A 57671-nucleotide genomic window follows, 5' to 3' on the forward strand; every position below is an offset into this window, starting at 1 on the left:
CTACTGGATGTGAGTAACCAACGTTCAATACAAGTTTTGTTCCTTGCATTTGCGCACGGTACCCAACCCCGATTAATTCTAATCCTTTTTGGAAACCTTCACTAACACCTACAACCATGTTGTTGAAGTTAGCACGAGTTGTTCCATGGATAGTTTTCATTTCTTTACTGTCATTTGGACGAGTGAATGTCACTTCATTTCCTTCGATATTCATTTTGATATCAGCAGAAAATTCACGAGTCAATTCCCCTTTTGGTCCTTTAACTGTAACGTTGTTTCCATCTTGAGTGATAGTTACTCCTTCAGGGATCACAACGATCTTATTTCCAATACGGCTCACTTAAAGACACCTCCTTGTAGATTCTACTTGATTACCATACGTAAGCGATAACTTCGCCGCCGATGTTTTTCTCACGAGCTTCTTTATCAGTGACAACACCTTCAGAAGTCGAAATAATAGCGATACCTAAGCCATTTAAAACTTTTGGCACTTCGCCAGCTTTAACATAAACACGTAAACCTGGTTTAGAAATACGTTTTAAGTTTGTAATAACACGTTCGCCGCTTTTACCGAATTTTAGGAAAACACGGATCACGCCTTGCTTGTCATCTTCGATATATTCAACATCACGGACGAAACCTTCACGTTTCAAGATTTCAGCGATGTCACGTTTAATTTTTGATGCAGGAACTTCTAAAGCCTCATGTTTAACCATGTTTGCATTACGGATACGAGTTAGAAAATCTGCAATTGGATCTGTCATGACCATTGAACTTTTACCTCCTTCTTATGCGAATTTACTTTTTTACCAGCTAGCTTTCTTCACGCCGGGAATTTGACCTTTATAGGCAAGTTCGCGGAAGCAAATACGGCAAAGATGGAACTTACGATAAACTGAATGTGGACGTCCGCAACGTTCGCAACGAGTATAAGCTTGTGTTGAATGTTTTGCAGGACGTTTGTTTTTAGCAATCATTGATTTTTTAGCCACGTAGTTCGCCTCCTTTAATTATTTTTGGAATGGCATGCCTAATTGTGTCAACAACTCACGAGATTCTTCATCTGTGTTCGCTGTCGTTACAATGACGATGTCCATACCACGTACTTTATCTACTAAATCATAATCTACTTCTGGGAAGATCAATTGTTCTTTAATACCTAAAGTGTAGTTTCCACGACCATCAAAGGCTTTTTTACTTACACCATGGAAGTCACGTACACGTGGTAGAGAAACTGATACTAATTTATCTAAAAATTCGTACATTCTTTCTCCGCGTAAGGTAACTTTTGCTCCAATTGGCATTCCTTCACGTAAACGGAATCCAGCGATTGATTTTTTAGCTTTTGTAATCATTGGTTTTTGTCCAGTGATCAAAGTTAGTTCTTCAACTGCTTTGTCTAAGTTTTTAGCGTTTGATACCGCATCACCAACACCCATGTTGATGACGATTTTTTCAACTTTAGGTGTTTGCATAACAGAGCTATAGTTAAATTTTTCCATCAATGATGGAGTTACTTCTTTAAGATATTTTTCTTTTAGGCGGTTCATTCAGTAAGACCCTCCTTCCTTAAACTTTTTATTTATCTAAAACTTCACCGGTTTTTTTAGAAACACGGACTTTTTTTCCGTCTACTTCTTTGTAGCCAACACGGCCAGCTACACCAGTAGAGTCGATGACCATCACGTTAGAAACGTGAAGTGGCGCTTCCATCTCAACAATCCCACCTTGAGGAGCAGCTTGAGAAGGTTTTTGGTGTTTTTTGATCATGTTCACACCTTCGACAACCACTTTATCTTGTTTAGGAAACGCTGCTAACACAACGCCTTCTTTGTTTTTGTCTTTACCGGTGATCACTTTAACTTTATCGCCTTTTTTAACAAACATAACTGTTTCGCACCTCCTTTGTTAAGTGTCTCAAGATTATAAAACTTCTGGTGCTAAAGAAACGATCTTCATGAAGTTGTTTTCACGTAGTTCACGTGCAACTGGCCCAAAGATACGTGTTCCACGAGGGCTTTTATCATCACGAATAATCACTGCAGCATTTTCATCAAACTTGATGTATGAACCGTCTGCACGACGAGCTCCTGATTTTGTACGAACGATAACGGCTTTAACGACGTCACCTTTTTTGACAACCCCACCTGGCGTTGCTTGTTTAACCGTAGCAACGATCACATCACCGATATTCGCAGTTTTGCGACCAGATCCACCAAGGACTTTGATCGTCAAAATTTCACGTGCGCCTGAATTATCAGCGATTCTTAAACGACTTTCTGCTTGGATCACGTTGTGTATCCTCCTTTCAGATTTTGCATTCAATCTACATAGGAAAATCTCGTGTTATTAGATAATAACTGCTTCTTCGACTATTTCCAACAAACGGAAACGTTTTGTAGCTGATAATGGACGAGTTTCCATAATTCTCACGATGTCGCCAACTTTTGCTGTGTTGTTTTCATCATGTACTTTGTACTTCTTAGAGTAGTTCATGCGTTTACCGTAAATAGGGTGGTTTTTCTTTGTTTCGACAGCAACGGTAATTGTTTTATCCATTTTGTCTGATACCACGCGACCTTGATAAACTTTGCGTTGATTTCTTTCTTCAGTCATACGCTTAATGGCCTCCTTCCATAATTACTTAGCTTGTTCACGCAAAACTGTTTTGATGCGTGCAATCGATTTACGTACTTCTTTAATACGTGCAGTGTTTTCTAATTGACCTGTTGCTAATTGGAATCTAAGATTAAACAATTCTTCTTTTAATTGTTTTTCTTGATCAAGCATTTCGGCAGTGGTTAATTCTCTGATTTCTTTAACCTTCATTCGATTCACCACCCATTTCCTCACGTTTTACGATCTTAGTTTTCATTGGTAATTTGTGAGAAGCTAAACGTAATGCTTCACGAGCTACTTCTTCAGATACGCCTGCGATTTCAAACATGATTTTACCACGTTTTACTGGTGCAACCCATCCTTCAGGAGCCCCTTTACCTTTACCCATACGAACGCCGATCGCTTTAGATGTATATGATTTATGAGGGAAAATTTTGATCCATACTTTCCCGCCACGTTTCATGTAACGAGTCATAGCAATACGAGAAGCTTCGATCTGACGGTTTGTGATCCAGTGTGATTCAACAGCTTGTAAGCCGTATTCACCGAATGCTACTTCTTTTCCGCCTTTTGCTTCACCACGCATTTTTCCGCGGAATTCACGACGGTGTTTTACACGTTTAGGTACTAACATGTTTATTTCCCTCCTTTCTCAGTGTTTTTTTTAGTTGGAAGAATTTCTCCACGATAGATCCACACTTTAACTCCTAGTTTTCCGTATGTTGTATCTGCTTCTTCCCATGCGTAATCAATATCCGCACGCAAAGTGTGAAGAGGAACTGTTCCTTCTGAGTATCCTTCTGAACGAGCGATATCCGCTCCGTTTAGACGTCCAGATACTTGAGTTTTGATCCCTTTAGCGCCAGAACGCATTGAACGTTGGATGGCTTGTTTTTGAGCGCGACGGAATGCAACACGGTTTTCTAATTGACGTGCAATTCCTTCACCTACTAATTTAGCATCTAAATCTGGTTTTTTGATTTCCACGATGTTGATATGGATTCTTTTACCAGTTAATTTGTTTAATTCTTTTCTTAGGTTTTCGACTTCAGATCCGCCTTTACCAATAACCATACCTGGTTTAGCTGTGTGGATTGAAATGTTTACGCGGCCAGTTGCGCGTTCGATTTCAATTGTTGATACAGCAGCATCAGCAAGTCTAGTTGAAATAAATTTACGGATTCTTAAATCTTCGTGTAAGAACTCTGCATACTCTTTTTCAGCAAACCATTTTGCATCCCAGTCGCGGATGATGCCTACACGCATTCCAATTGGATGTACTTTTTGACCCACAGATTATCCCTCCTTATTTTTCTGATACGACTACCGTGATATGACTTGTACGTTTGTTGATTGGTGAAGCTGAACCTTTTGCACGAGGACGGAAACGTTTCATTGTTGGTCCTTCGTTAACAAATGCTTCAGATACTACCAAGTTCTCAACATCTAAGTCAAAGTTATTTTCTGCATTTGCAATTGCTGACATCAATACTTTCTCGATGATCCCAGCAGATTTGTTTGGTGTGAATTTCAAGATTGAAATTGCATCCGCAACACTCTTACCTCTGATAAGGTCAATTACTAGACGCGCTTTACGAGGTGAAGTGCGAACTGTTTTTGCAGTTGCTTTAGCTGATGTGATTTGTTCTGCCATTTGCTTTTATCCTCCCCTCGAATTAGCGTTTCGTTTTCTTATCGTCAGCGACATGCCCACGATAAGTTCTAGTTGGTGCGAATTCGCCTAATTTGTGTCCTACCATATCTTCTTGGATGTAAACTGGTACGTGTTTACGTCCATCATATACTGCGATGGTATATCCAACAAAACTTGGGAAAATTGTCGAACGACGAGACCAAGTTTTGATTACTTTTTTCTTACCGACCTTAGCTTGAGCTGTAACTTTTTTCATTAAATGCTCATCAACGAAAGGTCCTTTCTTTAAACTACGACCCATGGTGAACCTCCTCTCAAAATGTGCGACACATGGTCAAAGTAATTATTTATTTTTACGACGAACGATAAGTTTGTCTGATTTAGCTTTCTTGTTACGAGTTTTGTAACCAAGCGCTGGTTGACCCCAAGGAGAAACTGGAGCTTTACGTCCGATTGGAGCTTTACCTTCACCACCACCGTGTGGGTGATCGTTAGGGTTCATTACGCTACCACGTACAGTTGGGCGTTTACGCATCCAACGAGAGCGGCCAGCTTTACCAATATTGATAAGTTCGTGTTGTTCGTTACCTACAGAACCGATTGTTGCACGGCATGCAGCTAAGATCATGCGAACTTCACCAGAGTTCAAGCGGATCAATACGTATTTGCCTTCTTTACCAAGTACTTGAGCACTTGTACCAGCAGAACGGATCAATTGTCCACCTTTCCCAGGTTTCATTTCAATATTGTGGATCACAGTACCAACTGGAATGTTTTCTAAAGGAAGAGCATTTCCGACTTTGATATCTGCTTCTGGACCTGAAACAAGTTTCATTCCAACTTGTAGTCCTTTTGGTGCTAAGATGTAAGCTTTCACTCCATCTTCATAATGTACTAACGCGATGTTAGCTGAACGGTTCGGATCATATTCGATCGTTTGAACAGTAGCAACAACGTTGTCTTTGTTACGTTTGAAATCGATCACGCGGTATTGGCGTTTGTGTCCGCCACCTTGATGACGTACAGTGATGCGGCCGTTGTTATTACGTCCAGCATGGTTTTTCAATGGCTGTAACAATGTTTTTTCAGGTGTTGATGTTGTGATTTCAGCAAAATCAGAACCTGTCATGTTACGACGGCCATTTGTGGTAGGTTTGTACTTTTTAATCGCCACGTTTTCCCCTCCTAATTTAATCAGTTAACGAACAGTGCTTATTCAGCAGCGTCGAATAATTGGATTTCTTTTGAATCTTCAGTTAATGTAACGATCGCTTTGCGACGTTTTTTCGTATATCCTGCATATTTGCCCATACGTTTGAATTTCGCACGTACGTTCACGATGTTCACGTTTTTGACTTTTACGTCAAAAGCAGCTTCAACCGCTTGTTTTACTAAAGTTTTGTTTGCGCGAGTGTCTACTTCGAAAGTATATTTCTTGTCATCCATGGCAAGCATTGATTTCTCAGTGATCACTGGGCGTTTGATTACGTCTAGTAAGTTCATTATGCAAGCACCTCCTCAATTTGAGTAAGAGCAGTTTGTGTTGCTAAAACTTTTGTATTTGATACAACATCTAGAACGCTAACGTTATCAGAAGTTACTACAGAAACGTTTGATAAGTTACGTGCAGATAAAGCTGCAAAGTCGTTACCAGGTTCTAGTACAACCAATACTTTAGAGTCAATAGATAATTTAGCAAGAACTTCTTTGAATTCTTTTGTTTTTGGTGCATCAAAGTTTAATCCTTCGATTGCTACCAAGTTGTTTTCAGCAACTTTTTCTGACAATACAGATTTCATTGCTAGACGACGAACTTTTTTAGGAAGTTTGTAGCTGTAAGAACGTGGTGTTGGTCCGAAAACTACGCCACCTCCACGCCATTGTGGTGAACGGATTGATCCTTGACGAGCACGACCAGTTCCTTTTTGGCGCCATGGTTTACGGCCACCGCCTCGAACAGCGCTACGGTTTTTAACCGCATGAGTTCCTTGTCTTAATGATGCGCGTTGCATAACGATTGCGTCGTAAACAACACTTTCATTTGGTTCAATTCCGAAGATTTCTTCGTTAAGAGTGATTTCACCGTTTTGGCTTCCATCTTGTTTGAATAATGCTACATTCGGCATTCCTTAGTTCCTCCTTTCTTCCTACTATTATTTAGCTTTCACAGCTGATTTGATAGTGATTAATGATTTTTTCGCTCCAGGAACGTTACCTTTGATCAAGATTACGTTTCTTTCAGCATCTACACGTACAACTTCCAAGTTTTGGATAGTTACGCGGTTGCCACCCATACGGCCAGCAAGACGTTTGTTTTTGAATACACGGTTAGGTGCAACTGGACCCATTGACCCAGGACGACGATGGTAGCGAGAACCGTGAGCCATTGGTCCGCGGCTTTGGCCGTGACGTTTGATAACCCCTTGGAATCCTTTACCTTTCGTAGTACCTGTTACATCAATAATGTCTCCTGCTTGGAAAACATCAACTGTAATTTCTTTTCCTACTTCATATTCTCCCAGCTCAACATTTTTGAATTCACGAATGAAGCGCTTAGGAGCCGTGTTTGCTTTTGCAACATGACCTTTCGCAGGTTTGTTTGATAAAACTTCACGTTTGTCTTGGTAACCAACTTGAATAGCTTCGTAGCCATCAGTTTCCATTGTTTTTACTTGTAGTACTACGTTTGGCGTAGCTTCTACAACAGTAACTGGAATTAATTCGCCAGATTCAGTGAAGATTTGTGTCATTCCCACTTTTTTCCCTAAGATTCCTTTGGTCATGAGTACACCTCCATTATTATTAGTTTAGTTTTTATAGTTTGATTTCGATGTTAACACCTGATGGTAAGTCAAGCTTCATTAAAGCATCAACTGTTTTTGGTGTTGGGTTCACAATGTCGATAAGACGTTTGTGTGTACGCATTTCGAATTGTTCGCGTGAATCTTTGTATTTGTGAGTTGCACGAATAACTGTGTAAAGACTGCGTTCAGTTGGTAATGGAATTGGACCAGAAACGCCAGCTCCAGTTCTTTTTGCAGTTTCCACGATTTTATCCGCTGATTGATCTAAAATACGATGTTCATACGCTTTTAAACGGATACGAATTTTTTGTTTTGCCATCTTGTTCCCTCCTTCGCCTATTTTGAAAAGTAGACATAGCTCCACGAAAATTTCCGTCACGCTCGTTCGTGGCAAAGCGTCCGGGCGTGTCGCAACCTCTCGTTTCTTAGCCGACAAAATCATTTTGATTTCGTCTGTGCCATTCACCTAAGGTAAACGCACCTTTGTCATTATAATATATCTAAATGTACAACGCAAGGTTTTTTTGCTGTAAAAACCAATTAATTTTCATAAATTTTCATTCAATTAAAAAAAGAGAAATCATTCTCTTTTTTATAGAAGGATTTATTGTTTCCCCTTGCGATCTCCATTCGCTTATTTAGAGAAAAAACAATTCACTACCTATTAAGAATATTTTGGATATTCCTCTCTTTCATAGCCTCTTCCTTAATCAATTGTTTCCTGAAATGAAAAAAGTTCGAGGCAAAGGATCAAGATCCTCACCTCGAACTTCAACGTCCGAATAAATGTTACTTTGTTAGGCTTAAAATGAATTAAGCTTTGATTTCTGTAACGACACCGGCACCAACTGTACGTCCGCCTTCACGGATTGAGAATTTAGTACCGTTTTCGATAGCGATTGGGTGGATTAATTCAACTTCCATTGTTACGTTGTCGCCAGGCATAACCATTTCAGTTCCTTCTGGTAATTCAACAACACCAGTTACGTCAGTCGTACGGAAGTAGAATTGTGGACGGTAGTTAGTGAAGAATGGAGTATGACGTCCACCTTCTTCTTTAGTCAACACGTATACTTCTGCAGAGAATTTTGTATGAGGTGTGATTGTACCTGGTTTAGCTAAAACTTGTCCACGTTGGATTTCTTCACGTGAAACACCACGTAGTAACGCACCAATGTTATCGCCTGCTTCAGCGTAGTCTAATAATTTACGGAACATTTCAACACCAGTTACAGTTGTTTGAGCTGTTTCTTCTGCGATACCAACGATATCGACAACGTCACCAACACGAACTTGTCCACGTTCAACACGTCCTGTAGCAACAGTACCACGACCAGTGATTGAGAATACGTCCTCAACTGGCATCATGAATGGTTTGTCGTTATCACGTTCTGGAGTTGGGATATATTCGTCAACTGCAGCCATCAATTCAAGAATTTTTTCTTCGTATGAAGCGTCGCCTTCTAAAGCTCTTAAAGCTGAACCAGCGATTACAGGAACATCGTCACCAGGGAATTCGTATTCTGTTAATAGGTCACGAACTTCCATTTCAACTAATTCAAGTAATTCTTCGTCATCAACCATATCTACTTTGTTCAAGAATACAACGATGTATGGTACACCAACTTGACGAGATAATAGGATGTGTTCACGAGTTTGAGGCATAGGGCCGTCAGCAGCAGAAACAACTAAGATTGCTCCGTCCATTTGAGCAGCACCAGTGATCATGTTTTTAACGTAGTCCGCGTGTCCTGGGCAGTCAACGTGAGCATAGTGACGTGCGTCAGTTTCGTACTCAACGTGAGCTGTTGAGATAGTGATTCCGCGTTCGCGTTCTTCAGGAGCACCATCGATTTGATCGTAAGCCATTGCTTGGCCGCCGTTTTTCTTAGATAGTACAGTTGTGATTGCAGCTGTTAAAGTTGTTTTACCATGGTCAACGTGTCCGATAGTACCAATGTTAACGTGTGGTTTCGAACGGTCAAATTTTTCTTTTGCCATTTTAAAATATCCTCCCTAAAATTACAGTTTAATTTTTATTTGTCTGATAGGTATGTGATAGACAAAATTGCCGATCACATGCCCGTATCATCAAAAGTTATTTTACACGAAACTGCATAAAAAATACAGTCTCTAGATAAATCTCTTCACGAGACTACCTTGCCTTAAGAAATTATTCAGCTTTTCCGCCGTTTTTCTTAATGATTTCTTCTTGAACAGATTTCGGTACGTCTTCGTAGTGGTCAAATACCATCATGAATGTACCACGACCTTGAGTTGCTGAACGCAATGTAGTCGCGTATCCGAACATTTCTGCCAATGGAACGATTGCATTAACGATTTGTGAGTTACCGTGTGCTTCCATTCCTTCAACACGTCCGCGTCGGCTTGTTACGTGTCCCATGATATCACCTAAGTAATCCTCTGGTACAGTAATCGTAACTTTCATCATTGGTTCAAGGATCACAGGACGTGCGTGTTTTGCAGCAGCTCTTAGAGCCATTGATGCAGCAACACGGAACGCTGTTTCATTTGAATCGACGTCATGGTATGAACCATCGTAAAGTTTTGCTTTGATATCCACTAATGGGTATCCAGCAAGAACACCGTTATTCATTGATTCTTCTAATCCTTTTTCAACTGCTGGGATGTATTCACGTGGAACCACACCACCAACGATTGCGTTTTCGAATTCGAAGCCTTTTCCTTCTTCGTTTGGTGTAAATTCAACCCATACGTGACCGTATTGACCTTTACCACCAGACTGACGTACGAATTTACCTTCCGCTTTTGTTGCTTCACGGAATGTTTCGCGGTAAGAAACTTGAGGCGCACCAACGTTTGCTTCAACTTTAAATTCGCGTTTCATACGGTCTACTAATACGTCCAAGTGCAACTCACCCATACCTGAGATAACTGTTTCACCTGTTTCAACGTTTGTTTCAACTCGGAATGAAGGATCTTCTTCTGCAAGTTTTTGCAACGCAACACCCATTTTATCTTGGTCAGCTTTTGATTTAGGCTCAACAGCGACTTGGATAACTGGTTCTGGGAATTCGATTGATTCAAGGATAACTGGTGCATCTAATGCACACAATGTGTCCCCTGTTGTTGTATCTTTCAATCCAACAGCAGCGGCGATATCACCTGAATATACTTTGTCGATTTCTTGACGTGTGTTTGCGTGCATTTGTAGGATACGACCGATACGCTCTTTTTTGCCTTTTGATGCGTTCAATACATATGAACCACTTTCAAGGACACCAGAGTAGACACGGAAGAAAGTTAGACGACCTACGAATGGGTCAGTCATTACTTTAAATGCTAATGAAGCAAAAGGAGCTTCGTCATCTGCAGGACGAGTTGTTTCTTCGTCTGTTTTTGAGTCAATACCTTTGATTGCTTCAATATCTAGTGGTGATGGTAAGTAATCAAGAACAGCATCCAACATCAATTGGACCCCTTTATTCTTGAATGCTGAACCAGCTAACACAGGGAAGAACTCAACATTGATTGTTGCACGGCGGATACCGGCAATCAATTCTTCTTGAGTGATTTCTTCACCTTCAAGATATTTCATCATTAGTTCTTCGTCTGTTTCAGCAACAGCTTCGACTAATTTTTCACGCCATTCTTGCGCTTGTTCTGCATATTCTTCAGGGATTTCAGTTTCTTGGATGTCTGTGCCTAGATCGTTTGTATAGATCTCTGCTTTCATCGTTACCAAGTCAATGATACCTGTGAAGTTATCTTCAGAACCGATTGGCAATTGGATTGGATGTGCGTTCGCTTGTAGGCGATCGTGCAATGATTTTACTGAGTATAAGAAGTCTGCACCGATTTTATCCATTTTGTTACAAAATACGATACGAGGTACTCGGTACTCAGTTGCTTGACGCCAAACAGTTTCAGTTTGAGGTTCAACACCTGATTGTGCATCAAGTACAGTTACAGCACCATCCAATACACGTAGAGAACGTTGAACTTCGATTGTGAAGTCTACGTGTCCTGGTGTATCGATGATATTTACGCGGTAACCTTTCCACTGCGCAGTAGTGGCAGCAGATGTAATCGTGATACCACGTTCTTGTTCTTGTTCCATCCAGTCCATCTGTGAAGCTCCTTCGTGAGTTTCACCAATTTTATGGATTTTACCAGTATAGTACAAGATACGCTCTGTTGTTGTAGTTTTACCTGCATCAACGTGGGCCATGATACCAATATTACGAGTTTTTTCTAGCGAAAATTCTCTTGCCATTTTCTTACTCCTCTCTTTGTTTAAATCGATTGTAAATTGACTTTCTGCTGTGGGTTTAGCCGACAGACAGAGAGGATCTTACCAACGATAATGAGCAAATGCGCGGTTCGCGTCTGCCATTTTGTGTGTGTCTTCGCGTTTTTTAACAGAAGCTCCAGTGTTGTTTGCAGCGTCCATGATTTCTTTTGCTAAGCGTTCTTCCATTGTGTGTTCTCCGCGCAAGCGAGCGTAGTTAACTACCCAACGTAGCGCTAAAGTCGTACGACGTTCAGGGCGAACTTCAACTGGTACTTGATAGTTTGAACCCCCAACACGACGTGCTTTAACTTCAAGAACAGGCATAACATTGTTCATTGCTTGTTCAAACACTTCTAATGGATCGTTACCTGTAGATTCTTTGATCAAATCAAAGGCATTATAGATAATATTAGCAGCAACACCGCGTTTTCCGTCAACCATTACACGGTTGATCAAGCGAGTTACTAATTTTGAGTTATAAATAGGATCTGGTAAAACATCACGTTTTGCAACAGGACCTTTACGTGGCATCCGTAACTCCTCCTTCCGAAATATTCTTCATAGTTGATCGAACGACTATTATATTGTAGGTTCGATTTTCATTTGTAGTAAATAATTAAAATTAAGCTTTAGGTCTTTTCGTACCGTATTTAGAACGGCTTTGTTTACGGTCGTTCACACCAGCAGTATCTAGTGCACCACGAACGATATGATAACGTACCCCTGGTAAGTCTTTTACACGTCCACCGCGTAATAGTACCACGCTATGCTCTTGTAAATTGTGACCAATCCCTGGGATATAAGCAGTAACTTCAATTAAGTTTGACAAACGAACACGAGCATATTTACGTAAAGCTGAGTTCGGTTTTTTAGGTGTCATTGTTCCCACACGTGTAGCTACCCCACGTTTTTGAGGAGAGTTCACGTTTGTTTGAGTTTTCTTAAAGCTGTTATATCCTTTGTTCAAAGCAGGTGAATTAGATTTTTCCACCTTTGATTTACGAGGTTTACGTACTAATTGGTTAATTGTAGGCATTCCTAGTTCCTCCTTCCCACGATTCACATCTAGTTCCACACATCCAGGTGGTTCTTTTTTTGCGATAAAAAATAAATGCAGTATGCATCTTTATCAAATATGCTTTGATAAACAGTCAGCACGCCTCTTAACAGAGACCTGTAGATAAAGCACCTTGGTTAGAATATCACGGATAAAAAAGAATGTCAACTAAACATATACATTTTTTTCTATCCTATAAAAATTGTGTTATGTTCTCTATCTTTTTCGATTAAATCAAGCTAAAATAGCAGTTAAAGAGCTATAAAAATGCTGGAGGGATAGAAATGAACTTAAAGCAATTAGTAGGCATTAAAGCTGCAGAATTTGTTGAAGATGGTATGATCGTTGGACTTGGAACTGGTTCTACTGCCTATTATATGGTAGAAGAAATTGGCCGACGCATGCGCGAAGAAGGATTGAAAATCACTGGTGTCACTACTTCTAGCGGTACAAAAGCACAAGCAGAAAGCTTAGGTATCCCTTTGAAAAGTATTGATGAAGTCCCAGTCGTCGATTTGACGATCGATGGTGCCGATGAAATCAGTGCCGATTTTCAGGGAATCAAAGGTGGCGGTGCTGCTCTTTTATTTGAAAAGATCGTTGCATCTTATTCAAAACAAACGATCTGGATCGTCGATGGATCAAAAATGGTGGATCAACTTGGGCGCTTTCCACTCCCTGTCGAAGTCATCCCTTATGGTTCTCAACAACTGATGCGTCTTTTTAAAGAAAAAAACTATCAGCCTGTCTTACGTCAAACAGAAACTGGAGAGACCGTCGTAACAGATAGTGGGCATTATATTATTGACCTTCATTTAGAACGAATTGAAGATCCCGAAAAATTAGCGACTTATTTAGACCAATTAGTCGGTGTCGTCGAACACGGTTTGTTTTTAAATATGGTCTCAAAGGTTGTCATTGCCTCTGAAAATGGCGTGTCTGTACTCGATACTCCCTTTCAAAAATAATGCGAAAGAGATTCGTTGAAAATGCCTAAAAAAACTATCTTTTTCAGTTACTTTATGCTACATTTTTACTTGTCTCAAACACTTAGAAAACTTTGCTAGAAAGGAATCACCATGAAGATTATCGGTTATGCACGTACAACTATCAATGATGTCGATTTGACGGCTCAAATGCAAAAACTCTCTGATTTTGGCTGTCACGAAATTTTTCACGAAACGTATGGTCAAAAAGACAGTTTATCTGACGCCATTTGTTTAGAAAAAGTCATCGAAAAAATGGAGCAAGGCGATACATTAGTGATTTGCCAGCTTCATCATCTAGGAAAATCGACAAGACAACTAACAGAATTCACGAAATTATTTAAAGACCGTGGATTACATCTAGTCAGCATCACAGAAAAAATCGATACTCGCGAACCTATGGGGACGGTCTACTTCCAATTAATGGAAGGATTAGCTGAGATGGAGTGTGCATTGATCAAAGAACGCACGCTGATTGGATTAGATGAAGCACGCAAAAAAGGAAAAATCGGCGGACGACCAAAAATCGATGCCAAAACAATCAAAAAAATTCGTCGTCTCTACTATGAAAAGAAAGAAACGATCCAATTTATTTCTTCAAAATGTGGCGTTTCAGTTGGCACTTGCTACAAATATATCAATTTACCTGAAAAAGAGCTTCAGCAATTATTCAATTAATTAGCAAGTACAACCTCGTTGATTTCAATAATTGATCGAAAGAACCTACACTAACCCAACAGAAATTATTTTACTTAATAGATAAAAAAGGTTGTCAAACAAGTTTTTTGAGTGAAAGCTCTGTAATAACGCTTGTTTCCAGCCTTTTTTTAGTTCGTCTGTGGTCTTTTAAACAAACAGCTTTCATTTTACAATGGAAATCTTATGAAAAACATTGTACAATAAGGCAGAACTGAAATTTTCAGAAATAACACTTATTTTAAAGGAGAGTTAAACATGCCAAAATTAGTTTTTTCTCGTCACGGTCTTAGCGAATGGAATGCATTGAACCAATTTACTGGTTGGGCAGATGTAAACCTAGCACCAGAAGGAATCGAAGAAGCAAAAGAAGGCGGACGTAAAATCAAAGAAGCTGGAATCGAATTTGATGTTGCTTATACTTCTGTATTAACTCGTGCCATCAAAACTTGTAACTTGATTTTGGAATACTCAGATCAACTTTGGGTACCACAAATCAAATCATGGCGCTTGAACGAACGTCATTATGGTAAATTACAAGGATTAAATAAAAAAGAAACAGCGGAAAAATATGGTGACGAACAAGTTCACATCTGGCGTCGTTCATACGACACTCTTCCTCCATTAATGGAAGCAACTGATGAAGGTTCAGCAGCAAACGATCGTCGTTATGCAATGTTAGACAAACGCGACGTACCTGGTGGAGAAAACTTGAAAGTTACTTTAGAACGCGCATTGCCATTCTGGCAAGACGAAATTGCACCAGCTTTGTTAGACAACAAAACTGTCTTAGTGGCTGCACATGGTAACTCTTTACGTGCGTTGGCAAAACACATCGAAGGAATCTCTGATGAAGACATCATGGATCTTGAAATCCCAACAGGTCAACCACTTGTTTATGAACTAAACGACGACTTGACTGTAATCAAAAAATACTACTTATAATAGATCCTCTATTGTAAGTATGACAGCCCCCTCACCTCCTATTATTGTAAGAGATGAAGGGGCTGTTTTTTTAGATATTGGATCGACGGCAGTCTTAGCTATCAAATGCGAATGACACCAATTTACATAACAACTAACGATCATAATAGTAAGTACTGTTTGAATAAACAAAAAGTTAAGAGAGAAGGTGTAGCATTGAGAGAAAAAAGAACGTTTAGTTTATTCCCTATCACACCTAATGGCACATGAACCAATCAGTAATCATTTCTAAATAACTCGAAAGATTCGTTATGTAAGAGATTTTTAATACCTTCGCAGCCTAGGCATTCTTTCTAGGACGGGCTGTTTATTGGACAATAGCTAGCGAGAGGACAAATAGATTATATAAGCTATGTAACATCATGGCAGGTAATATATTGTTGGTTCTCACGTATAGATAGGCTGTAGCTAAAGTCAAAAATAGAACCTGAACCATTGCGCATAGATTTCCACCATATGTAAAGCCACGCCTATAGAAAAAGAATCCTGTTGAAAACAAATCAAATACTATTTTTAACCAATTGGACTCAGTTATACTCAAAAATAGGTAGCGGTAAACTATTCTCTTATTAGGGCAGTCACTATGACAGAAAATAGAACAATACTATCGTAATTTTGTGAGACACTGCAAAACTGTCAAATACAAGTACTATATATATGAAATTCGTCACTAACAAACGTAGTAAAGTGAATCCAGCTTGTTTTATCATTGACAGATTCATACCTTGTAATGCTCGATTTAATTCGATCATGCAAAGTAAGTAAATAAAATCATTATCAGATTTAGACCCAATTGGTTATTTTATAATAATATGAGAATGGTCTTACTTCTTGATGTTCTGAAATTTGTTATACAAAAAATGGTTATCCAGACAGTTACAATGATACTTTTATTTAGAGTTAACCGAATGTGATCTACCTTCATCTTGACCACCAATTAATCGAAGAGGAGTCATCTTGCCTCCCTTCTCACCGTCTCCTGAAAAAGCAAGTAGTAATCCCTTAGATAATTAAAACACTTAAAATCTCTATCTGATCGCATTCCCAACATACAATGCTTATGTTTATTAAATAAACAATATCTTTTGGTATCTCCCTTTCAATTTATCAACTTGCTATGTAAAAATACTCTTTGTTATTTTCATCACCACTTTCTCAATTATCTCAAAACAACAACTATTACTTTTTCATTATATCTCCTCCTTTTTTTGTATAGCAAGGTGCAGAGAAAGAAACCTATTAGTAAAATCTTGCACAGATAACATTTGTATTTGTTATCTACTAGTAACCTACAGTAACAATTACGCAAAAAGCGTAAAAGCCAAAATAGTTCCCTATTATGACTTTTACGTTTAATCAAATTCTTTCATTCCAATTACTACCCTTGAATCGCCGTTTCCAATCCTACTTCAATCATATCATTGAATGTTGTCTGACGTTCGCTGGCAGTTGTTTCTTCACCGGTGATCAGATGGTCACTGACAGTCATGATCGCTAGTGTTTGCACATGGTATTTTGCACCTAGATAATACAACGCAGCAGCTTCCATTTCAACGCCCATTACCCCAAGTTCAGCTAACTTGAATGTCTCTGTCAAATCGTCTTTGTAGAAAGAATCTTCTGATAGCACATTGCCGACGTGAGTCGTAAAGCCTTTTTCTTTCGCCACTTCATATGCTTTTAACAACAGGTCAAAATCACAGATTGGTGGAAAATGGAACGCATTGAAATCCTTCTCAATCATGGAAGAACTAGTCGCAGCTCCTTGTGCTAATACCAAGTCACGTACGTGCACGTCTTTTGACAATGCACCACATGTCCCAACTCGAATCAATTTTTTCACGTCATAGGAATTCACCAACTCATGCGCATAGATCATCGCTGATGGCATCCCCATCCCTGTTCCTTGAACAGAGACTCTTTCCCCTTTATACGTGCCTGTATACCCAAGCATGCCGCGTACTTGGTTGTAACATACTGGATTTTCTAAAAAAGTTTCTGCAATATACTTCGCTCTTAGTGGATCGCCAGGAAGTAAAATCTTGTCTGCAATCTCTCCTGGTTTTGCTTCAATATGAACACTCATTTTCGGACCTCTCAATCAATTTTTTATAGTAAAGAAAGTGTTTCTTTGATCAATAATTTAAATGTTTGTTTGACTCTCTCAGTTGTTTCAACGACTTCTTCATGATTTAAGTTTGCCTGCATACCAGCAGCCAAGTTGGTGATACAAGAAATCCCTAAGACCTTCAACCCGCTATGCGCTGCCACAATGACTTCTGGTACAGTCGACATGCCCACTGCATCTGCCCCCATCACGCGAGACATGCGAATCTCAGCTGGTGTTTCGTACGTTGGACCAGAATAGCCCATATACACGCCTTCTTTTAATTCTACGTCTAATGATGTCGCTGCTGCTTTTGCCATTTCGCGATACGCTTTTGTATAAGCTTCACTCATATCAGGGAAACGAGGCCCCATTTCTTCATCATTTGGTCCAATCAATGGATTTTGACCTGTAAAATTGATATGATCCGTGATCAACATCAAATCTCCTGGTGCAAATGATTCATTTACTCCACCACACGCATTTGTCACGACAACTGAATGTGCGCCTAATGCAGCCATTACACGTACTGGATAAGTGACGGTTTGCATCGAATGACCTTCATAAAAATGGAAACGTCCTTGCATCGCCAATACTTTTTTGCCTGAAAGTGTCCCATAGACAAGCTGCCCCGCATGTCCAACAACTGTCGAAGTTGGGAAGAAAGGAATCTTGTCATAAGGAATCACGATTGCTTCTTCGATCTCCTCTGCTAATTCTCCTAGTCCTGAACCGAGGATCATCCCGAAATCAATGGTGCCTACACCTTTACTTTTGATAAACGCTGTCGTTTCTTGTAACATCTCATTTAATTTCATTGTCTTTCTCCTATATATAAAATTTTGATTGTTCGATCTTACATAATAAAGTCAATGATGATTTTCAAGTGGAGGCTGCTCTTGATTATTTCAATAGCTTCAAGAAGCTTTCGCCATTTTCAGTAGCTGCAACGTCAAAGTTTTCAGCAATCGTTGCAGAGATATCCGCATAATAGCCTTGTGGTAAACTGCCTTGCTCGTTCATCTTTTTACTATAAGCAAGTAGCGGCACATATTCTCGCGTATGATCGGTACCAGTGAAGGTCGGATCATTCCCATGGTCAGCGGTGATCAATAATAAATCATCCTCAGCCATTGCATCTAATAATTCCGGAATACGCAAATCAAAATCTTCGATGGCACGCGCATAACCAACCACATCACGGCGGTGTCCGTATAACGCATCAAAGTCTACCAAGTTAGTGAAACTTAAACCATGGAAGTCTTGTTTCATTACATTCAATAATTGATCGACACCATCCATGTTACTCTTCGTACGGACAAAATCGGTGATGCCTTGACCATTAAAAATATCATTGATCTTACCTACCGCAATGACATCTTTGCCGGCTTCTTTCAATGAGTCTAATACTGTATGACCAAATGGATCTAATGCATAATCGTGTCGGTTACTTGTTCGTGTAAAGTTGCCTGGTTCTCCAATATATGGGCGTGCAATGATTCGACCGATCATATACGGATCGTCTTTCGTAATTTCACGAACGTATTCACAAATGCGGTAAAGTTCTTCTAAAGGAATAATTTCTTCATGTGCAGCAATTTGTAATACCGGATCAGCTGACGTATAAACGATCAAGTCACCTGTTTTCATTTGATGCTCACCAAAGTCATCAATGACGGCTGTTCCGCTATAAGGTTCGTTACAAACAATTTTACGTCCAGAGAAGTCTTCGATTTTCTTCAATAATTCATCAGGGAAGCCATTTGGAAAAACACGAAATGGTGTTTTGATATTCAAGCCCATGATTTCCCAATGTCCTGTCATTGTATCTTTGCCGACAGAAACTTCTTCCAATTTTGTCGCATACCCTTGATGATCTTGCACTGCTTCGACCCCTTCTAAAGGACGAATCGTTCCTAATCCAAGTTGCTCCAAATTCGGTATCGTCAACCCAGCTTCTTTAGCAATATGACCTAATGTATCCGAACCTTTATCTCCGAATTTTTCAGCATCAGGTGCTTCTCCGATTCCGACTGAATCCATGACGATCAAATGTACGCGTTTAAACATGAGTATTCCTTCTTTCTATTTATTTTCTTTATAAAGTAAAAAGAGCGAGCCGAAAAAAACTTCCCGTAACCCGCCCTTTTTAATCACTAAACGATTATTTGGATTTTATATAATTCTTACCGTTGGCTTTTGGTCCAGATGCTTTCCCTAAGAATGCGACTAAAACGATAATCGTTAATAGATAAGGCGCAATCTGTAGTAAAACTGGTGGGATTGAAGAAATCACTGGTAATTGCGCGCCAATGATACTCAAACTTTGTGCAAAACCAAAGAATAAGGATGCACCCATCGCACCTAGTGGATTCCACTTACCAAAAATCATTGCAGCCATTGAGATGAATCCTTGACCGACAATCGTTCCTGCTGAAAAGTTTCCAGAAATCGATTGAGCGAAAACAGCTCCACCCATTCCTCCAAGAAGACCAGAAATCAAGACACCTGAATAGCGCATCGCATATACATTGATCCCTAGTGTATCTGCAGCTTGAGGATTTTCCCCAACAGAACGTAAACGTAAACCAAATTTAGTTTTGAATATGACGAACCATGCAATAACAGCAATTAAAATCGCACAATACGCTGGTAAAAATGTATTTCTAAAGAAAATTTGACCAATCACTGGAATCTCAGATAATCCAGGAAATGAAAAGTAACCTAAGTTTTGTGAGATATTGTCAGTTTGTCCTTTACCATACCATGCTTTGATCAAAAATACACCTAAAGCAGGTGCCATCAAATTGATGACCGTGCCACTGATGATATGGTCTGCGCGCAAGCTGATCGTTGCGACTGCATGGATCAAAGAAAAGAGAACACCAACCACGCCACCGACTAAAATAGCAATCCAAGGAGTCATTGAGCCTAATGTGTCACTCATCGTCAAGTTGAAGACGACCGCACTAAACGCCCCCGTCACCATGATGCCTTCTAACCCAACGTTGACGATCCCGCTTCGTTCAGAAAACGTTCCGCCTAAGGAGGTTAAAATCAACGGTGTTGAATAAACAAGGGTTGATGTAAGGATCAAGGAAATCAGTTCTACTGTTGACATTACAGCTCTCCTCCTTCTTGATTTTGATGATTTGGTTTCGTTTCAATCGTTGCGACGATTTCCTCTTGTTTTTTCCCTTGGAAGAATTTCGCCATAAGGAAACGAATCAAGAAGTTGATCCCCACGAAGAAGATGATCAAGGCAATCGATACATTGACGATTTCAAACGGTACCCCAGCACCGGTCTGCATCCCTAATCCACCGATTTTTAGGACACTGAATAATAGCGCAGATAACAAAATCCCAATAGCAGAACCAGAACCCAATAATGACACGGCCATACCATCAAACCCGATGGATAATGAGGTTGTCTGTACGAAGAAGTTTTGGTATGTTCCTAGTCCTTCGACCACACCACCTAGTCCAGCTAATCCACCAGAGATAACCATGGATAAGACAATTGTTCGTTTACTACTCATTCCCGCATATTCAGAGGCGTATGGATTCAATCCAACAGAACGGATCTCAAAGCCTAGGGTTGTTTTCTTCATGACGATCCATACAACAACTAACGCAATCAGTGCCAAGAAGAGTCCGCCATTCACGCGAGAGCCTCCAAACATCTGCGTTAGCCAAGGAATACGTAAGGAAGCATTCTCACTGATCATATTGGAAGAGTCTAAACTTGAACGATAAGATTCAGGCATTATTTCATGAAGTGTATACGTACTTAAATAAAGCAAAATATAATTCATCATGATTGTTACGATCACTTCACTTGTTCCAAAGAACGCACGTAACAATCCTGGAATAGCTGCGGCCATTGCCCCAGCAAGAGCTCCTAAGATCACGCACATTGGTAATAGAACGATTTTTGGCAAATCAGGAAATGCTAATGCGGTCCAAACACTTACGATCCAACCACAGAGTGCTTGTCCTGAAAGCCCGATATTAAAGAATCCGGCTGAATTCGCAACAGAAAAGCCTAATGCCGTAAAAATCAAAGGCGTGGCTTGTCTTAATGTTTCACCGATACTTCGTTGTGAACCTAATGAAGCATTCAACATGGAAGAATAGCCTTGGATTGGATGGTACCCAAACGCGACCATCAAAATAGCACCTAAAATCAATCCTAAAATTACCGAAAATATAGGCACTAGCAGATTACGAAATTTTTCGCTACGATCATTCATGTGCCTCACCCACCTTTTCTAACTCTCTTCGTGCTTCTTCTAACGTATAGCCCGCCATCAATAGACCTAGCTCGTTTTCAGATGTTTCTTTTGGATCAACAATCCCAACGATTTCCCCTTGATGGATCACCGCAATACGATCTGATACATTTAAAATTTCTTCTAATTCAAAACTAATCAACAAGACTGCTTTGAATTTATCACGTTGTTCGATCAAACGTTTATGGATAAACTCGATCGCGCCAACATCTAAACCACGCGTCGGATTTGCAACAATCAGAAGATCAGGATCACGATCAATCTCACGTGCAATGATGGCTTTTTGTTGGTTCCCACCAGATAAAGCTTTCGCTGGTACTAATTCGTTCGTTGTCCGCACATCATACTCATCGATTAAATCTCTAGCATGTTCATTTATCACACCATAGTTCAACAGACCATTTTTGCTATACGGTTTTTGATAGTAGGTTTGCATGGCAATATTTTCAGATAACGTCATATCAAGAACCAAGCCATATTTATGTCGATCTTCTGGCACATGTCCTAGCCCAGATTCAGTGATTTTACGTGGTTTTTTATTCGTGATCTCTTCGTCTTTCAAACGAATCGTTCCACTTTCTACTTTACGTAAACCGGTTAACGCTTGAATCAACTCCGATTGTCCATTTCCATCGATTCCAGCAATACCCAAGACTTCACCTGCTCGGACTTCCAGACTTAGATTTTTCACCGCTTCTAAGCCACGGTTTTCCTTGACCACAAGATTTTCGACAGAAAGTACGACTTCTTGCGGACGTGCTTCTTTTTTCATTGTTTTGAATGAGACGGTTCTTCCAACCATCATATCGGCTAACTGTTGCGAAGAAACATCCTTCACATTGACCGTTCCAATCCCTTGACCCCGACGAATAACCGTACAACGATCGGCAACTGCTTTGATCTCATCTAATTTATGTGTGATCAAAATGATCGACTTTCCTTCTTTGACCAGCTCTTTCATGATCACGATCAACTCATCGATTTCTTGCGGCGTCAGTACGGCTGTTGGCTCATCAAAAATCAAGACATCTGCACCACGATAGAGTGTTTTTAAAATCTCCACACGTTGTTCCATACCGACAGAAATATCACGAACGTACGCATCCGGATTCACTGCTAAGCCATATTGTTCAGATAATCGTTTGATTTCTTCACGGGCTTTCTTACGGTTCAAGATACCACCTGTACTTGGCTCACTACCTAGTACGATATTTTCTGTTACTGTGAATGCATCAACTAACATAAAGTGTTGATGTACCATTCCGATCCCTAATTGATTGGCTTTCGTCGGGCTCGTGATGTTTACTTCTTTGCCGTGCATCAAAATCTCACCTGATGTTGGCTCTAAAAGACCCGATAAAACATTCATTAACGTTGATTTACCTGCACCATTTTCACCAAGCAAGGCATGGATTTCTCCTGCTTTCACTTGAAGGTTGATGTTGTCATTTGCTTTGAAAGTACCGAATTGTTTCGTGATATTTCGCATTTCGATGACAATATTTTCTTGATCCACATTTTTCACATCCTAACAATTTATATCCAGACGACATTGTTTAAAAAATAAAAGGGACGATGACGATCGCTCACAAAACGTCGCTCATCGAGCAACTAAAATCCAAGGAACTAAGCTACTTGTTACAAGTTGTTCCCTTATCCAAATCGGGATACCTAGCAACTTGCATAAAAAAACAACATATAAGTAGATAACTAAACGATAGCCCTGTTAAACAATTGTCCAACAAGGCTATAGAAATGGTATTTATTAGCTTTCAGGAGTTTCAGGAACTTCGATGTCACCTGAAATGATTTTTTCTTTTGCTTCATCTACTGCTTTTTTCGCTTCCTCAGAAAGTTGGCCTTCAGTGATCCCTACACCGTCTTCTTTCAAACCATAAACAGTGTGTTCGCCACCAGGGAAGTCACCATCTGCTGATTGTTGTGCTAAATCTTTTACAACTGTTCCTACACCTTTAAGTGTTGATGTCAATGTGAAGTTTTTGTCTTCACCATTCAATGTGTAGTTCCCTTCGTCAGATTGGTCACGGTCAACACCGATTACCCAAACTTTTTTGTCGCCTGATTCATTTAATGATTTTGCTTCTTGGAAGACACCGTTACCTGTACCACCTGAAGCATGGAAAATGATGTCAGCGTTTTGTGCGTACATACCTTGTGCAATTGAACGTCCTTTATCTGGAGCTGAGAAATCACCTGCGTATTGGTTCAATACTTCGATGTCTTTGTTCAACGCTTCAGCGCCCGCTTTAACTCCAGCATTGAAACCAGCTTCAAAACGGTCGATTACTTCACCTTTAACGCCACCGATAAATCCAACCACATTTGTTTCAGTTGTGTAAGCTGCTGCAACTCCAGCAAGATAAGAAGCTTCGTTATCTTTGAATGTTGCTGAAACTACGTTGTCTTTTCCTTCGATCACATCATCAATGATTGCAAAGTTTGTTTCAGGGTTACTTGTTGCTTGTTCTTCGATTGCAGGTTTCAATTTAAAACCAATCCCAAAAATTGTTTTAAAGCCAGCGTTTAACGCTTGATCGATATTTGGAATATAATCTGATTCATTGGCAGATTGGAAATATTGGAAGCCATCGTTTCCACGTGACAAGCCTTGCTCTTTACCCCACTCTTCTAACCCTTCCCAAGCTGACTGGTTGAATGAACGGTCGTCGACGCCACCTGTATCTGTAATCAATGCTGCAGTTGCTGTTCCTGATGCACTGTTTCCACCGGTTGAATCAGTAGAATCTGAACCGCCGTTACCGCATGCGCTTAAAAGTAAGCCTGCTGATAGTGCGATAGCACCTAAACCAAATAATTTTGCTTTTTTCATTTCTGTAAAGCCCCCTAAAAGTAGTTGTTTTTTCAACAGTCAGCTGACTGAATTGAACTTAATTTATAAATCTTTTTCTGAAAATGCGTAAGGTAATAGCTCTCTTACGGTCATCGTTTTCGTCACACCGTTGTCGCCTACCAAAGTGACTGGCATCTCTGGCTCACAAAATTCTGCCATTACTTGGCGACAAGCACCACATGGAGAAATCGGCTCAGGTGTATGACCTGCAACGACTAGATGTGTAAAGTCCATTTCTTTTTCAGATACTGCTTTAAAAAACGCAGTACGTTCTGCGCAATTCGTTAAGCCAAATGACGCATTTTCGATATTCAATCCTTGATAGGTTTTCCCAGATGCTGTCACTAAACAAGCACCTACTGGAAATTTGGAATAAGGCACATACGCTTTATCCAAAGCGTCGATAGCGATATCGATCCATTCTTGTTTGATTTCTGACATCTTTTTCTCCTTAGAAATTAATAGCCTTCGCCAGTTGAACCAGACATGATTGCGACACCTGCACTTGTACCGATTCGTGTGGCACCAGCTTCGATCATCGCAACGGCTTCTGCTTCATTGTGGATACCACCTGAAGCTTTGACGCCCATTTCTGGACCAACCGTTTCACGCATCAAACGGATATCTTCCACTCTTGCTCCACCAGTTGAAAAACCAGTAGATGTCTTAACAAAATCAGCTCCTGCAGCTTTCGCTAATTCGCAAGCTTTGATGATTTCCGCTTGTTCTAACAAGGCTGTTTCAATGATTACTTTAACTAACGCGCGATCTTTTGCAGCTTCGACTACGGCTTCGATATCTTTTTTCACGACATCATCTTGTTCAGTTTTCAAGGCACCGATATTGATGACCATATCCACTTCATCTGCGCCATTTTCGATCGCATTCTTTGTTTCAAATGCCTTTGTTTCAGCCGTATTTGCTCCTAATGGGAAACCAATAACGGTACAAACAGCGACTGGCTCACCTTGTAATTCCTCTTTCGCCAAGGCAACCCATGTTGGATTGATACATACTGAATAGAAATGATGTTTTTTTGCTTCCTCAATAATGCGCATCACATCTGCTTTTGTTGCATCTGCTTTTAGAATTGTGTGGTCGATCATTCGATTTAATTCCATGTCTCTTCTCCTTCTACTCTGTAATGATGTCATGAATCAAGATAGGCTTCTCCGCCGTATCACCGATTTCAATATTTTTATATAATAAGTCGATCACTGGCGAAATGTCTTCTTCATTACTATAGATCGTCAATAGCGATTCGCCAGCTTCTACTTTATCACCGATTTTCTTATTCAATCGCAAACCAACAGCGTGATCGATCGAATCTTCTTTCGTTTTACGTCCTGCACCAAGCATCATTGCTGCGATCCCGAATTCGTTTGCAACGATTTTGGTCACGACACCCGTTGTCTTAGCTGGCAGTTCATAAATATAACGAGCAGTTAACAACCGCGCAGGTTCATCGACGATTGTCGGATCCCCCCCTTGGTTTTGGATCATCTCTTTGAATTTCGCTAAAGCTTTTCCAGATTCGAGTGCTTCTTTAAGCAATGTACGTGCTTCTTCGATCGTTGTTGCTTTACCTGCTAGCACCACCATCTGACTGCCTAAAGCATAGCACATTTCGACTAAATCTTCCGGTCCGTTCCCCTGTAGTGTCTCGATTGCTTCAATGACTTCTAAGCTGTTGCCGATCGCTTCACCCAATGGTTCAGACATATCAGAAATCACTGCCACTGTTTGACGATTAGCCAACTTGCCGATCCTTGTCATGGTCTTAGCTAAACGTCTTGCATCTTCGATATTTTTCATGAAGGCACCGTCACCCGTCGTCACATCTAGCACGATCGCATCCGCTCCTGCGGCAATTTTTTTACTCATGATCGAGCTAGCAATCAATGGGATCGAGTTGACCGTTGCTGTCACATCACGCAAAGCATACAATTTTTTATCTGCTGGAGCGAGATTGCCCGATTGGCCGATCACCGCTACTTTACTTTCGTTCACGATGCGGATGAATTCTTCATCTGATAGTTCGATCCGAAATCCAGGAATAGCTTCTAACTTATCTAATGTGCCACCTGTGTAGCCAAGACCACGCCCTGACATTTTTGCCACAGTTGCACCTACACTTGCTACTAAAGGTGCTAAAATCAAGGTAGTTGTATCCCCCACACCTCCGGTAGAATGTTTGTCGACTTTTATTCCTTCTAATGAGCTCAAATCGATCACATCGCCAGAATGAGCGATCGCCAACGTTAAATCTGTGATTTCTTCATCGGTCATATCTTGATAAAAAATAGCCATCAATAATGCACTGATTTGATAATCAGGGATTTTATCGTTTGTGTAGTTCGTGACAATATACGAAATCTCTTCTTTTGATAACTGGTATCCATCTCTCTTTTTTTCAATCAAATCGACCATCCGCATGACGTAATCCTCCTCGTCTTCATTCGGTATTATACAGGAAATCTGAAAAAGGTAAACCACTTTAGTAAACCGGTTTACTATTTCCCCGCAATGTATCTCACCAACTTTGTAAACACTTACATAAGCAATATAACGCCCAACTAGACCTTTGTCAATGTTTTTACGCTCTCACGAATAATTAATTTTGTTTCGAACACTTTGTTCGGAACTTTTCTTTGTGGAAATTCAATCGTATCAATCAAAAAGCGAGCCGCGTAAAAACCAATATCGAAACTCGGTTGCTTGACCGTTGTCAGCTTAGGAATCATATACTCAGACAATTTTAATCCGTCAAAACCAATCACTGAAATATCCTCTGGAATCTGCTTGCCCATTTCATGAATAGCTTGGTAGCAACCAATTGCCATCGCATCATTGCCACAAAATACCGCTGTCACATCTTTATGACGTAACAAGCGCTTACTTGCTTCGTACCCTCCTTGGACAGTCAGGTCTCCTTCTTCGACAAACTTACCGTTGAACGCCAGTCCATGGTCTTTTAGTGCATGACGATAACCATTGAACCGCTCCTCTAACTGATAGTAGCCAGTTGTCTCTTTTAGCATACCAATTTTAGTATGACCATTTTTGATCAGTAACGAGACAGCTTGATAAGCGCCTTCATATTCTTTCACGATCAAGCGACCGTTATCTCGACGATTCAACCCACGATCGATCAGGATGATCGGCATGTTGTTATAAAAACTACTATCAAGTGCATACTCTTGCGGCAACACATTCGGCGTCGCTAACAATAAACCATCTACGGATCGATGAGAAAGCTCCCTTAAATACTTCAGTTCATTGTCTTGACTATGTCTGGAGTTACAAAGAATGATGACATATCCTAAGGGGTTTAAATAACTTTCAACCCCTTCGATCACTTTGGAAAAGAAGAAATCTGTGACATCTGGCACAATCATGCCAATCGTTTTTGAGTGGCGATTGATCACATTGGAAGCAAAATAATCGGGCTTGTAATGATGTTCATTTACGATCGATAACACTTTTTTTCGTGTCTTTTCACTAAAACGGCTGCCTTTATTATTTAAAATCTGTGACACAGTCGTCACTGAAACACCTGCCATCTCAGCAATATCTCGAATTGTCAGTTTCACTTTTGTTCCCCCTTTATATATGTAAATTCCCTAACAGTGTACCAAATGGTTTTCGAAATGGATAGAGGGAATGAGGTTAGGCCAAAATTAAATGAGTCTCATATAGTGATTCACTAGATAAATTTTATAACAATGTCTTATGTTTCATGGTTCACTCTCACTTCACCTCATCCTACTTTATTTACCCATCACCGATGACTATTCGTTTATTTGGTGTAGTAACATCTATATTCTAAAACTCGACCGACCCACACTAGTATATTTAAATTGCTTTGATTTTATAGACTTTTAAAAAAACTCGATGTGCTTTTTTACTGTTATTTTAGCTATGTAAAAGCATTAAATAATATGTTATTTTTCTATCTTGCATTACTTATTTATTACTTTATTTGTATTGTCATTTTCCTTTCACATCCATTGATCAACTTCTTGTACAAACAAAAAAAGTCAAAGAAATACTGCTTATTTCTTCGACTGTTTCGTTGCTTACATTCAGTTTTTTCAGTCTTCTTTCACACTCCGGATAATATAATAGCCTTTATCTTTGATCACGATTTCTGCGTTGCCAAATGTTTCCTGCATTTTCTTTTGTGCGCTAGGTGCCCCTTGTTTTTTCTGAATAACGATCGTTAAAGTACCGCCCGTACGTAAACGAGGATACGCACCTGTCAAGATTTCATGTACGACTTTTTTGCCTGCACGAATCGGTGGATTGCTGACGATTGCAGCATAATCTGTTTCTGTCACCTCTTCATAAATGTTTGACTGGTAAATCGCTACATTTTTGATTCGATTTCGCTTCGCATTTCCTTGTGCTAAATCAACCGCTCTAGCATTAATGTCTACCATCTCCACGAAACGCTCACTCGCATAGGCAAGAGAAAGCCCGATTGGACCATAACCACAGCCAACATCCAAAATTTTGCCTTCTGGTAGCTGTGCCCAGTCAAAGGCATCGATCAATACACGTGAGCCATAATCGACTGTTTCACGTGAAAACACGCCCGAGTCTGTCACAAACTGAAAGATTTTTCCTCTTAACTCAAATGACCATTCGTCAAACTCATGAGCAGTCTCTGGGTGTTCGGAATAATAATGATTCGTCATAGTTTCCATCCTTCTCAATTAGATGTTCATAGTCTAACGTGTTCCTGGAGAAGGTGCAAGCGAAACTGTACCTATCAGAGATTTTAACCATTCACTACTTGAAACTTTTGCTGTACTGCTATGATTTGATTCAATCTTTCCATTTTTTTTATTTCTCAAAAAAAAGCCTACTTTCATCGTATTACTTATTTAATCAAGAAAATAATACGATATCCCTTCTTAGTGGTAGGGTTCGACACGCATTTATGTTAAAATAGGTCCATTGATGGGAGAATCCAGGAGGCTATGTATGAATGATCCAATGAATTATTACCGTGTGGCAAGAGAAGAGTGGCGCGAATTTTACCGAAATGGTCAAGCTCCATTGACACAAGATGAACTAGATAGTATAAAAAGTTTGAACGACCGGATTTCCATGCAAGATGTTCGCGACATTTATGTACCACTTGCACACTTGATTTTTCTGCATATGAAAGAGTTTGAATCCCTCTCTCTGAGCAAAGGGTTGTTCCTTCATAAATACACTCAAGTCCCACCGTTTATTATTGGGATTGCCGGAAGTGTCGCAGTTGGTAAAAGCACCACCGCACGCTTATTACAAATGATTTTATCTCGGACATTCAAGCGTAGAAATGTCCAACTGATCACGACAGATGGTTTTTTATATCCGAATAAAGTCTTAAAAGAACGTGGTATCATGGACCGAAAAGGATTTCCGGAAAGCTATGACATGGAAAGGTTGATCGATTTTCTTAATCAAGTGAAATCCGGTCAAGAAACAACCAAAGTTCCAGTCTACTCTCACGATGTCTATGATATTATTCCCGATGAATACGAACTGATCCAACAACCGGATATTTTGATCGTCGAAGGAATCAACACGCTTCAACTACCAGCTAATCAACAAATTTACGTCAGTGACTTTTTTGATTTCTCTGTCTACGTTGATGCAGATTCTGAATTGATCGAAAAATGGTATTTGGATCGCTTTGGCGCGTTACTTGATACAGCTTTTCAACATCCACAAAACTATTATTACCAATTTGCCATTGGCAATCGTGAAGATGCGTTTAAAATGGCAAGAGATGTATGGAAAAATGTGAATTTGAAGAATTTAAACGAATATATCTTGCCTACTCGTGGAAGAGCCGATATAATTCTCCATAAAACTGAAAATCATATTATTGATTCGATTTTCATGCGAAAATATTAGCATTTTAAAATAGTTCAACTATTTTGAGATAAATTTTAAAGGGATAGGGGTAATAAATGTGACGAACGTTGCCGATATGACAAACGTTGAAAAAATTATCGTACTAGATTACGGTAGTCAATATAATCAATTGATTACACGACGCATCCGTGATTTAGGTGTTTTTTCTGAATTATTGAGCCACCGCATTACAGCTGAAGAAGTGAAAGCCATGAATCCGAAAGGAATCATCCTTTCTGGAGGACCAAATAGTGTCTATGATGAGAATGCTTTTGGCATTGATCCTGAAATCTTCAATTTAGGAATTCCAGTGTTGGGTATTTGTTATGGTATGCAATTGATTACGTACAAACTAGGCGGTTCTGTTGAGCCTGCAAAAAATCGTGAATACGGCAAAGCATTGCTTGAAGTAACAACCGACGATGCGGCGCTATTCAGCCAAACACCAAAACAACAAACCGTTTGGATGAGCCATGGGGATCTAGTAACCAAAGTACCAGAAGGTTTTGAAACTGTTGCTACAAGTAGCGATTGCCCAATCGCATCGATCCAAGACAAAGAACGTAACTTCTACGGTATCCAATTCCACGCAGAAGTCCGTCATTCAGAATATGGGATCGAATTATTACGTCATTTTGCTTTTGACATCTGTCACTGTGAAGGCAATTGGACAATGAACAATTTCATCGATATGCAGATCGAAAAAATCCGTGAACAAGTTGGCGATAAAAAAGTCTTACTTGGTTTATCTGGCGGAGTGGATTCAAGTGTCGTTGGTGTCCTTTTACAAAAAGCGATCGGTGATCAACTAACATCGATTTTCGTTGACCATGGTCTATTGCGTAAAGGTGAAGCAGATCAAGTCATGGAAAGCTTAGGCGGAAAATTTGGCTTGAATATCATCAGAGTAGATGCAAGAGAACGTTTCTTAAATAAACTTGCAGGTGTCTCTGATCCTGAAGAAAAGCGTAAAATCATCGGTAACGAATTCGTATACTTATTTGACGACGAAGCAACAAAGCTTGCCGGCGAAGAAGGTGTGTCTTTCTTAGCCCAAGGAACACTTTACACCGACGTAATCGAAAGTGGAACAGAAACTGCCCAAACGATCAAATCACACCACAACGTAGGTGGCTTGCCTGAGGACATGCAATTTGAATTAATCGAACCATTGAACACATTATTCAAAGACGAAGTCCGCGAACTAGGCACACAGCTTGGTATGCCTGACTCAATCGTTTGGCGCCAACCTTTCCCTGGACCAGGTCTTGGTATCCGTGTCTTAGGTGAAATCACTGAAGAAAAATTGGAAATCGTCCGTGAATCAGATATGATCTTACGCGAAGAAATCGCCGCTGCCGGTCTTGACCGTGACATCTGGCAATACTTCACTGTTTTACCTGGTATCCGTTCTGTTGGCGTCATGGGCGATGGTCGTACGTATGACTACACTGTCGGTATCCGTGCGGTCACATCAATCGATGGCATGACAGCTGACTTTGCACGTATCCCATGGGATGTGCTACAAAAAATCTCTGTACGTATCGTCAATGAAGTCGCACACGTGAATCGTATCGTGTACGATATTACCTCTAAACCACCTGCAACTGTGGAGTGGGAATAGGATAATCAAAAAAACCGTGAATCCTTTGTTAATGAAGAGATTCACGGTTTTTTTGTTTTGTAACTAATGGAATACAAAACAGGCTCTTTGTCAATAAAAGTTGAAATGAATAACAAAAAGACTGAGGGGTATCAAGGCTCTCAGTCTTCAATCATTTTTAAAGTTTCTCACAAAGCACCCCAATCACTTCAACTATCTACTTTTTTACATAAAAGGTGAATCTATACGTATCAGTAGTACATTTATCTCTTCTAATACTTCGTAGATGTTGATCAAAATCGCGTAAGAAATCGAACCTGTCACGTCATGGTGATGGGCGAGTCGTTTCTCTCTTTCGATTTTCCATTTGCTCGTAACCACCATGGCTGGCTAGACAAAACAGACGAAACAACACGCACACTCTACCTTCTCTCATGGGTTGATGTTAAGATGTCGTTTCGTCTGTTTTGTTGTCTAACACCAGCACCTTTTTTTCTATTCAACTAGCATGGAGCAGCCTAGTGGATGTTCAGTCCATCCTTGTACTTTCCGGTTTCTAAGCACGACTTGGACATGTGATAACCCTTCTATTTTGACATAATAGCTATTATCTTCAGGGATAATCGTGATCATACCCACTGGAAGTCCTTTTTGATCCACCACTCTCTGTGATACTTTTTCAGTCACTTCAAAGGCATGCACAGTTAAGTCTTTCGTATAATCATATGCAGCGGTCGTATCCACGGAACCTTCAATAATCAATGAATTAGGACGGACCATGAGTGGTAAGTGGAAGTAATCATAGGTCTGTGTGTGCCATTGTTGACCTTCAAATACTCGATTATCTAAATAATTCGTCCAACGTCCTTCTGGTAAATAAAAAGTGACCATTCCCTGCTCATTAAAAATCGGTGCAATCAACAACCGTTCACCGAACATATACTGTTTATCGATCGTATGCGTCGTATAGTCTTCTGGAAATTCCAGCATCACCGGGCGCATCATCGGGATACCTGTTTGCGCTGTTTCTACCGCTTGCTCATAGATATAAGGCATCAAGCGATTTTTTAATTTTGAAAATCGTTGGCTGACTAACACAGCTTCTTCCCCAAAGTTCCACGGTACTCGATATTCAATATTACCATGGTAGCGACTATGAGTAGATAGTAATCCGAATTGTGTCCAACGTTTATAAATATCCGCTGTCGCATTCTCTTCAAATCCACCAATGTCATGGCTCCAGAAGCCAAAGCCGGATAACACAAATGAGAGTCCACCCCTTAATGATTCTGCCATGGACGGGTATTCCGATAAGTTGTCCCCACCCCAATGAACTGGAAATTTTTGTGAACCAACCGAAGCAGAACGAGCAAATACGACCGCTTCATCTGGGCGTAATTCTGCTAATAATTCAAAGACGACTTCGTTATACAGATACGCATAATAGTTGTGCATTTTTTGTGGATCAGAACCATCGTGATAATTCACATCCGTAGGTATACGTTCACCAAAATCCGTCTTGAAGGAATCGACACCGATTTCTATGAGTTCCTTCAGCCTTTCTTGATACCAATGACGCGCTTCTGGATTGGTAAAGTCAATGATTCCTTGACCCGCTTGCCAAAGATCCCACTGCCAAACTTCGCCATGTTTATCTTTGATGAAATACCCTTTCTTTTTACACTCTTGAAAGGCTGCCGCTTTTTGTCCGATATACGGGTTGATCCATACACAGACCTTCAAGCCCTTCTGGTGGATTTTTTCAATCAGTTGTTGCGGATCTGGAAACCGCTCGCGATTCCATTCAAAACCGCACCACTCGAATTCTCTCATCCAAAAACAATCAAAATGAAAGACATCAAACGGAATCTCTCGTGTCTGCATTTCTTCAATAAATTGCATGACTGTTTCCTCCCGATAATCCGTCGTAAAGGAAGTCGATAACCACAAACCAAACGACCATGCAGGTGGCAAGGCTGGTTTGCCAGTTAAATCAGTGTATTTCTTTAAGATCGTTTTCATATTGGGTCCATAGATGATATAGTATTCTAATCGTTCACCTGCTACACTGAATTGTGTCCGTGAAACATTCTCCGAACCGACTTCAAATGAGACATTTTCAGAATGATTGACAAAGACACCATACCCTTGATTCGTTAAATAAAAAGGGATATTTTTATACGCTTGTTCACTACCAGTACCGCCATCTTGATTCCAACAATCAATGATTTGCCCATTTTTGATGAAATGGGTAAATCGTTCACCTAATCCATAAACATATTCATACGGATCTAATGACAATTGTTCTCGCATATAATACAGCCCGTCACTACTTTTGACCAACGCCTGTGCTTTTGGCAAAGAAGAAGTCAAACGTTTCCCTTCCGCGAGAAAATCAATTTGGAATGCGGCGTTTTTCGGCACTCGTGCGACTAATTGTCCTGATTGAAATGTATAGAATTCTTCATTTTCTGTATCGATCATGACAGAAGTTAATTGTTTGTTTAGTTGGAAATCAGGTCCAGTTTGTACTTTGTCATGATGCACCAGTTGTACTTTGATAATATCTTCTCTTGGTGATTCAAAAGACAAGGTCGTCATCCCTAGATTCAAGGTATCTCCTCTTGTCTGGATCGGTTTATAAGGCAAGAAAAGAGTTAAGTTGTCCTCCTTCACTTGAGCTTCATAGACATGATTCGAGTGTTCAAGGTGAAATCCTTCTTTTGCCAACCAATAGCCGTTTGTAAACTTCATTTATTTTCCTCCTACTTCACTGCGCCATCTGAAATGCCTTTTACGACATATTTTTGCAAGACAACAAATAAAAGAATAATCGGTAAGACGACGATCACTAGCGCAGCCAGTGCGAAGTGCCACTGCTTATTGAATTCGCCGAAGAAATAAAACATCTGTAAAGGAATTGTATACATCCCTGCTTTGTTGATGCTTAATGAAGGCAACAGATAATCATTCCAAAACCATAAGGCATTCAATACGATCACTGTCACTGTTGTAGGCTTCAGCAAAGGAAAAATGACTTGCCAATAGATTTGAAAGGTATTTGCCCCATCGATCAATGCCGCTTCATCTAATGATTTCGGAATGCCTCGTAAAGCACCATAATATAAAAAGGTCGACATACTTGTTGCTAATCCTAGATACATCACCATCAAGCCTGGTTGGTTCAGCATACTGACTTGCCCAAAAAGTGAAATCAAAGGGATCATGATTCCCTGAAAAGGAATCAATAAGCCAATTGCAACAAAGAAATATAGAAATGAACTTAAGCGACTCGTGTTTCTTGATAACGCGTAAGCCGCCATTGAAGAAACGAACACGATCAACACTAATGATCCGATCGTTATCAGTAACGAATTAGCTGCACTTTTGAAAAAATCCAATCGCTCGAACGACTCGATATAGTTATCAAGTATTAACCCAGTTGGTAAAGTGAGTGTGTTTTGGAATATCTCTGCTTTGGTTTTGAATGAATTGATTACCACCAAGAAAAAAGGATAAAACCACAAACTAGCAAGCAATATCCCGCCTAAAATCAGTAAAGCCTTCTTAAACTGTCGTGGATGTTTCGCTTTGGATTGCTTCATGCACTGACCTCCTTTTTTCTTGTCAGTGAGATTTGAACCACTGAAATGATCACGATAATAACCAGAAAAATCACCGCTTTCGCCTGTGCATAGCCCATCTTACGCATCCTAAACGCTTCATTATAGATATTCATCGCCACCATTTGTGTGGAATTGAATGGGCCACCTTGTGTCAGCGCTAAGTTTTGATCATAGATTTTAAATGCATTGGACAACGTCAAGAACAACGTGACGGTGAAAGCTGGCATCAACATTGGTAATTTGATACGGAAAAAAACTTGCAAAGGATTTGCCCCATCTATATCTGCCGCTTCCAAAATCTCTTCTGGAATGTTGTTGAGAAATGAGATATAGATCAGCATCATGTAACCACTCATTTGCCAAACAAATAAAATAATGAGCCCCCAAAACCCCGTTTCTGGTGTGTTCAACCAACTGGCAAAAAAATCGATCTCCGTCATAGTGGCCAGACTTTCAAATGCTTTATTGAAAATAAACTGCCAAATAAATCCTAGGATAATCCCTCCAATCAGATTTGGCATGAAAAAAATCGTACGGAAAAAAATCGTCCATCTACCTAATTTTTGTGTCACGAACATCGCTAGACCTAAAGCCACGACGTTGATCAATAGTACACTAAAAAATGAAAATTTTGCGGTAAATAGTAAACTGTCGATAAATCCTTGATCAATCAATGCCCGAAGATAGTTTTCAAATCCAACGAATTCACCGACTGTATTGCCATTCCAGTTTGTCAGTGAATAATAACTACCTGTCAGTAATGGAATGAACAAAACGATTGTTAACGCGAGTAATGCTGGTGCAAGTAACAACCAAAAAGCTTTTGTACGATTTGTTAACATGAGAACCCTCCTTGTGTCTCACTAGGTAGAAACCAGCAGTTAGCCACTTTACTTCCTCTCTTGTCCCCAACTGGTCTGCACAGTATCAATAAATTCTTCCCAAGAGATTCGATTGGCTGCATACGCTTGGATCTGAACACCAAATATATTTTGTCCAAATCCATCTGGATAGGAATTATGGACCCATGGAACGGTTTTACCTTTGCTTAAATACGTATAAATTTCCTTGGATAACGGATCATTGATCGTTTCGCTCGAAAAGTTGGTATACGCCGGAATAAATTGAAACTCATCGACGATTGCTGTCATCGCCTGATCATCCGTATACATCCATGTTAAAAATTCGATCGACGCCTCAATGACTGCTTGATCTTTATCCTTATTGACCCCCCAATACCAAGCTGGCCCCGCCACGATGTTGCTTTCTCCCGATGCTTCGATTTGCATAGGAAGAATCCCTAGTTTTTCTTTCGTGAACGTCTCATCTAAGCTATCTAATGTTGGTACGATCCAATTTCCTTGATGGATGATAGCCACTTTTTCACTGGCAAATAATTCTTCAACAGATGTACTGTAATCCATTGCCTCCATTGGTTGTGCATTGTACTTAATGACCAAGTCGGTGTAGTTTTTCATTTGCTCGGCATAATCTACGCTTAATTCCGGTGCTTCATAGGTCATTTCTAAGCTGTTCTCAAACTCCGGAGCAAGAAAATTTGAACTATATTGACTGGATACCCACGTTTCTGCCCCGCTAAAACCAAATACGCCTTGTAGCCCAAGTTCATCTTTTTTACTATCCAATAATTGAACGGCTTCTTCAAATGCCTCAAATGAGTTGATCGATCCACTATCGATCCCAGCTTGTTTAAAAAAATCCTGGTTGATCAACCAGCCATATCCTTCGATATTCATCGGTACCCCATAGACCGTCTCGTCGAGTGTAGCCCCCTCTAATGTCCCCTCAATTGCTTGTTTTGCTAACGTCGTTTCCCCAAGATCATAGAGTTTATGTTGCCAAATCTGCGTATCTGCTAATCCACCTAACATAAAGATATCCGGTTCATCTCCTGAGGAAAACTTCGATTGTAATGCTGCCGTCGCATCAGTTCCTCCCCCAACCGTCGTCAAGTTGATCTTGATTTGTGGATGGTCTTTCTCGAAAGCCTCCACTAAGACATCCATTTGCTCGGCTGTTTCTGTCTTGATATTGAAAATCTCTAATGTTACACTACCATCATCTGAAGACCCGCTTTGTGCCGTCCCGCAGCCAGTAATTCCTAACACCATGATAAAAGCAAGTATTAAAAATCCTCTTTGTTTCTTCATGATTATTCCTCCTCTTCTTATTCACAAATTGATTATATTGATATTTACAACGGTATGTAATCGCTATCTTAATCAAAATACTTTGTAATATTGATCAAAATGGAGGAAATGTGATGTTTAGACCAAACGATATTTTTACCCCCAATCCTAGTCAACAAGATATTGATACCACGCTAAAGGAAATGACCGAACATGGGAATAGTTTGTTTCCAATTGCCGTTCACTATACGAATCACCCAGCCTATCAGGAAAATATGATCCATCCCCATTGGCATCGAGAACTAGAGATTCTTTATGTCTATCAAGGACTCATGGAAGTGAAAATAGAAGGAGTATCTTACGTTGTTCACGAAGGAGAGGTTGTGTTTATTCCTGCGAATCAACTACATGAAGCACGCAATCACCAAGTGAATGCCTGCGCTTTTTTTGCCATCGTGTTTGATGCTTCATTCGTTGAAAGTCGTGTTTCCGATCATATCCAGCAAACTTATCTTGATCCATTGCTTCATTCAACAGAGCAAGCAGCGATCCATTTTACAAATGATTGCTCAGATATTTTGGAGATCCAACAACTTGTTATCACGATCATTGATACATTTGCCTTGAAAGAATCTCGCTTTGAACTGACGATCAAAGCACAATTATTCTTACTGCTCAAACATTTTTCGCGCTGCAGTGCTCAGGTAAATCCTACAAAATTAGTTGCTAGTAAAAACAAACTCAACACCTATCGCTGTAAAAAAATCATTCTATACCTTGAAGAAAATTACCAAAACACCATCACTCTTGAAGCAATCAGTGGTCATATTGGCTATAGCAAAGAGCATTTCTGTCGTTTCTTTAAAAAACATTTCCGTATGACTTTTTTTACGTATCTAAATCAAATGCGCATCAAAAAAGCCGAATACCTGTTACTGCATACTGAGTTGAAAATCATCGATATTGCCTTGGAAGCTGGTTTTGAAGACGCGAATTATTTCAGTAGCCTTTTTAAACGTGAGACCCAAATGACTCCGTCAAATTATCGAAAAAAAAACGCAAAAAATCATTGATTTTGCGCTTGATTTGTTAGTTGAACAATGGTTACGAGAAAAGATCTATTCTAAAACAGCAACATCTTGTATAGACGATATCTTTGATTTATTTGTCAACTCTTCTTACTTTCACTGTCAATAGAAACTAATTCATCTTGTTTCGCTAATTTGAAATATTTTCTTATCGTATCAGCTATATTCCACTCACGGAATAAGCGACTTTGTATTTCACTTACTTTGCGAACTGAGCTGAAAATAACAATATAAAGAAAAACTCATCTTTCTATAGAGTTAGATATAAGAGTGACTACGATTGGTTTAAAATCAATAAGCGTATATACTAAAGGGGAGAAGACTATGACAATTAAAGAAAGAAAATTCAGAGAAGCGGGGAACTCAGTAGTGTTAACTATTTCAAAGGAGTTTCTCAAAGAAAATGGGTTAAATCCTGGAGATGCGGTTTTTTTAGATGAAGAGAAACTTCGAGCAGCAATTATAAAAAAACAAACCTTATCTGATGAAATTGATGTAGTTATATCTCAAGCATTCACTGAATATGATACTACTTTTAGAGAGCGTGTTGATACATAAGTATTTATTACCTGGAAGCCAAAGATATTATAAAAATGAATGTGATCCAAATAAAAAAATACTCTCCTAATGAACCGATTGGTGTAAAGGACGCAAATGCTTTAGAAATGTGTGTAGGGCAACTTCAAGCCTCAGCTTTTGGTGAAGAGGTGTGTCCTTCGATTTATGAAAAAGTAGCTATCCTACTTATACAATTGATAAAGAAACATCCTTTTCACAATGCAAATAAACGTACTGCTTTCTTAGCTACTTTTGTTTTTTGAAAATCAATAGACAACTGTTAGCTATTGATCAAAAAGATGCTGTAAATTTAGTGGTATATATTGCTACATATGATAAGGATGTTGACCAACTAAAATATCAAGTGATTAACACTATAAAGACACATACGAAACCCATTTAAGGAGTGGCTGTATGTGTCTTTATAAGTGTTATTAGCTGCTATAGCGAAAGGATTGTAGTAAATTACAAATCGCTATAATTCCAACTATAGAGAACTTAGTTTATTAGATAAAATAAATGTAACGGAAATAAGAAGCTTATTGTCATTAAAATTAATGATAGCAATAGAGAAAGGTATCTCTCTACAGATAACCATACCTGCAGAAGTCAAAATTGATTCCAAGCATACGGTTAATTTAGTTCGTATACTTGGTATTGTCTTAGATAACGCAACAGAAGGAGCTGCTGTGACAAAAAAGAAAAAAATTGAATTGTTAATTTTAAAGAAGAAAAATTCGTTAGTTATTCGAGTAGTTAATACAACTATCAATAAACTTCCACTTAACCAATTAAAACAAAAGGGTTTTTCTACGAAGAGCAATCCTAAAAATGAAGGACTGGATCTGCATATCCTGGATAATTTAGCAAAAACGAACCCTTATCTATTGATTGAAACTTCAATTGAAAATCAGCGTTTTTCTCAAACAATTTATATACAAACACATTAAAAGGAGCTTTTTAATGATTCCAATATATATATGTGAAGATGATCCGAAACAACTTGAGATGATAACTACTGTCATCAAGAATCGAATCATGATCGAAAACTTAGGTTGCTATATCCATTTCGTTACTTCAAATTCCCAAGATTTACTCACAAGTGTTCAAATAAATACATCTCCTTTGAGTATTTATTTTTAGATATCGAATTGAAAGACAGTGAATTGAATGGGATTGAAGATAGAAACCATCACTTTATTCGTTGCCATAGATTATTTGTAGTAAATACCCAGAATATCCAAATGATTAATAAAAAGATACGGGAAGTTACTTTAGAAAACGGGGACATTATTCCAGTATCCATTCGTGGTCTGAAAAAACTAATTACTTGAAAATTAAATTCAATTGACTATTTACATATTTACAGAAAATACCACACAGACTGAAGTGATCATTCAGTCTGTGTGGTATTAGTAATTTCAACAAAAAAATTTTATTATTTAGAGCCTAATATTAGTATATTTCCTGTGAATTATTGCGAATTAATTCAAAAAATAAATTGAATAATTTAATATAGTAGCAAATATTACCCATAGATAGTAGGGAATCATTAATAGCATAGCTTTCCGACTATTCATCCACAATTGATAGAGTAAAATCGTTAAGAAAACTAAAAGTAAGCTGATATCAATAGCTGCAATAAAGCTATTCTTCAAATTAAAGAATAATATCGTCCATAAAAAATTACAAATAAACTGAATCGCAAATAGGAGTAATAATCTGCCTTTCATTTTTGTAGAAGGTAGATTGATTATTAAATACAACGCGCCTCCCATCATAATATATAGAAGGGTCCACATCGGTCCGAATATCCAGCTAGGCGGTGCAAATGGCGGTAACTGTAAAGAATAATAATAGTCTTCTGGGTTGCCACTAAAAATACTTGATAAAAATCCTAACCCAACGATTCCTACAAGACATAACCATAAACGATAATCTTTTAAATAATTCATGTTTGAGAAAATTCCTTTCTATTATTTAATCACTTTCTATCAACTTTTTTTCATCATCTTATCTTTATTGAGTAGAAACTTCAGCGGTTAAATGATATATGTTTCTTTTAACCTATTCACAATATTTCCTTCCTTTAAGAAAATTATAATATGAATATAAAAGGATAAACTATTTTTTTCATAAAGTGTTCTTTTTAGAGCATAATCGTATCTTACTCAAAATTTCATTCATTAAATATGAATTATCCTACTAAGTAAAAATGATTTATATTAATGATTTATGTAAGTTCAAACTTGAACCTTCTAAACAAACTAAAACGAGTTTCCCTGAATCTACTCCTATACAAAGAAAGGAAAGAGAACGATTCTCTTTCCTTTAATTACCAGGAACTGCACTTAATTCCCATGTCAGCTTGGTCGAATAACTAGTTGCTTCTGGATTTGTCCCTCCAGGGACATAGAGACCGACACTTTTATCTGCCGTTTGTTGATCCCCAAAACGATAGATCCACGTTCCTGTACCAGATTCTCCGTTTGCTTGTATGAGTACTTTCCTTGTATTTGGTACGATTCTTTGTACAGGTTCTTCCTGTAGTTCAGGTTTAGTCCCGCCTTGTGCAGTCACTAGTTCTTGATTGAATAACTGGATTTCAGACCCAATCAATTCATGTCCGCTTTCATTACGGAATTGTCCGTTCTGAGTAACTGATAATTGCCATCCATTGCGCTCATTGGCGACACGACGGTCACTGATCTGCACATAGTTTGGACGCTCTTTCGTCTCGTTAACCGTTCCATCTTCATTTAATAACCGTTGTGGTTGGGCGTAATACGTTTGATCACTAACAGATATTTTTTGTGTCTCAAAGTTAAATTGGGACACAAAATCTAGACTCAAACGTCCTTGATCTTCTGGGATTTCTGGTTTATTCTCCGGTTCAACTTCCGTTTCAGGATCTAATGGATCCACAGGTGCCACCACAATTTTTTCCTCTACCATTGTACTAGCGGTATCATTTTTCCCATTCAAAAAAGCATAGGCTGTCACGGTATTTCCAGCAGTGAATCGTCGATCTTCCGGTAATTCATAGCGATAATCCCCATTCTCATCTGCCGTTGTATGATACTTTTCACTTTCAGAAATATCCGGTGAAGTAATAGAGCCTGCAGGAATCGCCGGATCGCCTGAGAAGCGGATCACACTATTAGGATTCGCCTTTCCAGTAATCGTATGAGAATTCACTTCCTTCGGATCTTCTGTTAACGGATCAATCGTGACTTCGACATCTGGTATTTTTTCAAATAAAATACGTTGGACATTTTGCGTAGTGAAATATTGCTTAAAACTATCTGCTGTTTCTTGTGCAATCGAAGAAACAGTCTCAATTCGAGGAACTACTCCTGTATAGCGTAGATTCAAATTGAAGATAGGTGTCCATGAATGATCGGGTATCACTTCAAAATTCCCTCTTGCCCATTGTTTTACTGATTGAACATCGATATCTAATAACCCAGTGTTTCCTGCGATATTAATCAATCCGTTGGCGGTTGACGTTCCGGCAATCGTTCCAGTTCGTTCCAAATTGACTTCTTGAGCATCAGAAAATTCAAAGGTTGAACCAGTAGAAGCGAAGTACATTAAATTTTGAGCGTTTGAAGTACTGTCACTTTTTATATTCAAGGTAGCATCTTTGCCGATGGATACCGTTGCATTTCCATTAACATGTAAAATATTCGATGGTGAGGCAGCCATTTCAGTGGCAACAATATTCAGTGTACTCCCGCTTTCTACTAGTAGATTACTTCCTGCCGCCATCCAAATAATATTATATAGGGCACCATTAGCATTCGCCTTTGTTCCTTGAGAATCGATGGTAAGGACGCCTTTTTCTTTTATTCTGAGCGATGAGTTGGCAGTACGTAAAGAAATTGCTGATCTTAAATTTTGTGGCACTAAGTTCAGCTTTGCGCCCTCATCTATTTCAACACTGCCTCTTCGAACGAGTAAACTTGTGCCATCAGCTTCGCCAGCATTTCCTTTTGATACAGCATTTAAAGATGAATTTTTTTCCATTCTAAAGTTGTTATTGGGGTGTACAACTCCTCCTAAATCTAAATTACCTGCGCTAATTGTTTCTAATTCAACCTCAGCATCTTCAAGTATCGTTAAATTTGAAGCATAGATATTCGTTTGATCTAGTGCATTGATGCGCCACGTACCAAAAGCGGAGGTATACGCTGATACCTGTTTACTACTTGATTTACCTGAAAATTTAATACTACTATAAGGTGAATGAATCAGTTGATTTCCGTAGTTCGTAATATTATGGTAAGTAATTTGACTAGCAGTTTGATTCGTCACGTTCAAATCATTGAAAGTCAACGGTCCATAATAGTTTCCGTGGTATATCTCTAAATCTTTTAACGTGATATTCCAAGGAGTTGAAGAATTAGCCGTAATATTGTTAAAACATAAAGTGATTGCGCGAAAATCAATTTGATGACCATTTCCTTCGACCGTTAGATTTCTAGAGATATTAGCTACATTAAGATAGACAAATGCTGTCCCACCATTAGGGTTACTCGTTCCACCTGTTGTAATATCCGTTAGATTGAGTCGAGGATTATCTGGTGTTTGGAAATCAGAAACAACATTAATCGTTGTTATTGACGGATCTACAAATGCACGGATAAACTCTTCCCAATTCGCCACATCTTGGACACTCGCTTCTTTTGTTGAACGAGCGCTTTCTGTTACTTGTTCTGGATCATTTTGCGAATTATCTATGGTTGATGATTTTTCATCACTTGATACACTCGCTTCTTCTTCGACTGTTGATTCTTCGGTCTTCGCTGTTTCTTTTTCTTCCGAGGAAGTGACTTCTTGTTCACTGGGTTGTTGGCTCTCCTCTGATTGAATGTTAAGCGTCATTTTTGATTCTCCGACAGCTATCTCATAGGCTCCTGCTTTTTCTACAACTAGTGGAATGGAAAAGATCATTTGTGGAGAATTCGTCCGTACTTGCCACTGGCTTCCTTCTATATTAGTGAACTTACTATCAGCAGATTGCTTGTCTTCTACGATACTGACTCCCTCTGGGAGATTCAACACAAATTCGGAAACATCTTGACTGGAACGTACGACTAATTGAAACTGTTTATTTGCTATAGATGGCTCTTGATTTTCTTCGAATGAAAAAATAGGCGCCTTTGTTTCTGTTGTACTGGTCAGTGGATCCATCAATTCTGATTCTCTCGATAGTTCCACAGAATTCTCAATGGCAGACACAGGCATACTCGTTGAAATCACTGAGAAAAAGAGCGAAGGAAAACAAAGAAGACTAACACTTGCCACAATCAAGACTTTTTTAATTTTCATCTCACTGGTCCTCCTTATTTTTAGCTCTTTGCTTCTTAATAAGTAACCAAACAATAATCAACAATAAGAAAAGAATCAGGATGACCGCGGCAACGAGCCACCAATTAATACTCGTATCAATTGTGACATCTTGCTGATTCAACGCTCGGGCTGTATCTGCTTCAATGGTAAATTTCCGTTCCCATTGCCATTCCTCTTCTCCTGAACGTGCCGTCATTTTCAACACGTAGTCGCCACTTCGAAAGCGATCCCCTTCTAAAGAGATGGGGAAGTTGAAATTAGAATTAGGTGCCATTTGCATCTGTTCTTGCTTAGCTCGATAGAGAATATCGTTCTCCCCTTCTTTTTGTACCGTTGCTTCTACTTCTAAATGATTGACAAAGGTAGGTGTAAAGTTCTGTAAGTTCGCACTGATAACATTGCGATAGTTGAGTTGATCGGCAAAGACATCCAATAAATCTAAATCAGGTTTTACGGCAGAGCGATCATTACTCACCACCACACCTATGACATAGGCAAATTCATTTTTGATCGCCACTCCTTCTCCACTTGTTTCTGTTTCCTGTGGCTTTTCTTTCACCTCTGCAATTCTTAAGCCTCCCGCTAAAAATCCTGAAAAAGCTTCTTTAGGCATATTTAGCATTACTTTGACAGTCTTTGTTTCGTTTCCTGCAAGCTCAATAGGGACTGGGGGTTCAATTAAGTCTGCCAAAGAATAGGGTAAGGTTGGGTCTGCCTTTTCGGCATCTTTACCATATTCCACCACTCCTTGGACATTAGTAAATGCCGTATGAGCCGTGATTTCAATCGTCTTTGCTTGATCATTAGCATTTTGAATTTTCAGTGTCAATTCCTCTGTACTTCCAGGTTCACTGTTAAGGTCGAAGTAACGGCCACTTCCTTCTACTTGACTCTCTGGAAACTCTGGGGTGACATAAAAACTTAAATTTTCTTCTGCAGAAACAAGAATTGGAGAGAACAAAAACGCTAACATAATAAGTAATAGTCCACTCCATTGAATCCTCCTCTTTATTTGATATGTCGTACTTTTTATCATCAAACACACTCCTTCGATGTTTCATTCAAAAAAGCAGCGCTACATATTTATGTAACGCTACTTTAGTCATGTGCGACTTACGCCCTAATCCATCATTAGATACATAAATCTATTAGGCTCCTACATCGCTACCTGGTGTAGTCGTTAATTCCCATGTCAATGTTGAGGTATAGGTGGTCGCGTCTTTGGCTGACGCGCCGGGTACAGATAATTGAATGGCATTATTTGTCACAGGTGCTTTTGGATCTGCCTCAAATTGGGCATCTAAGTCTGCTTGATTTCCCCAAACAACAGATGAACGCCCCGCTCCTTTACTTGACTCAGCGGTCATAACTGAAACTGCACCACTATTAGGCAACAATTCCAAATTATTTGCATGTGCAGCTGGAGCTAACTCCTGATTGTTCCCCGTGTATTGAATTTGGGGATCCTTTAAAGTGACTTTGGCTCCTCTCAAGACAGCGTTTTGCGTATTTTCCGCTTGAAAGTCACTTAGACTGACTTTCAAATCCCAGCCTGCATTGCTTCCTCTAGTATCAGAAACTTGTGCAAAACTGATAAAAGGAACTTTATTTTCATCACCAGTCGTTCCGGTCTTCTGTTGTCTTTCTGCTACCATATTGTACGTTTGATCTTGATTTGAAATCACTTGTGAACCAAAATTCATTGTCGCAGCCTTTACAATTGACAAAGGACCCGTGGTTCCGGGTACTTCTGGTTCAATCTCTACATCTGGTTCTTCTACTGGTGGAACAACGATTTCTGGTTCGTCTGTACTAGGTGTAAATTCGATATTTCCGTTGGTCGTCACTTGACGAGTCTCGTCGGCAAACGCAGAAATTGCTCCTCCGGCGAAAATAGTAGTTGATAATGTTGCAATGGTTGCTAATCTAACGAATTTCATATATTTAAATCCTACTTTCTTTGATTGTTTTTTTCTTTTTGTTTTTTCCAAAACCAAAAGCCAAGTATGACTACGATGATCAGAATGCCCAATATTTTCCAAGCACTCATCTGACTCTCGTTCGTTTGAGGGAATTTTTTATGTTCACTCTTTCGCACTTCTGATGGTGATTGAACAATTTCTTTGGGAAAGCTTGGTTTTACCTCAACTTCTGGTGCTGGCTCTGGTATTCCTGGTGTTTCATATACCCCAGTAAAACCAATTGTTCCTTCAGTTTCCACCGAGTGTACTTCTGTCCCATGAACAACTAGTGGTGCATAAACTTGAATCAATACTATACCTATACTTAATATGCATCTTTTTAAGTGTTTCATACCCCTCCTCCTATATTCTTAGATGTCTCAAAAATCTTCGTTTTTAAGGAGACGAAAAAAAAGACATCCGATCGCATCAGATGTCTTGAAAAAGTGATTAAATTAGGTTTCCTATTAAAGAAGATAAATAACATGTTATCATTCTTAAAAACGAAGGTTTTTGAGAATTAAAAGTTAAGCCAATAACTATTATACATGACTTATACTTACATCATACTATACCAGAAATATTTTTCAAAATAAAGTGATATATTTCTTTGGTCACTTAAAAAATACTGGGTCCTAAGAACTAACTCAATTCAGAAAGATTCCTCTCTAGTTTTAAATAGCGATAAAAAGTTGATTGTTTAATCCCAGTTTTTTTACAAACTTCTGAGACAGATAATCCTTTTGTAAGGTGTAATGAGAGTGATTCTTGAAGAACGTCTTGATCTACCTTTGGTCGGCCACCAACCTTACCTCTTGCACGTGCAGAGTTTAATCCTTCAAGGGTCCTTTCAACAATAATATCTCTTTCAAATTGACTAAAAGCTTGGAAAACAGTGATCATTAATTTTCCCTGAGGAGTTTGAGTATCAAAATTTTCTTTTATACTGATTATTTTAACTCCTTTTTTTTCAAAAAAATAAACAAGGTTAATTAAATCTTTTGTGCTACGTCCAAATCGTGAGAAGCTTTCAATGACTATTTGATCACCGGTCTTTACACGTTTTTTTAGTTTATTTAGTTCTGGACGACTTGCACGGACACCACTGATTTTTTCAGTATATATTTTTTCGCAATGATAAGTTTCTAATAAATCTAACTGTCGCGATAGATCTTGTTGTTTAGTTGAAACTCGAGCATAGCCGTAAATTTTTCTAGTCATATAATTCCTCCAATAAGTTATCTAATAAAAAACTCATAATTATCAATAATATATTTATAGAATAGATATGAGTAGAGCCAATTATACAATGACTTAACTGTAAAAATGACTACTGTAATAAAAAAAGCATGCAACGAGTCGCTTATGGTTATCATAACTTTCTAAATTACCATGAATATTTTCCTTGATCTAGGGCTTAGTTTGCCAAAATCAATTCAGAACAAAAATAATCAATCGAAGTTTACTTCTACTTCGATTGATTAACTTTAAATTAGCATCGATTCCTCGAATTCGACTTTAGCTTTTTTGAAATCAAAGTACTTTTCAGATATCAAATCTTCGTAATCGTTTTTTTCTACCTGTTAAAGCTTCCAAGCATCTCTAGCTCCTGAGGACACTGGAATATCATTTGATAAGTCGTATAGTTGAAAAAAGACCTCATTTTGTACAATCGTCATAATCAGAAAAGATACAAAGGCCCAAATGATTTAGTTTATTCAATAATAAAGTATTGGTATGAAGCATTAGTAAATTCTTGAGTAACTCAATATTTCTACCTCCAAATTAAAGTCCTCTGTGGCTTAATACTCGCTGTTCATGATTATTGATCAATCGATAGGCATCCCCTTTTTGTGGATCTGTCATCATATGACGAATTTTCCATTGTCGTCCTTCAATTGGATTAGCTAATGGTCTCGCTCCTACCAGTCTATCACTATTTTGATCACAACCGGACAAAGAATGTAAATTTCCATATTGAATCCCATTAACATTTACATAAGGTAGTTTACTTTGAACTATGTGGGTACCTGACGCATCATCATACTTCAAGATTCATTTTCGTCTATCATGTTCAGTATCCTTAGTCATTTTAACTTCATCCCAATTTGTCTCCCATGTCCACGTGAGAGCATAAGAAGGATCATCTACACTTTTAATTTTTATTTCTCTGTTATCAAATAGTTCTCTATAGTCGATTCCACCGTTAGCCGATACAGTACCTGCATCTACATCATTACCTCCGGAGAATAAGCCGAAACTTGCACATGCCGCTGCACCTAATAAAAATTTTACACTAATTTCATTTTTTCTTTCCCATCTCGTTTGTATTGATAAATACTATTTGTATACTATTGCAACATGTTTTTTCTTAAAAGAAAAAACATCAAAACCAAGATATTCTAGGGGATTTATCAGGCAATGGATTAGCTCCTTGAGACATAATACCGTTTATCATATCAAAAAAAAGATCAAAAACTTTTTAAGTTTTTGATCTTTTTTCTTATGATCGATTTATTCTACTTCATACGTTGCTAATACTTGCAACGAATTCGATGAACCACCAGGTGTTCCACTGCTTAATTCGACGGAGATCACATCGCCAGATTTATAATCAATTGTTTTACTAACTTTTACGCTGTCCTCTGCTTTTTCACGTACCGATGCATAATAAACTTTGCCTTTATGGATTTCTGCGACATAGGCACCATTTTTACGAATGATCATTCGGTTGTTCCCTTCGAAGCTTGCACGATCAAAATCAACGTCTAGTCTGTTTCCTGTTAATTGAATATTCTTCACCGCATGTTCTAATAAAGAAGAATCCACTGCTAAATCTTCTTCTAATGTGATCGATTCTAACAAGCGCTTGCCTGTTGAGCTGTGTCCAGGTGAATTTGGTGCGGTATAGACTTCGATTACTTGTCCTTTGACACCGGAAATGCTACGACGTACTTGAATACCTTCATCGGTTTTGCTTGTAAATGAATAGTAAGCTTTGCCTTTGTAAGTTTCAAAATGGTAACGACCATCAACATAGACCATCAATCGTTCTGAAGTGTTAAAACGTTTTGCATCTAGATTTAAATACGCATAAGATTCACGATCTTGTGTTCCTACAGTCAATAAACTCGTTTCTGTTTTTTCTGGTTCTACTTGGATATTGTCAAATTTCGCCCAGCCATTTCCTGTTGAAGAGAAACGAATAATGTATGTATTGTCTGTTTCAGGTGTAGTAAATGTAAATTCTCTACGTGTCCAGTTTTCATTGTTGTGTGATGTTTCTTCTAACGAAATAAAACCCTCATCATGATTCATCGTACCAAATTCAACTTTTGCTGGAAAATCAGCGCTACCTGCCACATCATAGCCGAATGTATACGTCGTGTTTGGTTTCAATGCCAAATATTGATGAATGTTTTCTCCGTAAGTGGCAACCACATATTTATTCCCACTTAGCTCTTCGATTGTTGGATTCTGTGTACCTGGACTTGACACGATCCAATGGTTCAAACCAGCATTGAAATCACCTTTTTTAATCGTTAACTCTTCTTCTACCTGATTACTAACATTCGCCGAATCATCTGTTGATTGGCTTGTCGCAGAAGTCACGACCGGACCTCCTAACGTAAGAAGTAACATGCTTGTTGCCGCAATTTTTTTCAAATTATTTTTTTTCATCTCAAGCTCCTTATTTATTTTTTTAGCGGATAGTTCGTTATATAGTGAACTATATAACATAATCTATCTCGCTCTTTAAAAAGAATAACTGATAAATATCTCAACAAGAAAACACTTTTTTCTGGAAAAATATTTTTATGGAAACATAACAATAGAAAAAATGTGTAATGTATAATAACTGCAAAAAATAATGAAGACTCAGAAAAAAATCACTGAGCTACTAGGTTTATCAAATGATTTTAATTATTCCTCTGCTTGGATAAAATAAAAGAATACAGCACAAGGCTGTATTCTTTTATTTTATTTTAGAAATCATCTGATACGATCAATCTATCAGAACATAACCCCCGAAGGCGTCAGTCATAATATTTTTTGTTATGGTTAGCACATTGTTTAAAATGCTGGGATATTTGAGCCTTTTGAATTATTTTTGATGTAGTCAGCGACTTCTGGTGTCGTCATCGCTTCTTTCAACACCTTGATTTTCTCGCTATCTTTTTCTTCCTCTCGAGTGACTAATTGCAACGCATAATGTTTGCTTGCTGCTTCGTCTTCAAGTAACAAAGCATCTTCTGTCGTCAAATTGGCTGGCTCCAAATATGCTGGATAACAAAAAACCATCGCAATATCACTTTCGTCATAAGCTTTTACTAGATTCAAAAGATCAATACTTTCAAAAGTAAGATTTTTATGATTCTCTACAATATCTGCGACTGTACCATCAAAACCAATTCCGTCTTTCAATTGAATGATCCCATTCTCATTCAAAATCGCTAACGCACGACCTTCATTTGTTGGATCGCTCGGAATGCCCACTTTTGCGTTTTCTGGCAAATCATTGACATCATCATATTCTTTTGAATAAAATCCGCCAGCAAAATAATAGATTGGTTGGACTGCTACTAAATCAGCATCTTTTTCTTGATTGAATCGTTCCATAAAGGGTTCGTGTTGCGCAAAGTTTGCATCTGCTTCCTTATGTTGGACGGCATCATTATAAGCAACATTATCACTGACTTCCATGATGTTGATCGTGTAGCCTGATTTTTCTACCTCTTTTTTGGCAATTTCTAGAATATCTTTTGAGGACTCCAATTGAACTGCTACAGTGATTTCTTTTTCACTTTCTGCGGTTTCATTGCTTCCACCACAGGCTGCTAAGACTAGAACTCCAACTAAAGCAAACGCAAATAAATAAAACTTTTTCATAACTTTTCTCCTACTTTCGTTTATCTAATGATTGTGCAACAAAATTTCCAAACATTTGTAAAATGAAGACCAAAGCGATCATGATCACAATAGCAACATACATGACCCCATACTCATACCGTTGGTAGCCGACACGAACAGCAAAATCACCGATCCCACCACCACCTACGACACCCATGACGGTGGAATAAGAGATCATACTTACTGTTGTCGTAGTATAAGCCAACACTAAGCCACTTCGCGCTTCAACAAATAAGAAGTGCCAGATGTATTGAAATCTGGAAGCGCCTAAAGAATTCGATAAGGCATAGATCTCTTCAGGTACATCTAACAACACTTGCTCAACTAAGCGAGCGAAAATCGCGACCGCCACAATACTGAGTGGTATGGATGAAGGAACAGGACCAAAGGCCCTTCCTAAAATCGAGCGCGTGACTGGAATCAAAGCGATCACTAATAAAAGATAAGGAAACGAGCGAACGACTGTCACAATAAAGTTGAGCAACCAGTATAACCAAGGATGGGCCCCTCTGACCTTGGGATTTGTCAAATATAGACCTAGTCCTACTGGCAAACCTCCCAATACACAAACAAACATGGAAATCGCCATCATGATGCCCGTTTCTTTCAAACTATTGATTAGAGACGGCCAATATTCAATCAATGCTGTGGGCAAGTTCATCAGTCAAACTCCTTTTTATTTTTTCAAAATAGGTTAGTTCCTCTTCCTCGTAGTGCTTTGGGTCATTCGTCAATTCACCGATCAGATGACCGTTTTCCATGACTAAGATTCGTTTACATAAGCGTTTGACGGTTTCCAGTTCATGACTAACAAAAAAAATAGTCGGTTGAAACTCGGCATGTGTTTTATGTAATAAACGAACCACGCTTTCTGTATTTTCTTCGTCTAAAGAACTCGTTGCTTCATCACAAAGTAACAAATGTGGATCTCTACTTAACGCTCTTGCAATAGAAACCCGTTGTCTTTCTCCGCCAGAAAGTTTGACTGGATAGCTTTCTGCTTTATGTCTCATGCCAACAAAATCGAGTAGATCATTGATTTTTTTAGGATCTTTCTTCCTCTGTAGCTTTAAAGGTAATGCGATATTTTCATAAACACGTAAATTTTCAAGTAGATTATGATGTTGAAAAATCATGCCTATTTTTTGTTGTTGCTGCCGGCGCTCTTTTTTTGATAATGACTGAACATCTACACCATTTAGTTTGATTGTGCCTTCAGTAGGCGTTTCCATCAAATTCAATAAACGTAACAAGGTCGATTTTCCAGAACCACTTTTCCCAACGATCCCGATCACTTCCCCTTGTTTTACAGTAAAACTAATCTTATGCAACGACTTGGTCTTTTCATACTGCTTCGACACATTTACTAGCTCGATCACATTTTTCCTCCAGTCTATACATGCAATTAATAGATTAACACAAAGAAAAAAACTGTATTAATTTTATTGCTAATAAAAGATTTATCTGAATTTTTAAAAGAGTAAATAAAGTACAAAAATATCTATTTTTATAATCCATTAAAAGAAAGGAAAAAGCAACTTTTTTACTCACAAATAAATAAGCACTGTTTTTATTTCTGTACTAGTAAATTTAGAAAAGATAGCTTGGTTATTCATTTTCGACCAGTCTATCTTGCGCTTAAAATATATTTTTTATGGTGAACTCAATAATTTATCAAATCTAAAAACAAATTGATTTAGTATACTATTTTTTTTAATTTGAGAAAAAATAATAAATAGAACGGAAGGAAAAAGATGTTATACTCTGGATAATGGATAGCTCAGTAATACAATATAGATTGGTTCGTTATCTTATATTGTATCAAAAATTAGATTATTGATAAACGAACGAATAACAGCTATCCTGGATACAATTATTGTGGATGAAACAATTGGGACTAAAAATTGTTTGGGGAAGTAGTTTTTAGTACTTTTCGTCCATACGTGTCAATGGCGCCAATCTCTCAGGAGGAGAAAAGCAACGTGTGTTTATTGCTCGCATGATGCTCCAAGACAGCAAGATATGGATTCTAGATGAAAGTACTAGTAGTATCTACAAAGACTCTGCGGATGCCATCTTTGACACACTCATGAACGTAAGACAAAGCAAAATCATTTTATTCACCTCTCACGACAAGGAAAATAAAAATTTTGCCAATAAATTCATTCAAATCTCTTCTCGTGTAGAAACGATTGTATAGATCTATCCTCCGTCCTCTTCAAAAAACAAGTAAGGATCCACAAAAATCCAATGAACGTCTTTTGTGGATTCCTGCTTTTATTTGCGTTAAATATTTTTCTTTCGGACTAATAATAAAATTGTTATTCTTTCTTTTCTAACACTACTGCTGGTGTTGGCGAGTTCTTATCGGCGAGTCTTATCGGCGAGTTCTCATCATAAGGACTTCCTTTTACATCCCCGTAAAACCTACTAACAACAAAACCAGCAGCTTCCATTTCTTTTTGCAGAATTTCTTTGGTAAAATACGTCATCCATAGATAATAATTTTTATTTTCATTATATGTAGTTTTCTCATGATGCCATTTCCAATTTTTTTAGAAAAACCCTTTCCATCGTGCTATACTCTAAAGAAAAAGAATCTTGAGGTAAATACATGGCTATCTTTGAAAGTCTTAACTTAAATAAATTGTCGGCCGTTGAACAAGAGATTTACCGGTTTATCGTTAACAACCTTGAGAAAATTCCTTATATGCGGGTACGAGATATTGCGACGGATGCGCATGTTTCTTCAACCTCTGTCTTTCGTTTTATCCAAAAAGTCGGCTTTGATTCATTTCCAGAATTTCGTTTTTATATTAAAAATCATTTGGAAAAAGCCCATTATGAAACAGATGACAAGCAATTAGTGTTAGAAGAACGAATCAATCAGTTGAACATGACTATTTTTCATCCCGATATTGAATATCAAATCAAAAAAATGGCAACCACATTGCGTCAAGCTGATTTTATCCTATTTATGGGTATGGGGGCTTCGGGAGCATTAGCGCAATATGTGGCACGAAAATTAGCGAACATCGGTTACTTTTGTATTAGCTTAGATGAACTGACTTATCCGATTCGTAGTTTTTTGCGTCCAGATCAAAAAAATGCGTTAGTCTTTTTGAGTGTTTCAGGTGAAACAAAAGAACTGATCGAAGTAATTTCAGGTTTAGCTCATGCTGATAGCGTGCATAAGTATTGTATTACCGCTCATAAAGAAAGTTCATTGGCCCAATTATGTGATTACTCAATTGACTATGCCATTAAAGAAGAACGGAAAGACATCTTTCTTGATTTGACTAGTCAGCTACCTTCCATGGCGATCCTTGAAACATTGATCGGTTATTTAAAGGATGAATGATTCACCACTCAATTTGGAACGCTATGTTCCTACCACGAAATAATTTTCATTGTTCCAAATTTTTATCCTAAATAAGAATGCGCTTACTTTTCTTTCACACCTTTCGCTATAATGAACCTATCATATAGCGAAAGGTGTTATTCTTATGCAAAAATTCAATGATTTATTAGATTGAAGCCTTGTTCCTATTGCAACACGGTTAAACAACCAACGACATATTGCAGCCGTTCGAGATGCGTTCATGCTTATTTTCCCATTGACGATTTCGTCTTCATTAGTGATCTTAGTCAATAATATTTTATTTTCAAAAGACAGTTTTATCGTGCAATTATTTCAACTTTCACGTATCTTTCCAAATTTAGAAAGTGCGCAACAAGTCCTTGCTTCTGTAGCAAATGGCACAATCAATATCATGAGTTTGTTTATTGCTTTTTTAGTCGCTCAGCTTTTGGCAAAACATTTCGAAGCTGATGCAACCTTAGTTGGACTAACTAGTGTCGCTTGCTTTATGATCTTTTACCCTACTTCTTTTGCAGTCGATGAAATGAATGTCATCTCGACGCAATATTTGGGTGCTCAAGGTTTATTCGTTGCGATGATTGTCGCTTGCTTGGTTGGAGAATTCTTACCAAAATTATTCAAAGTCAAGAAATTACAAATCAAGATGCCTGAACTCGTTCCACCAGCTGTTTCTCGCTCTTTTTCTGGGATGATCCCAATCATTATCGTTGTTTCTATGTCAGCTTTGATCAACTTCTTCGTTTTGATGATCGCGCCTAAAGGAATCAACGAGTTGATTTATGCCGGTATCCAAGCACCTTTACGTGACTTAGGTGGGAATGTGTTTGGTGTCCTACTCTTAGCTTTTATTCAGACACTGCTATTTTCTATTGGTATTCATGGTCCAAACACATTGAATGCTGTTCGTTCAGCAATTTTTACCGAGCAAGACTTAGCCAATCTTCAATTCATCAATGATGGTGGTTCGCTGTGGGATGTCCCTTACAAAGAAACTTGGGGCATCTTGAATGATATGTTTGCAAACATGGGTGGAACGGGTATGACCTTAGGCTTGATCATTGCGATTTTTATTGCTTCACGACGACCTGAATATCGCGAAATCGCCAAACTATCTTTTGTACCAGGCATTTTCCAAATCAATGAGCCGATGATTTTTGGACTACCGATCGTCTTAAATCCAATTATGATCATTCCTTTTGTCTTAACACCGATGGTCAATATTCTGGTCGGTTACTTCGTCACAGTCGTCTGGCCAATCATGCCATCACCAGCAATTGGTTTACCTTGGACCACACCAGGGATCATCAATTTGTTTTTAGGAACTGGTGGGAATATCATGGGAATTGTAATAGGCGTACTTTGTTTAGTGATTTCCGTTTTGATTTACCTACCTTTTGTCATGGCTTCCAACCGCGCACAACGCACAGAGATATAACTTAAGAATCAATGAAACTTAGGAGGAATTTGTATGAATAGAGAGTTACCCAAAGATTTTTTATGGGGAGGCGCAATTGCTGCTCATCAAGCAGAAGGTGCTTGGAATATTGATGGACGAGGTCCGAGTATCGCTGACGTTATGTCTGCTGGCGGAAATGGGATTCCGCGGAAGATCACTAAAGGCGTCGTCGAAGGTGAATATTACCCAAACCACGAGGCCATTGATTTTTACCATCGTTACAAAGAAGACATCCAATTATTTAAAGAACTAGGCTTAAAATGTCTACGCACTTCTATTTCATGGAGTCGGATCTTTCCTACTGGTCAAGAAGAAACACCGAATGAACAAGGATTAAAATTTTACGATGATCTTTTTGATGAATGCTTAAAAAACGGGATCGAACCGGTAGTCACGTTGTCTCATTTTGAGATTCCTTATGCCATTTATGAAGATTTTGGTGGCTTTGCCAATAAAGCGGTCATTCCTTTATTTGTCAAATTTGCTCAGTGCGTATTTGACCGTTACAAAGACAAAGTAACTTACTGGATGACCTTCAATGAAATTAATAATCAGGCGGACGGACAAGAGCCCGTTCATGTTTGGACCAATTCAGCCATGATCATTGAAGATGACCAAGATAAAGAGGCCTTAGTATTCCAAGCAGGGGTCAACGAACTGATTGCCAGTGCTTGGGCTGTCAATGAAGGGAAAAAGATCAATCCCGATTTTCAGATTGGTTGTATGATGGCTTACGTTCCAATCTATCCCTACTCCTGTGCGCCAGAAGATATGATTGCTTCAGTCAAAGCAAATGAACGTCGTTTCTTCTACAGTGACGTCCATGTACGCGGAGAAATCCCTACCTACACAGAAAAGTATTGGGAACAAAAAGGGCTCACAATCGATATTAGCGAGAAAGAACGACAAATTTTACGTCAAGGAACTGTTGACTATATCGGTTTTAGCTATTATATGTCGGGAACGATTACAACTCTTCCCGATGTTGAGGGTAGACAAACAGAAGATATTCCTTCAGCAAAACTAGTTAAAAATCCTTATATTACTGCTTCTGATTGGGGCTGGCCGATTGATCCTGTTGGGTTGCGTTATGTATTGAATACGGTGTACCAGCGTTATGATCTTCCCCTGTTTATCGTTGAAAATGGTTTTGGTGCCTATGATCAGTTAACTGATTCAAATGAGATCCATGATGACTACCGGATCAATTATTTAAGAGAACACATCGAACAAATGAAAAAAGCAGTAGTTGAAGATGGCGTACCATTAATTGGTTATACACCTTGGGGAATCATCGATATCGTCAGCTTTGGCAGTGGT

At 38.8% G+C, this 57671-nt stretch carries 60 protein-coding genes and 3 pseudogenes (2 of these 63 only partly in view); 14 read left to right on the top strand and 49 right to left on the bottom strand.

Annotated features, from left to right (window positions below):
- The 21 genes from rplF to rpsL all read right to left on the bottom strand — a co-directional run.
- Window positions 1-340: the 5' portion of a 50S ribosomal protein L6 gene (gene rplF, locus P3R27_RS06145; RefSeq protein WP_034689409.1), read on the bottom strand. 197 nt of this gene lie to the left of the window's left edge; the window shows 340 of its 537 coding nt (coding positions 1-340); the start codon lies at window positions 338-340; its stop codon lies beyond the left edge, outside the window.
- A 31-nt stretch (window positions 341-371) separates the two neighbouring features.
- On the bottom strand, window positions 372-770 hold the full coding sequence (rpsH, locus tag P3R27_RS06150) for a 30S ribosomal protein S8 (RefSeq protein ID WP_010734459.1): 399 nt from the start codon (window positions 768-770) through the stop codon (window positions 372-374).
- 36 nt (window positions 771-806) lie between these two features.
- Window positions 807-992, bottom strand: coding sequence for a type Z 30S ribosomal protein S14 (locus P3R27_RS06155; RefSeq protein WP_002356214.1), 186 nt, complete (start codon window positions 990-992; stop codon window positions 807-809).
- Between the two features lie 18 nt (window positions 993-1010).
- On the bottom strand, window positions 1011-1550 hold the full coding sequence (gene rplE / locus P3R27_RS06160; RefSeq protein ID WP_034689410.1) for a 50S ribosomal protein L5: 540 nt from the start codon (window positions 1548-1550) through the stop codon (window positions 1011-1013).
- Between the two features lie 28 nt (window positions 1551-1578).
- The gene (rplX, locus tag P3R27_RS06165; RefSeq protein WP_010734461.1) at window positions 1579-1887 is read right to left on the bottom strand and encodes a 50S ribosomal protein L24; all 309 of its coding nucleotides are present in this window, start codon (window positions 1885-1887) and stop codon (window positions 1579-1581) included.
- A gap of 36 nt (window positions 1888-1923) precedes the next feature.
- Window positions 1924-2292: a 50S ribosomal protein L14 gene (gene rplN / locus P3R27_RS06170; protein WP_010734462.1), complete on the bottom strand. Its 369-nt coding sequence runs from the start codon at window positions 2290-2292 to the stop codon at window positions 1924-1926.
- Between the two features lie 57 nt (window positions 2293-2349).
- A complete protein-coding gene (gene rpsQ / locus P3R27_RS06175; RefSeq protein ID WP_010734463.1) occupies window positions 2350-2616 on the bottom strand; it encodes a 30S ribosomal protein S17 in 267 nt (88 codons plus the stop codon).
- A gap of 24 nt (window positions 2617-2640) precedes the next feature.
- Window positions 2641-2829 carry a 50S ribosomal protein L29 gene (gene rpmC, locus P3R27_RS06180; RefSeq protein WP_002288664.1) on the bottom strand — a complete coding sequence of 63 codons (189 nt, stop codon included), beginning with the start codon at window positions 2827-2829 and terminating at the stop codon, window positions 2641-2643.
- Window positions 2819-3253: a 50S ribosomal protein L16 gene (rplP, locus tag P3R27_RS06185; protein WP_010734464.1), complete on the bottom strand. Its 435-nt coding sequence runs from the start codon at window positions 3251-3253 to the stop codon at window positions 2819-2821. Before rplP ends, rpmC begins: the two co-directional genes overlap by 11 nt.
- A 2-nt stretch (window positions 3254-3255) precedes the next feature.
- A complete protein-coding gene (gene rpsC / locus P3R27_RS06190; RefSeq protein ID WP_010734465.1) occupies window positions 3256-3912 on the bottom strand; it encodes a 30S ribosomal protein S3 in 657 nt (218 codons plus the stop codon).
- Window positions 3913-3925: 13 nt separating this feature from the next.
- The gene (gene rplV / locus P3R27_RS06195; protein ID WP_010734466.1) at window positions 3926-4273 is read right to left on the bottom strand and encodes a 50S ribosomal protein L22; all 348 of its coding nucleotides are present in this window, start codon (window positions 4271-4273) and stop codon (window positions 3926-3928) included.
- A 22-nt stretch (window positions 4274-4295) separates the two neighbouring features.
- A complete protein-coding gene (gene rpsS / locus P3R27_RS06200) occupies window positions 4296-4574 on the bottom strand; it encodes a 30S ribosomal protein S19 (protein ID WP_034689411.1) in 279 nt (92 codons plus the stop codon).
- Window positions 4575-4616: 42 nt separating this feature from the next.
- Window positions 4617-5447, bottom strand: coding sequence for a 50S ribosomal protein L2 (rplB, locus tag P3R27_RS06205; RefSeq protein WP_010734468.1), 831 nt, complete (start codon window positions 5445-5447; stop codon window positions 4617-4619).
- Between the two features lie 38 nt (window positions 5448-5485).
- A complete protein-coding gene (gene rplW / locus P3R27_RS06210) occupies window positions 5486-5776 on the bottom strand; it encodes a 50S ribosomal protein L23 (RefSeq protein WP_034689412.1) in 291 nt (96 codons plus the stop codon).
- The gene (gene rplD / locus P3R27_RS06215) at window positions 5776-6399 is read right to left on the bottom strand and encodes a 50S ribosomal protein L4 (protein WP_034689413.1); all 624 of its coding nucleotides are present in this window, start codon (window positions 6397-6399) and stop codon (window positions 5776-5778) included. The genes rplW and rplD overlap by 1 nt, the downstream gene beginning before the upstream one ends.
- A 27-nt stretch (window positions 6400-6426) precedes the next feature.
- Window positions 6427-7056, bottom strand: coding sequence for a 50S ribosomal protein L3 (gene rplC / locus P3R27_RS06220; protein ID WP_010734470.1), 630 nt, complete (start codon window positions 7054-7056; stop codon window positions 6427-6429).
- A 31-nt stretch (window positions 7057-7087) separates the two neighbouring features.
- Entirely contained in the window at window positions 7088-7396 is a 309-nt protein-coding gene (gene rpsJ / locus P3R27_RS06225) for a 30S ribosomal protein S10 (RefSeq protein ID WP_010734471.1), read from the bottom strand.
- A 494-nt stretch (window positions 7397-7890) separates the two neighbouring features.
- The gene (tuf, locus tag P3R27_RS06230; RefSeq protein WP_034689414.1) at window positions 7891-9078 is read right to left on the bottom strand and encodes an elongation factor Tu; all 1188 of its coding nucleotides are present in this window, start codon (window positions 9076-9078) and stop codon (window positions 7891-7893) included.
- A 172-nt stretch (window positions 9079-9250) separates the two neighbouring features.
- Window positions 9251-11335: an elongation factor G gene (gene fusA, locus P3R27_RS06235; protein WP_010734473.1), complete on the bottom strand. Its 2085-nt coding sequence runs from the start codon at window positions 11333-11335 to the stop codon at window positions 9251-9253.
- A 78-nt stretch (window positions 11336-11413) separates the two neighbouring features.
- Window positions 11414-11884 carry a 30S ribosomal protein S7 gene (gene rpsG / locus P3R27_RS06240; RefSeq protein WP_010734474.1) on the bottom strand — a complete coding sequence of 157 codons (471 nt, stop codon included), beginning with the start codon at window positions 11882-11884 and terminating at the stop codon, window positions 11414-11416.
- Between the two features lie 91 nt (window positions 11885-11975).
- Entirely contained in the window at window positions 11976-12389 is a 414-nt protein-coding gene (gene rpsL / locus P3R27_RS06245; protein WP_010734475.1) for a 30S ribosomal protein S12, read from the bottom strand.
- 305 nt (window positions 12390-12694) lie between these two features.
- Here rpsL and rpiA point away from each other — a divergent pair, with 305 nt between their 5' ends.
- The 3 genes from rpiA to P3R27_RS06260 all read left to right on the top strand — a co-directional run bounded on the left by rpiA (window position 12695) and on the right by P3R27_RS06260 (window position 15037).
- Window positions 12695-13378, top strand: a complete 684-nt coding sequence (rpiA, locus tag P3R27_RS06250; protein WP_034689415.1) for a ribose-5-phosphate isomerase RpiA — start codon at window positions 12695-12697, stop codon at window positions 13376-13378.
- A gap of 111 nt (window positions 13379-13489) precedes the next feature.
- The gene (locus P3R27_RS06255; RefSeq protein ID WP_019723066.1) at window positions 13490-14074 is read left to right on the top strand and encodes a recombinase family protein; all 585 of its coding nucleotides are present in this window, start codon (window positions 13490-13492) and stop codon (window positions 14072-14074) included.
- Between the two features lie 276 nt (window positions 14075-14350).
- Entirely contained in the window at window positions 14351-15037 is a 687-nt protein-coding gene (locus P3R27_RS06260; RefSeq protein ID WP_010734478.1) for a 2,3-diphosphoglycerate-dependent phosphoglycerate mutase, read from the top strand.
- 346 nt (window positions 15038-15383) lie between these two features.
- On the opposite strand, the gene P3R27_RS15185 is transcribed toward P3R27_RS06260, so the two are convergent.
- The 13 genes from P3R27_RS15185 to P3R27_RS06320 all read right to left on the bottom strand — a co-directional run bounded on the left by P3R27_RS15185 (window position 15384) and on the right by P3R27_RS06320 (window position 29048).
- Window positions 15384-15671, bottom strand: coding sequence for a CPBP family intramembrane glutamic endopeptidase (locus P3R27_RS15185; RefSeq protein WP_080693168.1), 288 nt, complete (start codon window positions 15669-15671; stop codon window positions 15384-15386).
- Window positions 15672-16454: 783 nt separating this feature from the next.
- Entirely contained in the window at window positions 16455-17162 is a 708-nt protein-coding gene (deoD, locus tag P3R27_RS06265) for a purine-nucleoside phosphorylase (RefSeq protein WP_019723069.1), read from the bottom strand.
- A 23-nt stretch (window positions 17163-17185) separates the two neighbouring features.
- Window positions 17186-18001, bottom strand: coding sequence for a purine-nucleoside phosphorylase (locus tag P3R27_RS06270; protein WP_265262133.1), 816 nt, complete (start codon window positions 17999-18001; stop codon window positions 17186-17188).
- A gap of 85 nt (window positions 18002-18086) precedes the next feature.
- Window positions 18087-19253: a phosphopentomutase gene (gene deoB / locus P3R27_RS06275; protein ID WP_034689417.1), complete on the bottom strand. Its 1167-nt coding sequence runs from the start codon at window positions 19251-19253 to the stop codon at window positions 18087-18089.
- A gap of 94 nt (window positions 19254-19347) precedes the next feature.
- Entirely contained in the window at window positions 19348-20304 is a 957-nt protein-coding gene (locus P3R27_RS06280) for an ABC transporter permease (protein WP_034689418.1), read from the bottom strand.
- Window positions 20304-21437, bottom strand: a complete 1134-nt coding sequence (locus P3R27_RS06285) for an ABC transporter permease (protein WP_034689419.1) — start codon at window positions 21435-21437, stop codon at window positions 20304-20306. The genes P3R27_RS06280 and P3R27_RS06285 overlap by 1 nt, the downstream gene beginning before the upstream one ends.
- Window positions 21430-22992 carry an ABC transporter ATP-binding protein gene (locus P3R27_RS06290; protein ID WP_034689421.1) on the bottom strand — a complete coding sequence of 521 codons (1563 nt, stop codon included), beginning with the start codon at window positions 22990-22992 and terminating at the stop codon, window positions 21430-21432. The genes P3R27_RS06285 and P3R27_RS06290 overlap by 8 nt, the downstream gene beginning before the upstream one ends.
- A gap of 249 nt (window positions 22993-23241) precedes the next feature.
- A complete protein-coding gene (locus P3R27_RS06295; protein ID WP_034689422.1) occupies window positions 23242-24327 on the bottom strand; it encodes a BMP family lipoprotein in 1086 nt (361 codons plus the stop codon).
- 63 nt (window positions 24328-24390) lie between these two features.
- Window positions 24391-24789, bottom strand: coding sequence for a cytidine deaminase (locus tag P3R27_RS06300; protein ID WP_019724046.1), 399 nt, complete (start codon window positions 24787-24789; stop codon window positions 24391-24393).
- A gap of 17 nt (window positions 24790-24806) precedes the next feature.
- A complete protein-coding gene (gene deoC, locus P3R27_RS06305; RefSeq protein WP_034689423.1) occupies window positions 24807-25469 on the bottom strand; it encodes a deoxyribose-phosphate aldolase in 663 nt (220 codons plus the stop codon).
- 13 nt (window positions 25470-25482) lie between these two features.
- On the bottom strand, window positions 25483-26784 hold the full coding sequence (locus P3R27_RS06310) for a pyrimidine-nucleoside phosphorylase (protein ID WP_034689424.1): 1302 nt from the start codon (window positions 26782-26784) through the stop codon (window positions 25483-25485).
- Between the two features lie 140 nt (window positions 26785-26924).
- Window positions 26925-27941 (bottom strand): LacI family DNA-binding transcriptional regulator, encoded by a 1017-nt coding sequence (locus P3R27_RS06315; protein WP_034689425.1) that lies wholly within the window; start codon window positions 27939-27941, stop codon window positions 26925-26927.
- A gap of 501 nt (window positions 27942-28442) precedes the next feature.
- Window positions 28443-29048 carry a class I SAM-dependent methyltransferase gene (locus P3R27_RS06320; RefSeq protein WP_034689427.1) on the bottom strand — a complete coding sequence of 202 codons (606 nt, stop codon included), beginning with the start codon at window positions 29046-29048 and terminating at the stop codon, window positions 28443-28445.
- 289 nt (window positions 29049-29337) lie between these two features.
- Between P3R27_RS06320 and coaA the strand changes: the two genes are divergently transcribed.
- Window positions 29338-30261, top strand: coding sequence for a type I pantothenate kinase (gene coaA, locus P3R27_RS06325; RefSeq protein ID WP_019723173.1), 924 nt, complete (start codon window positions 29338-29340; stop codon window positions 30259-30261).
- A 58-nt stretch (window positions 30262-30319) separates the two neighbouring features.
- Window positions 30320-31885 (top strand): glutamine-hydrolyzing GMP synthase, encoded by a 1566-nt coding sequence (gene guaA / locus P3R27_RS06330; protein ID WP_034689428.1) that lies wholly within the window; start codon window positions 30320-30322, stop codon window positions 31883-31885.
- A 474-nt stretch (window positions 31886-32359) separates the two neighbouring features.
- Here the strand turns inward: guaA and yicI are convergent, their stop codons facing one another.
- From yicI to P3R27_RS06350, 4 genes are read right to left on the bottom strand one after another with little or no spacing between them, the layout of a single operon-like run.
- Window positions 32360-34618 (bottom strand): alpha-xylosidase, encoded by a 2259-nt coding sequence (yicI, locus tag P3R27_RS06335; protein ID WP_265262151.1) that lies wholly within the window; start codon window positions 34616-34618, stop codon window positions 32360-32362.
- Window positions 34619-34629: 11 nt separating this feature from the next.
- The gene (locus tag P3R27_RS06340; protein ID WP_034689639.1) at window positions 34630-35469 is read right to left on the bottom strand and encodes a carbohydrate ABC transporter permease; all 840 of its coding nucleotides are present in this window, start codon (window positions 35467-35469) and stop codon (window positions 34630-34632) included.
- A complete protein-coding gene (locus P3R27_RS06345) occupies window positions 35466-36332 on the bottom strand; it encodes a carbohydrate ABC transporter permease (RefSeq protein ID WP_301355813.1) in 867 nt (288 codons plus the stop codon). Before P3R27_RS06345 ends, P3R27_RS06340 begins: the two co-directional genes overlap by 4 nt.
- A gap of 48 nt (window positions 36333-36380) precedes the next feature.
- A complete protein-coding gene (locus tag P3R27_RS06350) occupies window positions 36381-37661 on the bottom strand; it encodes an ABC transporter substrate-binding protein (RefSeq protein WP_126133801.1) in 1281 nt (426 codons plus the stop codon).
- Window positions 37662-37774: 113 nt separating this feature from the next.
- On the opposite strand from P3R27_RS06350, the gene P3R27_RS06355 reads away from it, so the two are divergent.
- The 5 genes and pseudogenes from P3R27_RS06355 to P3R27_RS06375 all read left to right on the top strand — a co-directional run bounded on the left by P3R27_RS06355 (window position 37775) and on the right by P3R27_RS06375 (window position 40620).
- Entirely contained in the window at window positions 37775-38713 is a 939-nt protein-coding gene (locus tag P3R27_RS06355) for an AraC family transcriptional regulator (protein ID WP_126133800.1), read from the top strand.
- Between the two features lie 339 nt (window positions 38714-39052).
- Window positions 39053-39286: an AbrB/MazE/SpoVT family DNA-binding domain-containing protein gene (locus P3R27_RS06360; protein WP_034689648.1), complete on the top strand. Its 234-nt coding sequence runs from the start codon at window positions 39053-39055 to the stop codon at window positions 39284-39286.
- Window positions 39283-39689, top strand: a pseudogene (locus P3R27_RS06365) (type II toxin-antitoxin system death-on-curing family toxin). Before P3R27_RS06360 ends, P3R27_RS06365 begins: the two are co-directional and overlap by 4 nt.
- Window positions 39690-39783: 94 nt before the next feature.
- Window positions 39784-40236 (top strand): annotated as a pseudogene (locus P3R27_RS06370) (GHKL domain-containing protein); the annotation flags it as partial.
- A 13-nt stretch (window positions 40237-40249) separates the two neighbouring features.
- A pseudogene (locus P3R27_RS06375) lies at window positions 40250-40620 on the top strand (LytTR family transcriptional regulator DNA-binding domain-containing protein).
- 150 nt (window positions 40621-40770) lie between these two features.
- Here the strand turns inward: P3R27_RS06375 and P3R27_RS06380 are convergent.
- From P3R27_RS06380 to emtA, 11 genes are all read right to left on the bottom strand, one after another.
- Window positions 40771-41241, bottom strand: a complete 471-nt coding sequence (locus P3R27_RS06380; protein WP_126133799.1) for a TspO/MBR family protein — start codon at window positions 41239-41241, stop codon at window positions 40771-40773.
- Window positions 41242-41617: 376 nt separating this feature from the next.
- A complete protein-coding gene (locus P3R27_RS06385; protein ID WP_126133798.1) occupies window positions 41618-44620 on the bottom strand; it encodes a WxL domain-containing protein in 3003 nt (1000 codons plus the stop codon).
- 1 nt (window position 44621) lies between these two features.
- Complete coding sequence (locus tag P3R27_RS06390) at window positions 44622-45677, bottom strand: WxLIP family cell surface protein (protein ID WP_062805918.1); 1056 nt, start codon at window positions 45675-45677, stop codon at window positions 44622-44624.
- A 112-nt stretch (window positions 45678-45789) separates the two neighbouring features.
- A complete protein-coding gene (locus P3R27_RS06395; RefSeq protein WP_034689653.1) occupies window positions 45790-46581 on the bottom strand; it encodes a WxL domain-containing protein in 792 nt (263 codons plus the stop codon).
- Between the two features lie 11 nt (window positions 46582-46592).
- Entirely contained in the window at window positions 46593-46955 is a 363-nt protein-coding gene (locus P3R27_RS06400; protein WP_034689654.1) for an EF2685/EF0750 family sortase-dependent surface protein, read from the bottom strand.
- 289 nt (window positions 46956-47244) lie between these two features.
- Window positions 47245-47823 (bottom strand): recombinase family protein, encoded by a 579-nt coding sequence (locus P3R27_RS06405; RefSeq protein WP_010734523.1) that lies wholly within the window; start codon window positions 47821-47823, stop codon window positions 47245-47247.
- 564 nt (window positions 47824-48387) lie between these two features.
- Window positions 48388-48561 (bottom strand): hypothetical protein, encoded by a 174-nt coding sequence (locus P3R27_RS06410; RefSeq protein WP_153830001.1) that lies wholly within the window; start codon window positions 48559-48561, stop codon window positions 48388-48390.
- A gap of 555 nt (window positions 48562-49116) precedes the next feature.
- Window positions 49117-50283, bottom strand: coding sequence for a carbohydrate binding domain-containing protein (locus tag P3R27_RS06415; RefSeq protein WP_301357484.1), 1167 nt, complete (start codon window positions 50281-50283; stop codon window positions 49117-49119).
- A 393-nt stretch (window positions 50284-50676) separates the two neighbouring features.
- On the bottom strand, window positions 50677-51492 hold the full coding sequence (gene emtC, locus P3R27_RS06420; protein WP_284592272.1) for a metal family ABC transporter substrate-binding protein EmtC: 816 nt from the start codon (window positions 51490-51492) through the stop codon (window positions 50677-50679).
- Window positions 51493-51502: 10 nt separating this feature from the next.
- Window positions 51503-52174 carry a metal ABC transporter permease EmtB gene (gene emtB / locus P3R27_RS06425; RefSeq protein ID WP_034689660.1) on the bottom strand — a complete coding sequence of 224 codons (672 nt, stop codon included), beginning with the start codon at window positions 52172-52174 and terminating at the stop codon, window positions 51503-51505.
- Window positions 52149-52892 (bottom strand): metal ABC transporter ATP-binding protein EmtA, encoded by a 744-nt coding sequence (gene emtA, locus P3R27_RS06430; protein WP_034689661.1) that lies wholly within the window; start codon window positions 52890-52892, stop codon window positions 52149-52151. The genes emtB and emtA overlap by 26 nt, the downstream gene beginning before the upstream one ends.
- 560 nt (window positions 52893-53452) lie before the next feature.
- Between emtA and P3R27_RS06435 the strand changes: the two genes are divergently transcribed.
- The 4 genes from P3R27_RS06435 to P3R27_RS06450 all read left to right on the top strand — a co-directional run.
- Window positions 53453-53713: an ATP-binding cassette domain-containing protein gene (locus P3R27_RS06435; protein WP_268745030.1), complete on the top strand. Its 261-nt coding sequence runs from the start codon at window positions 53453-53455 to the stop codon at window positions 53711-53713.
- 414 nt (window positions 53714-54127) lie between these two features.
- Window positions 54128-54874 (top strand): MurR/RpiR family transcriptional regulator, encoded by a 747-nt coding sequence (locus tag P3R27_RS06440; protein WP_034689665.1) that lies wholly within the window; start codon window positions 54128-54130, stop codon window positions 54872-54874.
- A 187-nt stretch (window positions 54875-55061) separates the two neighbouring features.
- Complete coding sequence (locus P3R27_RS06445) at window positions 55062-56330, top strand: PTS sugar transporter subunit IIC (protein WP_301357411.1); 1269 nt, start codon at window positions 55062-55064, stop codon at window positions 56328-56330.
- Between the two features lie 33 nt (window positions 56331-56363).
- On the top strand, window positions 56364-57671 hold the 5' portion of the coding sequence (locus tag P3R27_RS06450) for a 6-phospho-beta-glucosidase (protein WP_034689670.1). It continues 132 nt past the right edge of the window; the window shows 1308 of its 1440 coding nt (coding positions 1-1308); its start codon is at window positions 56364-56366; the stop codon falls past the right edge of the window.

This window comes from Enterococcus spodopteracolus (assembly GCF_030441955.1).
Classification (GTDB): domain Bacteria; phylum Bacillota; class Bacilli; order Lactobacillales; family Enterococcaceae; genus Enterococcus_B; species Enterococcus_B spodopteracolus.

Bases quoted from the DNA above. Each gene is read 5' to 3' on its own strand.
- P3R27_RS06285 (WP_034689419.1), bottom strand. From the start codon at position 21,437: ATGAATGATCGTAGCGAAAAATTTCGTAATCTGCTAGTGCCTATATTT.
- yicI (WP_265262151.1), bottom strand. From the start codon at position 34,618: ATGAAGTTTACAAACGGCTATTGGTTGGCAAAAGAAGGATTTCACCTT.
- rplP (WP_010734464.1), bottom strand. From the start codon at position 3,253: ATGTTAGTACCTAAACGTGTAAAACACCGTCGTGAATTCCGCGGAAAA.
- rplX (WP_010734461.1), bottom strand. From the start codon at position 1,887: ATGTTTGTTAAAAAAGGCGATAAAGTTAAAGTGATCACCGGTAAAGAC.
- rpiA (WP_034689415.1), top strand. From the start codon at position 12,695: ATGAACTTAAAGCAATTAGTAGGCATTAAAGCTGCAGAATTTGTTGAA.
- rplC (WP_010734470.1), bottom strand. From the start codon at position 7,056: ATGACCAAAGGAATCTTAGGGAAAAAAGTGGGAATGACACAAATCTTC.
- rpsG (WP_010734474.1), bottom strand. From the start codon at position 11,884: ATGCCACGTAAAGGTCCTGTTGCAAAACGTGATGTTTTACCAGATCCT.
- P3R27_RS06395 (WP_034689653.1), bottom strand. From the start codon at position 46,581: ATGAAATTCGTTAGATTAGCAACCATTGCAACATTATCAACTACTATT.
- P3R27_RS06390 (WP_062805918.1), bottom strand. From the start codon at position 45,677: ATGATAAAAAGTACGACATATCAAATAAAGAGGAGGATTCAATGGAGT.
- P3R27_RS06440 (WP_034689665.1), top strand. From the start codon at position 54,128: ATGGCTATCTTTGAAAGTCTTAACTTAAATAAATTGTCGGCCGTTGAA.
- tuf (WP_034689414.1), bottom strand. From the start codon at position 9,078: ATGGCAAAAGAAAAATTTGACCGTTCGAAACCACACGTTAACATTGGT.
- rplD (WP_034689413.1), bottom strand. From the start codon at position 6,399: ATGCCGAATGTAGCATTATTCAAACAAGATGGAAGCCAAAACGGTGAA.
- P3R27_RS06295 (WP_034689422.1), bottom strand. From the start codon at position 24,327: ATGAAAAAAGCAAAATTATTTGGTTTAGGTGCTATCGCACTATCAGCA.
- P3R27_RS06270 (WP_265262133.1), bottom strand. From the start codon at position 18,001: ATGAAATTAAATGAGATGTTACAAGAAACGACAGCGTTTATCAAAAGT.
- rpsS (WP_034689411.1), bottom strand. From the start codon at position 4,574: ATGGGTCGTAGTTTAAAGAAAGGACCTTTCGTTGATGAGCATTTAATG.
- emtB (WP_034689660.1), bottom strand. From the start codon at position 52,174: ATGAACTTGCCCACAGCATTGATTGAATATTGGCCGTCTCTAATCAAT.
- rplW (WP_034689412.1), bottom strand. From the start codon at position 5,776: ATGAACTTACTAGACGTAATCAAACGCCCAGTGATCACTGAGAAATCA.
- P3R27_RS06385 (WP_126133798.1), bottom strand. From the start codon at position 44,620: ATGAAAATTAAAAAAGTCTTGATTGTGGCAAGTGTTAGTCTTCTTTGT.
- P3R27_RS06260 (WP_010734478.1), top strand. From the start codon at position 14,351: ATGCCAAAATTAGTTTTTTCTCGTCACGGTCTTAGCGAATGGAATGCA.
- fusA (WP_010734473.1), bottom strand. From the start codon at position 11,335: ATGGCAAGAGAATTTTCGCTAGAAAAAACTCGTAATATTGGTATCATG.
- deoC (WP_034689423.1), bottom strand. From the start codon at position 25,469: ATGGAATTAAATCGAATGATCGACCACACAATTCTAAAAGCAGATGCA.
- P3R27_RS06355 (WP_126133800.1), top strand. From the start codon at position 37,775: ATGTTTAGACCAAACGATATTTTTACCCCCAATCCTAGTCAACAAGAT.
- P3R27_RS06310 (WP_034689424.1), bottom strand. From the start codon at position 26,784: ATGCGGATGGTCGATTTGATTGAAAAAAAGAGAGATGGATACCAGTTA.
- P3R27_RS06350 (WP_126133801.1), bottom strand. From the start codon at position 37,661: ATGAAGAAACAAAGAGGATTTTTAATACTTGCTTTTATCATGGTGTTA.
- P3R27_RS06300 (WP_019724046.1), bottom strand. From the start codon at position 24,789: ATGTCAGAAATCAAACAAGAATGGATCGATATCGCTATCGACGCTTTG.
- P3R27_RS06255 (WP_019723066.1), top strand. From the start codon at position 13,490: ATGAAGATTATCGGTTATGCACGTACAACTATCAATGATGTCGATTTG.
- P3R27_RS06345 (WP_301355813.1), bottom strand. From the start codon at position 36,332: ATGTTAACAAATCGTACAAAAGCTTTTTGGTTGTTACTTGCACCAGCA.
- rpsQ (WP_010734463.1), bottom strand. From the start codon at position 2,616: ATGACTGAAGAAAGAAATCAACGCAAAGTTTATCAAGGTCGCGTGGTA.
- emtC (WP_284592272.1), bottom strand. From the start codon at position 51,492: ATGAAAAAGTTTTATTTATTTGCGTTTGCTTTAGTTGGAGTTCTAGTC.
- P3R27_RS06405 (WP_010734523.1), bottom strand. From the start codon at position 47,823: ATGACTAGAAAAATTTACGGCTATGCTCGAGTTTCAACTAAACAACAA.
- coaA (WP_019723173.1), top strand. From the start codon at position 29,338: ATGAATGATCCAATGAATTATTACCGTGTGGCAAGAGAAGAGTGGCGC.
- P3R27_RS06380 (WP_126133799.1), bottom strand. From the start codon at position 41,241: ATGAATTATTTAAAAGATTATCGTTTATGGTTATGTCTTGTAGGAATC.
- P3R27_RS06400 (WP_034689654.1), bottom strand. From the start codon at position 46,955: ATGAAACACTTAAAAAGATGCATATTAAGTATAGGTATAGTATTGATT.
- deoB (WP_034689417.1), bottom strand. From the start codon at position 19,253: ATGTTTAAACGCGTACATTTGATCGTCATGGATTCAGTCGGAATCGGA.
- rpsH (WP_010734459.1), bottom strand. From the start codon at position 770: ATGGTCATGACAGATCCAATTGCAGATTTTCTAACTCGTATCCGTAAT.
- rpsJ (WP_010734471.1), bottom strand. From the start codon at position 7,396: ATGGCAAAACAAAAAATTCGTATCCGTTTAAAAGCGTATGAACATCGT.
- rplE (WP_034689410.1), bottom strand. From the start codon at position 1,550: ATGAACCGCCTAAAAGAAAAATATCTTAAAGAAGTAACTCCATCATTG.
- deoD (WP_019723069.1), bottom strand. From the start codon at position 17,162: ATGAGTGTTCATATTGAAGCAAAACCAGGAGAGATTGCAGACAAGATT.
- rpsL (WP_010734475.1), bottom strand. From the start codon at position 12,389: ATGCCTACAATTAACCAATTAGTACGTAAACCTCGTAAATCAAAGGTG.
- P3R27_RS06320 (WP_034689427.1), bottom strand. From the start codon at position 29,048: ATGACGAATCATTATTATTCCGAACACCCAGAGACTGCTCATGAGTTT.
- P3R27_RS06340 (WP_034689639.1), bottom strand. From the start codon at position 35,469: ATGAAGCAATCCAAAGCGAAACATCCACGACAGTTTAAGAAGGCTTTA.
- P3R27_RS06280 (WP_034689418.1), bottom strand. From the start codon at position 20,304: ATGTCAACAGTAGAACTGATTTCCTTGATCCTTACATCAACCCTTGTT.
- rplV (WP_010734466.1), bottom strand. From the start codon at position 4,273: ATGGCAGAACAAATCACATCAGCTAAAGCAACTGCAAAAACAGTTCGC.
- P3R27_RS06360 (WP_034689648.1), top strand. From the start codon at position 39,053: ATGACAATTAAAGAAAGAAAATTCAGAGAAGCGGGGAACTCAGTAGTG.
- P3R27_RS06415 (WP_301357484.1), bottom strand. From the start codon at position 50,283: ATGAAAAAAAATAATTTGAAAAAAATTGCGGCAACAAGCATGTTACTT.
- rpmC (WP_002288664.1), bottom strand. From the start codon at position 2,829: ATGAAGGTTAAAGAAATCAGAGAATTAACCACTGCCGAAATGCTTGAT.